Source organism: Plantactinospora siamensis, assembly GCF_042434095.1.
Taxonomy (GTDB): domain Bacteria; phylum Actinomycetota; class Actinomycetes; order Mycobacteriales; family Micromonosporaceae; genus KBS50.
The window spans coordinates 1-44,368 of sequence record NZ_JBHLUE010000011.1 but is presented as its reverse complement, the minus strand read 5'-3'; the positions used below and the strand labels follow the sequence as shown (position 1 = coordinate 44,368).

The window sequence follows — 44,368 nt, the reverse complement described above, 5'->3', positions numbered from 1 at the left end:
TCCGCCGCCGCGCTGTCCACCACCCCGCCGTCCGCCACCCCGCCGTCCGCCACCCCGCCGTCCACCACCCCGCCGTCCACCACCCCGCCGTCCACCACCCCGCCGTCCACCACCCCGCCGTCCGCCACCGCGGCGGCCTTCCGGCGCGCCGCGTCGCGCTGCAACAGGTCGCCGGCCATCGCGAGGGTCAGGGCCAGCGAGACCAGCCGGGCCTGCGCGCCGTCGTGCAGGTCCCGTTCCACCCGCTTCAGCTCGGCGGCCTGCCGGTCCACCGCCCCGCGACGGGACCGGGTGAGCGCGGCCACCCGCTCGCCGAGTTCCCGCTCCCGCGCCCCCGGTGGTCGGCTGACCACCCAGGCGTGCAGCCCGACGATCAGGGAGACGCCCAGGGTCGTCCACATCGGCCAGAAGTAGCCGCCGCCGCTGAGCGCCCAGACCGCCAGGTCGGCGGCCAGCAGCAGGCCGCCGGCCGCGGCGTCGAGGGCGAGCCAGCGGTGCCGGACGGACGCCACCCGCAGCGCCCGCTCCAGCAGGAACCCGCCGAGCAGCAGCACGCCGGCCGCGAAGTACACCCAGCGGGGCCAGAAGTCCCCGCCACCGGTGGCCAGCCAGACCACCGTGACCACGACGCAGAGCGCCGCGGCCAGGACGGTACGGGTGGCGGCCGTCATCGGCCCGTACGGTAGGTGATCCGCCGCAGCAGCGTCTCGGCGGGCCCGCGGTGGCCGATGGCGCTCAGCGCCTGCGCTCCGGCCAGCGACACGAGCCAGACCGCCACCCCGGACGCCAGTGCGGCCCAGGTGCCGCCCAGGTGCAGCGCCCACGGCGCGAACAGCAGCAGCCAGGCCACCGACTGCAGCAGGTAGCCGCTGAGCGATCGCTGGCCCAACGCGATCACCGGGGCCAGCAGCCTCCGACCCCGACCCCCGGGCGCCCCGGCGCCGCCGGGCGTGCCAGCACCGCCGATGGCCCCGGCGCCGCCGGTCTCCCCGGCACCGCCAGGAGTGCCGGCAGCGCTGAGCCGGAGCGCCAGCAGGCCGAACAACGCCACGTACCCGGGGCCCCCGTACTCACCGGTCACCGCGTGCACCCGGGCCATCGCCTCGACGCCGGCCGGATCCAGATGCAGCACGCCGGCGGCCACCAGCGCGTACGGCAGGGCGCCGAGGACGGAGATGCCCAGGCTGCCGGCGGCCACCCGACGCAGCAGGGTGCGGTGCGCGGCCGGGTTCTCCAGGATGCGCTGCCGGGCCGCCCAGATGCCCAGCCAGACGATCACGATGAACGGGATCACCGAGGCGGTGTGCACCGGCCACTCGGCGAGCCGGTCCAGCATGGACCGGCCGTACGACGCTGCGGCGAGCGACGGGTTCGGGCTGTTGCCGAGCACGGCGTCCCCGCCGTGCGCCCCGGTGAGCGCGGTGACGGTGAGGAACGCGGCGTACAGGGTCTGCAGGCCCCAGAGCCAGAGCACCAGCCGGTGGAACCGGTCGCCGCGGCGCAGCAGCAGCACGGTGGCGAGGATGCCCACGATCCCGTACGCGCCGAGGAAGTCGCCGAAGTACAGCAGCGTGGCGTGCACCAGCCCGAAGCCGATCAGGGCCGCGTTGCGGCGCAGCAGGATCCGCCGGGCGGCGGGGCCCTGCCGCCGGGCGATCTGCACGAGGCCGTAGCCGAACATCACGGCGAAGACCGGGTACGCGCGGCTGTCCACGAGGGTGGCCAGCAGGAAGTTCACCACCCGCTGCGCACCGTGCGGCGTACCGTCCATGCCGGGTTGGCCGGCGAAGGCGCAGTTGGCGGCGTTGGCCAGCGCGATGAACAGCAGCATGGCGCCGCGGGCGAGGTCGGGGGCGAGGGCGCGCTCGGCGCGGGCCACGGGCCCCGGCACGGCAGGCGCGGGAGGCGCGGCAGGCGCGGGATGCGCCGTCATCGTTGCGGTCATGGATCGAGCCTCGCCGAGCGCGGGGCCCGGTTCGAGGAGGCTGGAGCGCCTCCCGGGGTGGTACCAGTACCCCTGTCTCAGGTGTCCAGGAAGGCGAGGACCGCCAGCACCCGCCGGTTGTCGTCCTGGGACGCCCGCAGGCCGAGCTTCGCGAAGATGTTGTTGGTGTGCTTCGCGACCGCCTTCTCGGTGATGAACAGGGTGGCGCCGATCGCGGCGTTGGACCGGCCCTGTGCCATGTGCGAGAGCACCTCCCGCTCCCGGGCGGTCAGCCGGTCCAGCGGCAGCACCCGGCCGCGGTTGTCGAGCAGCTTCGCCACCACGGTGGGGTCGAGCGCGGTGCCGCCGGCGGCCACCCGGCGGACGGCGTCGATGAACTCGCCGATGTCGGAGACCCGGTCCTTGAGCAGGTAGCCGATCCCGCCCCGGCCGTCGGCCAGCAGCTCGCGCGCGTACAGCCGCTCGACGTACTGGGACAGCACCAGCACCGGCAGGCCCGGCGCCTCGGCGCGGGCCGCGAGCGCGGCTCGCAGGCCCTCGTCGGTGTGGGTGGGCGGCAGCCGCACGTCGACCACCGCCACGTCCGGACGGTGGTCGAGCAGCGCCCGCAGCAGCTCGGGCCCGCTGTCGACCGCCGCGACCACCTCGAAGCCGTGCGCCGCCAGCAGCCGGATCAGGCCGTCGCGCAGCAGGATCAGATCTTCCGCCACCACCACCCGCACCGGCGCCACGTTAGCCGATCGAGGCGCGTGGTTGACGTATTCCGTTATAGGTATACGATGACCCCATGGCACGAGCGGCAACCACGACCGACGCGTTCAACGCCGTGGCGGAGCCCCGACGCCGGCAGATCCTGGATCTCCTGGCCACCGGGGAACGCCCGGTCAACGACCTCGTCGACCTGCTCGGGCTGGCCCAGCCGCAGGTGTCCAAGCACCTGCGGGTGCTGCGCGAGGTGGACCTCGTGCGGGTCCGCGGGGACGGCCGGCAGCGGATGTACCGGCTCAACGCCGCGCCGCTGCGGGCCCTCCACGACTGGCTGAGCGCGTACGAGCAGCACTGGAACGAGCGGTTCGACCGCCTGGACGAAGTCCTCGAAGAGCTCACGGAACAGGAGAACGACAATGCCGACCACGACTAGCGGCACGGCCAAGGTGACGCTGCCGGCCGACAACCAGATCCGGATCACCCGCGAGTTCAACGCGCCCAGGCGCCTGGTCTGGCGCGCGTACACCACGCCCGAGCTGGTCAAGCGCTGGTGGGCCGGCGACAAGGGCACGGTGACCAGCGCCGAGATCGACCTGCGGGTCGGCGGCCGGTGGCGGTACGTCATGGCGGCCGAGGGCGGTCACGAGGTGGCGTTCCGCGGCGACTACCGGGAGATCGAGGCGCCGGAGCGGCTCGTCAACACCGAGATCTTCGAGGGCATTCCGGACCCCGACCAGCACGCCAGCCTGGTCACCGTCACGCTGACCGAACGGGACGGCCGGACGTACCTGGACATGCTCTGCGAATACCGCGACCGGGCCGACCGCGACGCGGTGGTGGAGTCCGGCATGGAGTCCGGCATGCAGGACTCGATGGACCACCTGGAGAAGGTGGCCGTCGAGCTGAGCTGACCACCGGAGGCCCGGTCAGTCGTCGCCCAGCCCGAGGAGTCGGGCCAGCACCGCCACCTGGTCGGCGAAGTGCTCGACGACCTCCGGGGACCGCGGATCGGCATGGCAGACGCTCTCGATGACGTGCGGCAACGTGGTGGTGGCCATGGCTGCGGCCATCATGATGACCAGCAGGCAGGCCGGATCCACCTCGGCCGGCAGCCGCCCGGCCGCCTGCAACGCCCGGAGCTCGTCGACGCCGTGGGCCAGGTTCCGCGCCCGGGAGTCCCGGTCCGGGTCGTCGTCCGGGCCGGTGTACTGCAGTCCACTCCAGGCGAACACCCGGACGCCCGCCGGGCTACGCAACGCCTCCAGCGCGTAGCGGCGCAGCTGCTCCGGCAGCGGGGTGCCCGGCGGGGCCAGCTCCCGCTGCCGCTCCTGCCACTGCTGAGCCATCGCCCGGTAGAGCCCCTCCTTGCCGTCGAAGTAGTACGAGACCAACTGCTGGTTGACCCCCGCCCGCGCGGCGATGGACCGGATTCGGGCGCCGGCGTACCCGTGCGCGCCGAACTCGGCCGCCGCGGCGTCCAGGATCCGGCCGCGGGTGCGCTCCGGGTCCCGCTGCCGCTCCTGCGGCTCGGGTGACCTACGGGGTTTCGATGGCGCCACGACGGGAGTATACGCAAGCCTGACAGAGTTAGTCATACGTCTGGTTGACAAACTCATTCACATGCCTGAACCTCGGTGGGAGCGGCGCCCGACCGGCGGTCGCCGCCCCCACCGGGAAGGGACACCGGCATGTCGGATCGGGCACGGATACTCATCGCGGGTGGCGGCATCGGCGGGCTGGCGCTCGCCCAGGCACTGCGGCAGGGCGGCCTCGACGTCGCCGTCTACGAGCGTGACCCCACGCCACAGACCCGCAACCAGGGCTACCGCATCCACATTGACCAGGACGGCAACGCGGCGCTGCGGGCCTGCCTGCCGGCGTCGGTGCTCGACCGGGTGCGCCGGACCAGCGGGATCAACGGCGACCTGGTGGCCGCCTACACCCAGCGGCTGGAGCAGGTGATGGCCCAGACCTTCCCGGGCGGCACCGACGACGAGATCACCAACGTGGACCGGGAAACATTCCGGCGCGGCCTGCTCACCGGCCTGACCGGCGCCGTCCACTTCGGGCACGCGGTGACCGGATACCGGGTCACGGCCGCGGGCCGGGTCCGGGTCGCCTTCGCCGGGGGCGACAGCGCCGAGGGCGACCTGCTGGTCGGGGCGGACGGGGCCAATTCGGCCGTACGCCGGCAGCTGCTCCCGGACGCCGTCACCCGGGACGTCGGCCTGCGCTGCGTCTATGGCCGGATGCCGATCGACGAGACCACCGACCCGCTCATCCCGGCGGACTTCAACCGCGGCTTCTGCTGGGTCGCCGGCGAGCAGGGCTTCGGCGCCGGCTTCGCGCCGGTGCGGTTCCGGTCCCGCCCGGACGGCGCGACCGACTACCTGATGACCACCCTGGTGGCCTCGCCGGAGCGCCTGGGCCTGCCCGACGAACGGCTGTTCCGGCTTGCGCCGCGGGAGCTGTGGAAGATCGCCGTGACGGCCACGGCCGGCTGGCACCCCGCGGTGCGGGAGCTGTTCGCGCACGCCGACGGGGACACGTTCTTCCCGATCGCCATCCGGGCCAGCGAGCCCGTCGAACCCTGGGAGTCCGGCCCGGTCACGCTGCTCGGCGACGCCGTACACACCATGCCGCCGACCGGCGGCGTCGGCGCCAACGCGGCGCTGCGGGACGCCGCCACGCTGGCCGGCGAGTTGCTGTCCGCCGTACGCGCCGGGACGCCGCTCCGCGACGCGGTCGGCGCGTACGAGCGGGTCATGCTGCCGCGCGGCTTCGACACCATCGAGGGCTCGCTCCGGATGGCCAGCCAGATGTTCGCCACCCTCGGCTGACCCGCCCCGGGTCAGCCGGCACCGGACGGTGGGCCCGGGCCACCGCCGGACGGGCGTCCAACCTCTTCACCGACGTTGATGCCGGGATGACGTCTTCGGCCCGGGATGTCCCGACGGGCGGCGCGACGGAGCCGGGCGGGCGACGGGCCGGGGACCGCGCGGCCGAGGTTCACGCGCCTGGATGGGTGCCCCCGGCAGGATTCGAACCTGCGACACACGGTTTAGGAAACCGTTGCTCTATCCCCTGAGCTACGAGGGCGCGAGGGCCCAGTCTAGCCACCAGGGCGTTCACCTGGGGTGGCCGGGAGTGACCCACGTTCACCCACGATCCCCGGACCGCCGTTCGCCCAGCTCAGGAGCACAGCCGGAGCACACGAATCCCGGTTGCGACCGGCGGTCGGCCGCAGTGACCCGCGTTGGCACCGGTTCACCGGGGTTGGCATCCGCTGGCGAGCACACACCGCGCACATCATCGAAGATCAACGACGCACCGTCCGCATACCTACCCGTAGGCGCCGCCACCGGAGAACCACGGAGCGCTCGCCCCGGGGTCGCTCGGACCCGCCGCGATTCCGACCATGACGGTCCCCCAAGCGCCGGCACATGCCGAGTTGAGTGCGCGCTCATGTCATGAGACGTCGCCTCCACCATCGACGCAAAACGTTGATCGATCGGCCACTTTCGACTGAACGCCTTTGTGGGATGATTGATCCATGGGAACGGACGCGTGGCGGAACTGGCGGGCCTTTCAGGCCGGACAAGCCGAACTGGAGAATTTTGATGACGAACTCCAGTCGGATGTCCCGTTCGTCGGAGGGCCCGCCAGCTTCGGTCCTTACACGCTATCAACCGTCATCCGAGACTCCGACACGGTCGGCCCAGCCATCGCTCTTCATGCCGGCATACACACCAACCTCATACCCGAGGTCGTCGTGGAGGGGAAGCTTGCGGAATCCGACTCAAGCGCCTACCACGGCGGCAGCATGACGGACGAAATTGCTGCACTTGTCTCTCTTGAGTTGGGCGTCCGCCTTCGCCTAGCCGGCACCACACGCTTGTCTGGGATCCATGATGAACGCGACTCAGCGAGGGCGCCCATATTGTTTGAGGTCCCTCGCCTTACCCGCCCCGGCCGACCGGGCCGCGAACAGATTCCCGCAGCTGTGGCGCGGAGAGCTGACGTTGCCGCATTACGACGACTGTCCATGTTTGCGGAGATCAATGAGATTGCGCAGGTGGAACTTGTGCGCGCCGCTCGTTCCTATGCGGCAGCACTTTGGTGGGCGAATGAGGACCCAAACCAAGCTTGGCTACAGTTCGTTACGGCGGTGGAAACAGCGGCCACATGTCGACAGCGCTTAACTGCCGAACCCATTGATTTGTTGCGTGAGCATTGGCCGGAACTGTGGAACGAACTCCAACACGGGAGCGAAAGGGCTAGAACGCGGATTGCTAGCGTTCTAGCAGAACAGACTAAGGCTACCCGAAAGTTCATCGACTTCTTGACAGAATGCGCACCCGAGCCGCCCGATGAACGAATGGAATACGGGCAACTAGACTGGAGTAAGATGCGTCGGCACATCTCTGTTATATATGGGCATCGGTCAAAGGCTCTCCACACGGGAAAGCCATTTCCCATGCCAATGCTGAGTGAGCCGAGGCGGGATAACTCTGGCACCTTTCAGGAAATTCCATGGGGGCTGAACTCCGGCGGTCTCGGTGGTGTTTGGAAGGCATCGGAAACCCCTATGCTGCTTTCCACCTTCGAGTACATCACGCGAGGCGCGCTTCTTCGATGGTGGGACGAGCTGACCTCGGCGGCCAGCGCGGTGGCTGGACCGGCCACCTTACTGGACTGATTCCTCGGAAGCCGACATGAGTTCTCCCGGGTTGCAGTGTCCGAAGGTGTCCGACGCCGTCCGCAGGCGAGGAGTTCCGACCGAGGTCGTCCGCCGTCATGGGCCTGTCCTCGATGTGCATGGCGGACTGGACGGCATGAAGCTCAGTTCATCGGTGATGTGGCAGGAGATCGGCAAGACCCTACGAGAGGCGATGCGCAGCTGGGGAGCGGCACTTCGTCTCTGTGTTTGTCTGCTCGTCGTGGCGGTCTGCGTGATCGGCTTGGCTCGGGCGGGGGTGCTTTCCTAAAGATGGCTGCGGAGACCATTGCCGAGTTCATCGAAGATCTACGGCGCCTGCGAACTGAGAGTGGCTGCCCGTCCCTACGTGATATCGCACGGCTCAGCCGCCAGCACACGAAGCGATTGCCTCACAGCACGGCTGGCGATCTCCTCAAGTCGACGAGCCGGCCGCCGGTCCGATCTGTGATTGCCTTCATCGTCGCTTGCCGGGAACACGCCAAGGAACTCGGACTGGATATCCCGTCGCCCCGCACAGACCTGACGGGCTGGCAGTTGCGATGGCAAGCCCTTCCCGACGGGCCGCTGGAGCCTCCGCTAGACGTTGATGCCATCGCCTCGCCCGACATCGGACGTCGCGAGAAGAGCCGCGCCGGCGAGGAGCATGTCTGGCTGCCCGCACCTGGAAGCGAATATCTCATCCTTAGCTGGAGTGACTTCGGCTCGCTGCCCGGGCTACCCGAGCTGGCCCGTCAGACGCACCAGTTGGCTGATGCCCTCGCTTCGGCCGCGCCATGGTGCACTGTTACGGTCGAGCACAACGTGACGATGGAGCAAGCCCGTGAGGCGGTCCGGCGGTCGGCCAGCCAGGCGCGGGACGTTACGTTCCTCCATCTCGCCACACATGCTGTTCTCGACGAACAAGATCGGCTCACGCTAGTTCTGGGCGACGACCAAAGGCGAAGCGTCGTTCCTGCGGAGGATCTGATCCGTCCGCTCCTGAGGAACAAGCCTGTCGTAGTGATCCTTGACTCGTGCTACGCCGGCGGGGTCACGGGCGATCTGATACGGGATCCCGCAGGCACTGGGCTCGCGTTGGTGCTTGCTGCCGCCGGCGCTACGCAGTTTGCGCTGGCGGGCGAGGGATCCTTGACTGGCATTCTCGCACGACTCTTTGCGCTCGGCGACCCCACCCTGCCGCCGCTGCTGACAGTCCGCAGCGTCTTCGATTGGCTTATGCGAGCGGTCAAGGCGGGTCACCTGCGAACCGATGTTCGCCTTGGCACACGGAACGGGCCAAGGCCCCAACCGGAGTGCATCCGCCTCAGGCCGTTCGCGGAGGACATCGTGATCGCCACGAATCGCGCATGGGTGCGTCCTGCCTCTGAGCTGCCGGGAACCGACATCTAGCGTGTTCTTGGTCAGCAGGCCAGCAGGGCTGGTGATGGAACTCCCAAGTTGCAATATCGGAACTTCCCAATAACCGAACGGCTCAAGACCCAAGATCGTAGACCTCGGCGGCAACCCTGCGCGGGCTTCGAGCGCTGGTTTAGGTCACGACGCGGACGCCGGGCCAGCGTTCGGTTGGGCGGTGGCGGGCGAGTCGTTGCCGGGAATCTCCAGGCTGGCCCTGGTCGAGTTGCCCGCCACACCCGTCGAGCAGGTCGTCGAGGCCAACCTTGCTGGTAATCACCTTCTCGGGCATGGCACCTTCCCCCACTCGTTCCCCCTGGTGCCTCTACCCGGCTTCTGGCAGGGGCGGATCGGGCAGACCGAAAATGGCTTTCTGGGCCGCTCGGGCGAGGGTGGCTTGGGTGGTGGCGGGTAGGCCGAGCCTGTTCCAGTGGAAGATCACGTGCAAGGCGATTACTGCCCGCAGGCCACGGGTGAGAGTGCCCCTTTCCCGTTGGCGGTGTAGGGCTGCGCCGGCGTTCTCGAATGCGGTGTACCAGTCGCCGGTGGTGCGAGGTGCGCCGAGCAGCAGGCTTCGAACCTCTCCCGTGAACCTCTCCCATCCGGCGACATCGGTTGGGGATGCCTGGAGGTATGCGTCTCGGTGCTCGACGACTTGTGCCCAGACGTCGCCCTGCTCGTTGAGATCGAGCCCTGCTGCGCGCATCAGGGCAGTGCACAAGATCAGGGAGTGTTCGCGCCGGGTGATGGGGTGCCGGTAAAGGTAGGTGAGGAGGTGGCGGCTGTCATGGTGGAACAGCATGTGGGCGGTGGTCATGGCGTCGTGGCCGCCGAAGGCATGGGTTTCTGGTTCGTAGATGTCGCGGGTCCAGGGGACTCCTTCGGTGAGTAGTCGGTGTGCCTGGTCTTGGCTGTCTGGGCTGTTTGTGGGGAGGTAGCGGATGCGCCAGGCGCCTTTGCGGATGAACCACCAGCAGGTGATGAGGCCGGCGGTCTTGGCGGCGGGAAGCACTCGGCTGAGGTGAGCGACGGCCTGTTGCTCGCGTTCCTGGGCGGTATGGCCGGGGTAGCTGATGTTGATCTGTTGCCAGGGGGCGTGGTCCACGGCGTGGCTCTTTCGTCAGGTGAGGAGGAGACAGGCGTCCCAAGCGGTGGTGGCGGTGACGAGGTCGACTCCTGCCTTCCCCTCGAGCAGTCCTTCGGGCTCGTTGGTCGTGGGGGTGGCCTGCCGGTGAAGGTCGTTGACGAGATCGAGGGGGATGGGGGTGAGGGCGTCGGAGGCGATGCGGCGGGCGGTGGCCAGCAGTCCGGCTGTGCCATGGCACAGGCTTCGGTCGGTGAGCCGTCGGAGTTGTCCGGGGTCAGTGACGCAGGTGGTGAATGCGGTCTCGGCGAGGTGCTGGCGGGTCGTGTCGTGCAGGGCTTGTGCGGTGAGTTGCTGGGCGCGGGCGATGCCGGGGGTGCCGTAGCACCACGACGGCCTCAGCGGGGTTTGCTGGGCCGGTGTCCCGCGACGCAGGTCAATGAGGGTGATGGTCTGCGGCCACCAGATGGTGCCGTTGGTGTGCTGCTGCCAGGTGTCCAGCCATCGGCTGAGGCGGCTGATCGCGGTGGTGTGTCCGGCGACGGTGATGCCGTCGCGGAGGGTGAGCGCGAGCAGTGCCAGTGGGCCGGTGATGCCGTGGGCCATGCCGAAGTTCGCGTGACCGCCGTAGGGCGGTGGCTGGCGGCGTTCGGGCCCGTTCCAGCACCACCAGCCGGGTAGCTCGCCTCGCGGTTCGGTGAGTCGGACGAGGTAGTCCAGGACCTGGCGGAGCAGGTCGCGATCGCCGAGCCGGCGTAGAACGACGCCAAGCCCGGCCAGTCCGCGGATGAGGTCGTACTCGGCGCTGTGCGGCTGCTCGTGTCGGTCGATGCGGCGGTGGGCGGCGTCGAGGCGTCGGCGGGTCACTGTGGCGGTGCCGTGGGCGGTGGCCGCTCGTGCCCGGGCGAGCCCCGGGTGGTCGGTGGTGGCGAGGACGAACGCGAGCGCGGGAGCGCCGTAGAAGAGGCTGGCCCCCTCGGCAATGCTCACGCCACCGGCAGTGGCGTCGCGCAGTGCCTCGTACGCTGCGGGCCGGTTGCCGGTTTCCAGGTGCCGCAGGGCGATGCCGGCCGCGCCGTCGGCGAGGGATTGTCCCCCAGTCACGGCTTACGCCGGGCGAGGGTGGTGCGGGCGATGGTTCGGGCCAGCCGCAGGCAGTGCTGTTCGGAGGCGGGGTCGACGCCGATCATGCGGGCGTGGTGCAGGTGCAGCAGGTCACCCAGCACCTCGTCGGGGTCGAGCCCGTCTTCGACGACCATCGGCCGGTAGGCGGCCAGCGCTGCCGCGAGTCGGTCGTCATGCACTGGGCGGCGGGCATGTCCGAGCTGGGCGGGGTCGAGGCGGGGACCGGTCCGGTGAGGGACGTGGGTGATGAGCCAGCGCATACCGTCGCCGGTGAAGCTGTCAGCGATGGCGATCATCCCGGCGGTGGTGGCGGCTTGTCGGTCGCCGGTGAGCCGGTGCAGGGCGGCGCGGGAGTCGGCGGCGAACACCCGCTCGGCGGCGGCGAGGGTTGCTGCGGCACCGTGGCGGGTCTCGGGGCGGTACGGGTGCAGGCTGTAGTCGTGTACGAGGGCGTCATCGTGCAGGTGCTGCACCCAGCCGGTGAGATGACGGGCGATGTCGGCGAACCAGTCGGAGTCCGGAAGCGGGATGCGCAGCCGCAGGTGCGGCTCGGGGTGGGGATACCGCAGGAACCACCAGCCGGCCGGTAAGTGGTCGGCGGGGCGGGCGGCGAGGTCGGTCAGGATGTCATCGAGCCGACCGTGGAGATGTGCCTCCAGCCACCGTGACCGCCCTGGCCAGTGCTGAACATTGGTAGCGGTTCGGGCTGATCGGGCTGGTCGCGCGGCTAGCGCGGGGTGGGTGAGGGTGAGCAGGAGTTCGGCGGGGCGCTCGCCGATCCAGCCCGCACTCCCTGGAGCCTCGCTGATCACGGTGCGGGGATGCCGGTCGAGGTGGTCGCGAAGGACCGCCAGGTGGGTGTGGTTGTCCAGGTCAAGGCGTAGGCGTATGTCGTCGTCGCCGACTAGGACCTGCTGCGGGATGTGCCGCTGGTGGCGGTGTCGCTGCCAGGCGTCGCGCCACTGCGGCCAGGCGGTGCCCGCTCCGGGAAGAGTGGTGTGGTCGATGGTCCAGCGGGCGGGGTGCACGATGGTGCGTCCGCGCCGTAGGCGGGGTAGGAACGGCTGGCTGCTGGCGTGTCCCCAGTCGAACCGGCTGCACGGTGCCGTCCAGGCGGTCCAGATCTCGGTCAGGAACCGCATCATCGGCTGCTGCAGCGTAGGAAGCAGCACGCTGTTGAACAGCAGCGGTTCGACAGGCTGACCGGCGGCCGCCGATACCAGCCACAGCCGGTGTCCGTCGCCGGTCACCGCCAGGTCCTCGATCGTGTATGGCGGTGCCGGGTGGAAGTCGCCGAGAGGGAGGACGGGCAGTAGCTCGGGCGTCCGGGTCACCGCGGTGAGCCGGGCGTCCAGCGGGGGTCCGGACAGCTGCAGTGGGGCCGCGCCGGGCAGGACCGTGGGCAGATGCTGGTAGATCTGTTGGAAGCCGCCGAGTTCCGCGGGGCTGAGCAGATGCAGGAACCGGGCGGCGGCGACCCCGGCGTGGCGGGACCCGCTGAGCACCGTCAGGGTGAACGCGCCGCGGTCCAGGTCGCGCGTCGTTTCGGCGGCGAGGGTGAACCGCAGTTCGGTGTGCGGGATCGGTGGCCGGTCGTCATTCCCGCGCAGCTGGCCGATCAGCGCGTCGTCGAGCACCAGTTCGGCGCAGCCGTCGAGGGCGGCCTGCTGCGAGACCTGTCCGAGCAGCCGGTCGCGGGCGGTGAACAGCGCTGGGGCGCGACGAGTGGATCCCCGGTAGCCGGCCGGAAAACCGAGCACGTTCAGGACATCGCGGATGGGAACGGCCGCTCCTGGGCCCCATCGCTCGATGAACGCGTTGTGGTACTCGGTCCATCCGGGCGTAGGTGGTGGCGCTACCGCCACGAGCGTGGACGCGGCCCGCTCCGCCTCGTGCAGTACCGGCGGGGGCAGGGTCACGGCGATGTCGGCGCGGAGATCGACGGCGGTCCGACGGCCCGGCTCCGGAATGACGTAGTGCCGGGCGACGTAGGCGGCCGGATCGGTAGCCGTCATGGGCGGGCGCAGGGCCGACAGCAGCACCCCTGTGTGGACCAGGTCAGCCAGCAGCCGCTCGGCGTCGGCGACCCTGGTGGGTGCGGCGACCGTCGCGGCGAGGTCGGCGAACCTGACCGGGGTCCACGCCGCCTGGATCGCCGCCCTGATCGGGCCGGTCAGGCGGACCTCGAGGTCCCACCGCCGATCGGCGCCAGCGTGGGCGCATGGCAGAACCCACCTGTCACCGCGCCTGTATCCCACCGAGTTCGTCACTACCGCGACGGTGCGCAGGGTGGCCAGGTCCTGTTCGGCCCGCGCGGTTTGCTCGGCGATGAACTGGCCGTCGGGGCGGGAGACCGCGCGATGAGCCTCGCCCAGGTGGACCGCCGCGCGATCGCCGAACCGGACCGGGGCGACGCCGGCGAACGTGCCGAACGGGGTCGCACGAGTGGTCCAGCGCAGCAGGTACCGGACCGCTGACTGCACCAGGCGCCGCAGCCGGTGCTGATCTACCGGTTCACCGCTGAGCGTGCGTTGGATCTGGTCGGCCAGCTGCGGCGCCGCGCCGGTAACGGCTGCCGCGAACCCGGGCAGCGTCCACGTCTCGTTCAGCCACTCGCGCCACTGGTCCGGATGGCCACGAGCCATGTCGGGCCAGGGAGGCAGAACGAGGCCCTTGGGGTAGGCGGCGATTCTGATCAGCGCCGCACCGGCTGCGGGAACGATGAGGCACCACCGAATCGACGGGCCCGGCGCACTCGACGCCGGGCCCGCTTGTGAGAGGAACGGATGGGTCAGTTGCCGTCGCACTTGGTGGTGCAGGCGTTGGAGCCGGTGTTGCCGGAGCCGCACCCGTCGTCGGTGGCGGTGGCGTAGCCGCCCGCGGTGGGTCCTGCGTCGACGAGGCTTACGTCCAGGGCGAACTCCGAGGTGTCGGTGTCGTTCACGTGCGTTCCCTTCTATGCGGGGGTGAAGGTGAGGACGAAGCGGCTGTGCCGCTTGTCCAGCACCGTCCCGGCCGGCAGGTCGCCGTCGGGAGTACCAGCAGGCAGGACGTGCAGCACCGGCGGAGGGCTGCCCGCGTCCAGCCACGTGCGCATCTGTCCGACCATTCGACCGGTCGCCGACGCGGCGTCGGGCCCATGTGCGCATGCGCCAAGGTCGAACCTGTCGTCGTCGTTCCAGCGCAGAGTCGAGCGGTAGCAGAACGTGCCGTTGTCCAGGGCGGCCGGTGTGCCGAAGCGCCACGCCGGGGCGACGACGCCTGCATCGACGGCCTCCTGCTGGGCAGTGAGAACAACGAACTGCTGTCCCGCATCGGTGATGCGGGTCGCCAGCCACAGGTCGAGATCTGCTAGGACGGTACGAGGGGGCAGGCTCACCCCGGCCCACGCCTGCGTCTTTGGCTGTGCCAACAGCTCGCCTATCGCTTGGCGGTTGACCTGCTGGTCCTCGTCCAGCCGCAGGTGGACGCCGTCAGCGATGTCGGCGTACCGGACTTCATGTGCCCCGGCGCCTTGCATCGACACGAACCCGCACAACCGCTGGCTGTGGCTGATCAGTCGATCGTCGGCCCGTCGCAACGCCCATGAGCGGGTCATGCCGAAAGTCCGCAGTGGTACGACCAGCGTCCCGCCCTCGGCGAGCTGCGCGGTCCAGGCCGGAGGAATGTCCCAAGCGCCGACCGTGACAATGATCAGGTCGTATCGGCGGCCCGGGTTGACCGGTTGCTCGGCGTCCGCGCACACCACGACCACGTCGTCGTACCCCGCCGCGGTCAGGCAGGCAGTGGCCCGGTCGGTCACTTCTCGATCGATGTCCACGGTCGAGACTGAGCCCGATGGGCCGACCAGCTCGCGCAGCAGCGCGGCGTTGTATCCGCCGGAACCGATCTCGAGGACGTGCCGGCCGGCCAAGCCGCCGTCGATGGCGTCTGCGGCCTGACCGAGCATCTCCGCGATGAGCGACGGCGCCGATACCGAACTGACGGCCTCGTCGCCGATCCGCTTGGTCACCACGGCTTGGTCGGCGCGGTACGCGTCCGTCAGGGCGGCATCCGGTGTGAAGAGGTGGCGTGGCACGGACCGCAGCGCCGCCTCGACCTCGGGCCGCATGGCCAGCCCTTTGTCCGCGTGGTCGGCGACGAGCTGATCGACCATTGCGGCGTGGAGGTCTTCACCGCTCGCCGTGTCGACACTCATTCGGGTGGTCTCCCTCTCCGTCAGGGCCCTCCGATCGGATGGCCCGGGGTTCTGCTCTTCTGGGCTCAACAGAGCGTCAAGCCGTTCGACTCGCCAAATGACGGGGAAGCCTCAAGTCGATGAGGCTCCGGTCCCGAAGGCAGCGTCTTGCTGGTGGGTCATCGGCGCGGGGGTGGACGTACGCATGCCCATGGGCGTGCGTACGTCGGTGCGGCCGTGGGTGCAGCCGGAGCGTTTCAGGATCCAGGCGGCCGAACGGCCTGCTGCAATGGAGCGCCCCCTCTCATGCAAGCTGGCAGCGGATCCGATGAGTCATCTGCCCTCTCCACACTGATCCGCCGAGTCGAGGAAGGGAACGCCACGCATGCGGACGACATGGTTGTCCGCATCCGCGCCGCCGATGACAATCGCTCACATCGACGCATCCCGGCGTTCGCGCTTGCGCTGGTACTGAACTCTGAGTGAATCTATGGGGCGAAATCCGTGCTGCTCATCGCCTTGGTGGCGTGAACAGGTTAAGGAGGCGGTGCTATGGGCCAGACCCCGCGGACGCTCCAGCCTTCCTTGTCGGAGCGCCACTTCTTCGGCGCCGAGCTGCGTCGGCTACGGGAACGGGCAAACCTCTCACAGGCGCGACTCGGCGAGATGATCCGCTTCAGCGCGGACCTGGTGCGGCGGGTCGAGACAGCGGACCGTTTCCCATCCCGGGAGTTCGCCGAGGCCTGCGACAGGGCGTTGGCGGCCGGAGGTGCCCTGACCCGTTTGCTGCCCCTTCTGGAGATACGTCGTGCCGCCGAGGGCAAGCCGGCAGCTTTTCCGAGCGGTCTGACCAACGCCGCACCGTTGCTGCCCACCCGACCGGCGGAGACACCCGGGTGGGCAGACATGGTCGTTCATGTTCCGTTCCAGCCAGGTGTTCTTGACCGCGCCGCGTTGGACTGGCTCAACGCGCCAACCGGACCCCGCCTGTCCCTGGCCGGACGGCCCGGCTCGCCCGGACGGGTTGACGAGGAGGATCTGCACTCGGCAGAGACCGCCTTGGCGATCTTCCGGCAGCTGGACCACACCCACGGCGCCGGGCGCGTGCACGCCCAGGTGCAGCGCTACATCGAAGGCGAACTGAACCGCCTGCTGGGGAATACTCCCACCTCCGCGGCTGTCGGCCGCCATCTCTACACGCTCGCAGCGGGCTTCTTCGAACTCTGCGGATATCAGGCGGTCGACACCGGCGCCCACGGACTCGCCCAACGCCGCTACCTTCGCGCCCTCCGACTGACAGAAGCCGCCAACGACCGCCTGTACGGCAGCTACCTGCTCGCCGTGAACATCGGGCACCTCGCGCTGCACTGCGGGCATCCCGAGCCAGCGCACAGGATGGCGCTCATGGCGGTGCAAGGAAGCGAGACCCGGGCGACAGCCGCTGTGGCGGCCGCACTGCACGCGGTGGTGGCGCGCACGCACGCCCGCCTTGGACGCGAAGACGACTGTCTGACCCACCTCGACATCGCGGAGAAGCAACTGGCCCGCAGCAGGCCCGGGGACGAGCCGGCGTGGATCCGCTACTTCGACGCGGCCTACCTCGCCGACGAGATCGCCCACTGCTTCCACGACCTGGGCCGACCGCAGCAAACCCAACGGCACCTGGGCGACGCTCTCACCACTCTGAGTCCCACTCACGTCCGACGACTCGCGATTGACACCGCGCTCCTGGCCTCGTCGCTGGCCGCCGCTGGGCGCATCGACGAAGCCTGCGCCACAGCCCGTGCGGCGGTCGACTACGCCGCACGAACCACCTCACACCGCTGCCTGCAGCGCGTCGTCGAGGTACAGGCCGACCTTGAGCCCTACCGGTGCGAGCCGCAGGTCCGCGAGTTCGGCGAGTATGTGCGTCATCAGCTACCGCTGGCCGCCGTGTAACCTCCGTTGATCGTTGGCAGCCTCCGCCATGACCGAGCGGTAGTGAGCCAGCTCAGCCTCCAGCGCTGCGCCCGCTCGACGGGACGACGCAACATAGTGGCCGACATCAGGAAGAAGCAACACCTTGGGCACCGTACCGAGAGACGTCAACTCCTCGGCGAGTTCCCGCACATCCTCGACCATGGCCACCTCGTCGGCGGTGCCGTGAACGAGCAGCACCGGCCGTTGGATTTGGGCGGCACGGACCGGACCGGCGCCCCCGCGCAGCCGCATCGCATGCGCGCGCTGGAACCGGGGCACCGTCTCCGCCCACCGGTCGGGATCCACGATCGCTGACACGGCGGTGGCAGCGGCGAACGGGCCGTCCTGCGCCACGGCGTGCAACGCGGTGTAGCCCCCCGCGCTGGCGCCACGGATGAACACCTGCCCCGGCAACGCCCGTCCCGTCGACAGCAGGTGAACCGCTACCGCAGCGCAGTCCTCGACATCGTCCAGACCCCACCGACCGTAAAGCGATTCCCGGAACACGCGGCCGTACCCCGTACTACCCAGGTAGTCGACATCAACGACGGCGAACCCGCGGCTGGTGAAGAACTGCGCCTGCCAGTCCAAGCGCAGCAGGCAGGAAGCGGTAGGCCCGGGATGCACCCGAACGATCACCGGCGCCCGCCAGTCCGCCGCCGCTCCCGTCGGCGGATACACCAGGGCGAGCACCTCCCGGCCGCTGGCCACTGGAACGCGCAGCTCCGTCGGCGGCGATACTCGCGCGCGGTCGAGCCCGGCGTCCTCGGGCCTGGCAAGCACCTCCACCCGTGGGCCAGCGTCAGCCAGGTCTACGAGCGCAACCTGCGGGGCTGCGGTCGGCGACGAACCGATCAACGCCACCGTCGTCCCTCGGAGAGCGAGGTACGGCTTGATCGACGTGTACGGCAGGTCGACCGGGCGGACGGTGCCGTCGGATTCGATGACGACAAGGCGGTGTCGAGGCCCCTCCTGCACCACCGCGACGATCCGGCCGCCGTCGAGGAAGCCATACGAGCTGTAGCCCAACTCCCACGGCTCCGCAGCACACTCACCCGGGATCGGTGCCACCGCCTCCACCTTGCGGCCGTCCCATCGGTAGAGGTTCCACCAGCCGCTGCGGTCCGACACGAAGTACAACGCCCCGTCGGGTCCCCATTGCGGCTCCACCGCGGATTCCTCCGGACCGCCGGCTAGTTTCACGGGATTCTCGGTTACACCACCCGCGTAGGTGGCCGCCCACACCTCGCACGCATCCCAGGGCATGTCGCGGTCGCTCCAGGCCGTCCAGGCCAACCAACCCGGGCCCGGCCGCGGCGCGCCGAGGAACCCCCGAGATGAGACGAGAGTTCGCATCTGCGAGGCCCTGGTGAACGATACCGTGACGATCGCGTCACCCTGCTCCGACTCCCGCACAGCCAGCAGCTCGCCATCACCAACCGTCAGGTCGCCGAAGGATCCATGAGTGATCAATTCGAGTTGATCGTCGCCCCGACGGCACCGGAAGAGGCCGTCTCCGCCGACGCACCACAGCGTCCCCTCCGCGACAGCGAACGACCCGCCCCCGTACGCATGAACGCCACTTGCGACATCGAAGCCCTTCGGACTGACATCACGCTTGCCGTCGCCCAGCCGCCACCGCCTCACCGTCGTGCCCCCGCCAGCGTCGGGGCGACTCTCCAGCCAGTACAGGCTGCCACCACCGGTACGCAGCTGGTCGTAGCTCACCGAGGCGCGGACAGCGTCGTCCACTGACACTTCAGCGATCCTGCCGCCCAGCCTCACGCATCCTCCTCGAACAACTCCCAGCGGGCCGACGACGGCGGGCTCGCCAACCGGGCGCCGGGACGGCGCGGCCACTGGCAGGCTGGGCTCCCGGGGCCGGCGTGAACACCTATACGTGGCCGACTCTACGTCCGACCGCCTTCTCCCTACCCACGGACCTGAAGTGACCCATGGAGGCGCGCGGCGCGGCCAGGTTCTTGACCGGTGTGGTTGCAGAGTGACGATGGGGCGATGAGTGAGGTGCGTCCCCGGTGGGCCAGGTTGGCGCAGGCAGAGCGGGAGCGTCGTCAGGCGCACGCTCACCGGCCCGTCGCTTCCTTGACCCACAGGACCACGGATCGCTCGAGGCCATCACACGCCATCGCCAGCTCGGCGTTCACCCGCCGTAGCCGGGCCAGCTAGGCCCGCTCGTCCTCGGCCAACTGCCCGGCAGCGGCCTCACCGCGAGTCTCGCGGTCCTTCTTCACCCAGTTGGCCAGGGTCCCGTCGTTGATCCCCGGGTCGCTCACCTGGGCGATCGACTTCCCAGTCTCGCGCACGATGCGCACCGCGCCCGCCCGGAACTCCGGATCGAACTGGCGTCTTGTCTCAGCCATGAACCTCTAACCCTCAAGCTCTGGCCTCCACGCTATGAGGGGATGGCATCGAACACCCTCAACAAGGGATTCCGACATGGCCCTTGGACAGTTTCGGCCACGCCGACGCGGCGATCCAACTATGCCGACAAGTGGTCGAGGTCGACGATGCACCGCGTACTGAGCCCGGATGGATTACGTCCAGGGCAGGTCGTCGGGTTCGACCGACTTCCCTAGGGGGCACCAGGCACTTTCGACACGGGAGTCGGTCGTGAGCGAGGGCGGGGAACGTCGCTTCGCATCTGGATCATCGTCACCATGCCCTTGTCCGATCAGATCTGACCCGGACCCCTTGCCGAGATCACCTCACTGCGCCATCGTCCCGGCTCAGCATGCTATGTCATCGCTGGTCAACACCGCGCCGCAGTATGGGGCCCCTGCCGGCTTGCCTAGAAGGTGCGTGTTGGATAATCCGAACAGTCGTGGTTGTCTTCGCCGGTGCACGGAGTCCGAATGATCATGTTCAGCGACGAGGAGTGGGCGGAATGTTCCCGCGGCCTAGAGGATCTTGGGCTGCGCGTGGAGCAGATCATCTCGACGTTATCAAGCGAGGTTGACGTGACTCCTCATTCGATAACGCACAGGGTCAAAGACAGGCGCAGTGCAGCCAGAAAGATTGCCAAGAAACGCGAAACGAATCCCGCGTACGGATTGTCGAGCTTAACTGACCTTCTCGGAGTCCGTGTTATCACATATTTTAGCGATGAGGTCGACCACATCGCGATGGCCTTAAGTCGGGAATTCGTCGTTGACCAATCGAACTCAATTGACAAACGGAAGTCGCTTGCGGCGGACCGCTTCGGATACATGTCATTGCACTATGTTCTCGGTCTTAGTCCTACGCGCGCGACGATGCCCGAGTACCGTCAGCACGCTGACGTCTCATTCGAAGTGCAGATTAGGTCGGTGTTGCAGCATGCCTGGGCTGAAGTGGAACACGACCTAGGCTATAAGTCTGTCGGGGACGTGCCCACTGTACACAGACGCCAGTTTTCAAGGCTAGCAGGCACCTTGGAACTGGTGGACGAGCAGTTTTGTGCGTTGCGAAACGAGCTGGGGGTTGCTCGACCACCCAGTGCACCAGCAGACGAGGTAGCGCTTATGGATGAGCCAATCTCTTCGGTATCACTAGCAGCCTATATCGAACGCTCGACATTGCTTCGATTTAATGAGCGCTTTGCGCGCATTCACGCAGTTGAACTCGGCCCGTTCGAACCGGCAGCCCTGAGCCGCCTTGTGGTGAACCTAAATCTATTGGGCGTCCGTTCGGTGGCCGATCTAGAACATCTTCTCGTGAGTCACTTTGAAGCTCTCTACAGACTTATGGAAGAGCGTTACTTGCTATCACGCCATCGAGGAGAAAGCCCTGCCGTGACCGTCACGACGCCGCTTTTGTACCTCCTGCTCTTCAGGATTGCGGACATGGGCGTTGCTGGCAGGTCCGCGTTCGAGAAAATATGGAAGGCAGCCTCCTACGAGGAGTACATGAGGTCAGTATCCTCGGCAATGAACGGAGTGGGTCGTGCCTAGTCAGAATGGCGTCATGCCTGAATTTCCTCTGGGGCAATCTCGACACAATCGGCACTCTGACAGGGAGTCGATCGTGTCACTTCCGGCCGATGCGGCGATGGCGAGCACATTGCTGCCCCCGGACGCACAATTAATCCGCGAGGCAATCTCCGCGCTAATGCGGAGCCCGGATCCGCAACGGCCTGGGCAGGCTATCGGCCAATCGAAGGCTGGCATCTACGCATTCTTTGATTACGATAAGGAACCGGTTTATGTTGGCCAGACGGCCGAGGGGTTCGCGATTCGCCTAGGGCGACACCTCATGTCCGGCCGATCAGATGCCGTGGCGAGGTATATTCTGGATCCATTCGAGATCCGCGAAGTAGCACTTTGGTCGCTACCTCACATTGGCGATATGCCATTTAGGGAGCGAAGAGCGGCATTGGATCCATATGAGTACACCGTCTTTGAGCGACTCGTAAATAGAAGCGCGTTCCACGCCCTTCTGAATGAGCGAACCGTTCCGCCGTCAATGATTGTCGATCTTCCTGATCCTCTTGTCGGGGTGATCGTTCCGGACGAAGTCTTTCCGGATCGCAATCATCCGGACGTCCGCATCGCGCGGCGTGTGCAGACTATGTCACAGCTTGCCAAGTTCATCAGTGAGCGCAAAGTCTCACTCGGGCTGCGCAGGACGCTGGCGACGCAGGCACTAAGACTTGAGGAGATAACCCGGCGACGTGTCAATGCGCTGACACAGGTGGAACGCCATGATGGACCTGAGCGCGGCGACTTCGACGTTTTCGAGGAAGAGCCAGACGGTTCTCTCTTCTGATCTCCCTGAGACGGAGGTAGTGAGCGGATCTCGGCGTGAGCCGCGTGCCGGATCTGATCTATAAACTGAGATCCGGTAACGTCCAACACCGCAGTACTCACGTCCAGCATGGCCGCGACCACGCGGGACTTCCCTCACGCAGTCTTCGGGCGGCGCCGGTTGATGGTGTTGGCCACGGCGTCGGCGGCGCTGCGATGGTGATCTTTGGTGACGCTCTGGTAGGTGTCTCGGGTGAGGGTGGTGGTGGAGTGACCGAGTTGTTCGGCGAGGACTTTGATGTCGACGCCGGCGTCAAGGGCTACGGTGGCGGCGCTGTGGCGTAGGTCGTGCAGCCGGATCGGGGGCAGCCCGGCTTGGCGGATGAGTCTGCGGAAGCGTTGAGTGACGGCGTTCGGGTGCCAGGGCTGCCCGTCGGGGCGGACGAAGAACAGCCCCGTGTCGGGCCAGCTGCTACCGGCCGCGAGCTGCCAGCGGGCGCGGCGGGCCTTGTAGGCGGTGAGGACCTTGACGGTTTCGGCGTCGAGTACCAGGTCGCGGTTGCCGGCTCTGCTCTTGGGTGGCTTCTGCACCGCGGTGTAGCCGTGGGTGGCAATCTGGTTGTTGATCGTCGTCTCGCGGCGGTGGAGGCGGACCTCGCTGTCGCGTAGCCCACACGCCTCGCCGCGGCGGGGTCCGCGGTAGGCCATGTAGTGCCACATCGGATACAGGTCGGGGGCGTGTTCGGCCGCGTAGTCGAGGAACTGCACGATCTGGGTGTCGGTCCACACCATGACGGGGCCGGGGACCGTGCCGGTGGCCTTCCACCGCTGTACCCGTTCGTCCTCCCACACGATGGGCAGCGGCCGGTCGGCGGGAGTCTTGACCAGGGCCGCGGGGTTGGAGCCGACGATGAGTTCGTCGGCGAGGGCGTCGTTGATGGCCTTGCGGAGGCAGGCGCGGATGCGTTGGCGGGTTGAGGGTCCGGTCGGGCGGACGCCAGCGACGGTGGCGCGGACGAGGGGATTGGCGCTGGCCTTCGCGGCCCGGATCTCCTGGTTGCGGCGCTCGATCGCGGTGAACATGGCGCGGACGTGACCGGTGCGCAACTTGTCCACCGGGATCTGGCCGAGGTGCGGGATGAGGTGTACCCGCACGATCGACTCGTACCCGCGGATGGTGTTGGCGTCGATGGTGAGGTCGTTGAGCCACTGGGTGAGGTACTCGGCCACGGTCGGTATCTGTCCGAGTGGGCCGTCGCCGCGCAGCCGCTGACGCACGCCGTCGACGTCAGGAAGGACGCCACCTGCACGGACCGTGGATTGGAGCAGGTCGGCGATCTCGCCACGGCGGCGCCGGTCGTGCCGGGCCAGCGCGAGGAGCGCGCGGGCGTGGTCGAGTTCGGCGGCGGCGTCGCGTCGGCTGTTCATTCCGGTGCGGCGCAGTTGACGGCGGCGGCCGTCGCCGGTGGCGGGGAGTTCGAGTTGGTAGGCCCAGTGGCCGTGTTCGAAACTCCACGCCCGGTTGGGGCGGCGCAGTTTCGGGCAGGCGTTGCCGAGCGGCTTACCGGTGTCGGGGTGGCGACAGCCGCAGCGTTTGAAGATGCTTCCGTCTGGCATGGCTGGTGGTGCTCCCGTTCGTGAAGGGGTGCATCGGTTTTGTCGATCGACATGCACGCGTGATCGGGGGGCTCGGTCAAGTCGCGGCGGTCCAGGCCGGGGAGGCAGATCCGCACGCGTCGGGATCCTGTGACGGTGAAATTGGGGGGCGCGCCGCTGACGGTGCTGCGATCCTGGCCTGTTCGCTTGAGACCGGGGTGTGAAGGATGAGCGATGGTGGCGGATGAGCTGGTGGGATGCCGGGTGCAGCGCCCACAACTGCGGGCGGCGGTGGCACAGTTGATGGCGGCTGTACTCGGCGACCTCGCCGCTGGCGATGGGGCCCCGGTGTTCGCGACCGTTCCTGACTTCGGCGAGTGGCACCGCCATGGGCAGGAATCGTTCGTGGCGATCCGCTGCGGCGTCTGGCAGATGCCGGGCCGGGTCGCGGACTACCGGTTCCTGGACGCCTTCGCCGAGATGGCGGCGGTGCGCGCCGTCGTGGCCGCCGATGAGGTGCTGCGCGAGCGGGTGGATTGCCTTGTCGGGGTAGAGTTCGCCCTCACGCTCCGGCGATTGGGGTGGACGCTGGTGCAGCACGTCCTGGGACCCATGGTTGCCGCCGTCCGGAGTTACCGGTTCGACCAGGACGCCTTTGACCCCGCGTACAGCAGGTTGGATGAAGGTCTGCTGGCCACGCGGGCGCGGCTGGTTGAGGTGATCCCGCTCAACGCCTTCACCCCCACCGCGGGCATCGAGGCGGTCACGTTGCCGGACGGCCTAGTGCTGCAAGCGATGAGTGACCGGCAGGTGAGCGCCGCGATCGGTTACCTCGCGGTGCCGATCGCCTTCGCGGGCGGTCCGAACTCGGTGACCGTGTCGCGGTTCCATCAGTGGGCCCTGACCCGCTGCACCTCGTACCCGGTGTACTCGGACATGGAGGTACCCGCCCAACCGACGGCGCCGGAGTCTGGCGCGCTGGTCGAGCCAGCCAGCCGTCTGGTGACGGCGCTGCGGCTGGTGTGCGGTGGGTCCGTCACCGCGACTCGGGCGATCCGCTGCCCACCGGATGACGACTTTCCCCAGGGTCTGGGGCCGACGGCGTCCTTGTCGGCGCTGCCCACCTTCGACGAGGACCGGCCGACGATCCTTGGGCGAGAGCAGGTGGAGGCGGTGCGCGAGGTGTACGGCCTCCTCGCGCGTCCTGCGGTCCGGGAGGACCGGGGTCTGCAGACCGCGCTGCGCCGGCTGGTCCTGGCGGGGGCCGACCGGGTGCCGACCGACCGGCTCATCGACCTGATGGTCTGCGCCGAAGTGCTGTTCATCAAACTGCGGGGCCTGCCGGCGGATCGCCGCAAGCAGGACAAGGTCGTTGACGGAGCGACTGCGCTCTTGGCGGACGACCCTGTCTTGCAGGCGCCGCCCGAGCGGCTCGAGGCTCTCCTGCGTCTGGGGTACCGGCTCCGGAACGACGAGATGCACGGCGACGACCCAGGCAGGCGGGAACTGCATACGTTGACCGGTCAGCCGACAGATGACCTGTCAGCCGTCGTAGATGACATCGAGCGGGTGTTGCGCCGCGCGCTGGTCCGGCTCCTCTCCGGCGTCATCGAGCAGTAGTCGGCGCGGCTGCACCGGCACGGCGTACAGCGCCGTGCTGGTGCCCCAGCTGCACTGTCCGGACGGGTCACGGCGGAGGGCTGCAGCCTCTGGTGTCCCTGTCCGCGCCCGAAGGCACGGCGTCCTCGGCACCCGCCCTGTCGGGGCCATCAGCCGTCGATACCGGTGGGGGCCCGAGGTGCAGCTTCCGCAGAATCGGGGCGGTCGGCACGCGGTAGTACGCGCCGGCCCGGAACAGTGGCACCGGGAAGTTGTCACGGGCGGCCAGCTTGTAGGCCGCCGAGCGGGAGATACCGAGGATCGCGGCGGCGGTGGCCAGGTCCGTGGTCGGCCCAAGCGCCAGGATCCGCTGCCTGGTCCAGACAGAGGGTGCGTCGTCGCTGCCCGGGTTGGTGGAGGGTGCGGGCTTGCGGGTTCGTCGTGCTGATCGCATAGGGCTTGGCTCCTGCTCTCCGGCTCCAATTGCAAGGTCAGTGGGGTGCCGCATTCCATGACATTCCGCAGGCGGCGCCGCCCGTCCCGTCGGGCTGACGGCGCCGCCCACGGGAGAGGCGCGGCACGCGGGCCGCCTCGGACCGGCTGGCGGGAACTCACTCGGCATCCTGGCCTTAGCTGGCCTGCCATTGCTGAGTACGTCGACCGGCCAGAGGACCTGGGTTTCCGCTACGTGTACGGGCACAGCAGCAGCCGCAGGGCGGCGGCGGCCTGCTGGGGCACGACGCCGTTGCCGAGTATCCGTAGTGCGGCGGTGCGTGGCAGCCCGAGAGTGGGGTCGGTGACCCAGTGTTCGTCGAGGCCCATGAGCCATTCCACGAACGGTGGCGCCAGGACGGGTTTGCCGTGCTGGCCCGGCTGGGTGGGTTGCGGCGCGGGTCGGCCGAGCAGCAACTCCCATCGGGCCACAGCGGTGGCGTAGACGCCCCACCGAGCCGCGTCGGGCCGGCCGAGCCCGGCGATGGTGGTGCGCAGATCCACACCGCCGTCGCCGTGCCGACCGGGACCGCGCGCGTCGGACGCGCGCGGGGTGGGCAGGATCGGCACCCGCACGGCCGCCGACGGCAGCGTCAGGTCGCCGCGTGTGCCGCGCTGGCCGGGGCAGCCCTTTGTACCGTCGGTGGCACGCGGGGTGGGCAGCAGCACCTGCGACAGCGGGGGCCGGAACCCTGCCCCGGCCCGCCGCCCCGGGGTACCGGTGTCGCTGGCCCTGGGTGTAGGTAGCAGCCGGCTCGCGCCGATCTGCCCCTGACCGGCGGCGGGCATCTCCGAGGCGGTGCTGGTACGGCCGCCCGGCCCGATCGGAGCGATCAAATCTCGCGCGGCGATACCGGACAGGCTGGGCCGGCGGGTCGCCCCGGCTGAGGGTGACCTGTTCGACCCGTACGCCGTGGCGGTCGGGGTGGGTAGGAGGCCGTGGCGGGTGCCCGTGGGCTCGACGAGGTCGGGCAGCCCGTACTGGTGGCCGGGACCCTTGCCGTCACGGGCGCATGGTGTCGGCAACGTCCGCGCCCCCTCCCATCTGGTCGGCGGGTGTGGCCAGCAGAAACAGCCGGTCGCGTCGGTGGGGTGCGCCGATGTCGGATGCGCGTAGGCATGTCCAGCTCGTGTCGTACCCGATCTGGGCCAGGTCGGCGTGGACGACGTCGAACCCGCGGCGGAGGAGCGCGGCCACGTTTTCCACGACGAGCAGCCGCGGTCGAAGGACGCGAACAGCTGCGGCGACGTGGTTCCAGAGGCTGGAGTGCGCGCCGGTGATGCCGGCGCGTTTGCCGGCGTTGGAGATGTCCTGGCAGGGGAACCCGGCGGTGAGGATGTCGACGGGTGCGACGCTGCTCCAGTCGACGGTGCGGATGTCGCCGATGTTCGGGATGTCGGGCCAGTGGTGGGCCAGGACGGTGGCGGCGTGCCGGTCGGTTTCGGCGTACCAGGCGAGCTGGCCGCCGAGCACCAGCTCGACGGCCATGTCGAGGCCGCCGTAGCCAGTACAGACCGATCCGACCCGCGGGGCGGGAGGGTGGGCAATGGTCACGCCACCTCCCCCTGGTCGGCTGTCGATGAGGACTGGGTGGGTGCGGTCACCTCACCACTTCGACTTGCGCTCTTGACGAACACGAGGACGTCCTCGTGTGCGATCAGGTGCATGGGGGTGCCGGTGGCCCGGGCCTTACGGACTGCCTGGAGTTGGAAGAACGACGGCCGCGCGACGAGCCCGCCGTCGCGGACGGCGGCGAGCAGCGCCACGCACCGGTCGACGGGGGTGAGACCGGCGCGGACGCCGGCGCCGATGACCGCGCTGGGCAGGTCGACCAGTTCGCCGTGTTTACGCCATGGTCGGGCGGTCACCACGACGACCCCACCGGGGCGCAGGAGCGTGTGGCAGCCGGCGAGGATCTGGGCGAACCCGTCGGCGAGGCCGGTGAGGTCCCGGTAGGCGAGGTTCCCGCGGTCGGTGCCGTCATTGTAGGCGTTGTCGAACTTGGCGACCCCGTCGGCGCCGGGCCGCACGAGGCCATGAACGGTCGGCCCGTACGGCGGCGACGTCACCACCAATGCGACCTGCCCGGCCAAGGCGGCCGGTACGAGCGACAGAATGCTGGTGGCATCGCCGCGGATCACCCCGGCCCGGCCGGTCACGCCCTGGGAGTGGGCGTGCTTGATGTTGGCGTCGGCGATGTCGGACCAGCGCGATTCGTACTCCACCCCGATCGCGTCGCGGCCGGCGTGGATCGCCTCGACCAGGGTCGTGCCGATCCCACACATCGGGTCCAGCACCAGGTCCCCGGGCTTGGTGTAGGCGTGGACGGCGTGCGCGGCGATCGCGGGCAGCATCCGCGCCGGGTGCTGCACCGACTCGCGCACATACCGGCCGCGGCGCTGGACCGGACCGGTTGACTGCGCGGTCGCCCACACCGACAGGCCCTCCGGGCCGGGAGCAGCCCGATGACGCCCTCCCGAGCCGGTGCTCGTGGCGGCCATCGTCGTGGTCTGATCGCGGGGCGGTTCGGGGGTGTGTGCGCGGTGCTTAGCCACGGCGACCACCGCCCTCACGTCCGTTCCGGCGCTGGGTCTGGCTGAACACCATCAGGTCCGCGTGGACCCGTCGGTGCGCCACCCGCCACCGATCGCCCATGGCGGTGGTGAGGGTGAGCAGTTCCTCGTCAGTGACGTGGTAGACGAACGCGTCCCCGTCGGTGTCGGCGGTGACCGCGACGAGGTGCTGCAGGTAGCCCAGTCCCACACCGGCCGCGGCCTGCACCACGCTGGAGAAGTCCTCCGGGCCGGCGGTGGCGCCGGACGGGACGGTGACGACGAGGATCAGGCAGCCGCCCGGCTGCAGCAGCTGGGCGCAGGCGGTCAACAGCCACGCCAGCCGCACCCGGTTGGTAGCGGCATGGGGGTCGAGGGGCCAGCAGGCGGCCACGAGACTGGTCGCCTGCTGCAGGGAGCCGCCGGGTGGCAGGTCGGCGACCGGGTCGGCCGGGGAGTGGAGGTCAGGGTCGGTGAGGTCGTCACCGAACCAGGCCCCCATGTCCGGCAGGTCCTCGTCCTCGTTCGCGTCGCCGGTGGTGCCGGCGGGGGGGACGGGAGTGGCGGGGCCGATGATCAGGCTGGACGCGTCGGTGAACCACGCCGGGTGGTGCCGGCGGGCCCCGGCCGCGCAAGCGGGGGTGAGGGCGTGGTCGGGGGTGAGGTCGACGACGACCTCACCGGGGCGGCTGTAGGCGGCGATGAGCCGGCCGGCGAGGCGGGTGCCGATGCTGCGGCCGGCGTCGCCCGGGGTGCGGGCGGTGCGCCAGACGGTGAGCGGTACCGGCGGGTCGCCGACAACCAGGTCGGTCGGGGTGGGGTCGACCCCGACCAGGGGGCCGGTGTCGACGGTGGGATCGTGCTGCGGGGTGTGGTACTGCGGCGTGTGCTCGCTCATGTGGTGTCGGCTCCGCGCCGCGCAGTGGTGCGCTGACACCCTCAAACCGGTGTTTGTCAGCTCTGGCGAACACCTGCCGCTCTCACGGTGATCTCACAAATGTCTGACAGCGGGTGCGTGTCCGCGTGGCTCGTCGTAGCCATCCGGGATGCCCTCGCAGACTGTCTTTCGCGATTGGCCTGCATGTTCTCCGTTTGGGCTCGAGCCGCTGGGTTCGTCAATCAGCCGGCCCACTACGGGTCAACTTCTCGATCCCCCGGTGGCAAATAAGCCGTTGCTTTAAAGACCGGCATATGGTTCTATGGTCTTTGTACCAAGCAAGCGTCGGCCCCTAGGAGGTCTAAGTTGTTACGAATCAAGCTGAGTCAGCGCACCTATGTGGGGGACGAGCAGGGCTCGCACCCGTTCCTGCCCCGTCAGCACGCTGGATGGGATCCGACCATGTCGGAGAAGGAGGTCTACGACGCCGCCCGCGGTTGGTGGCGGCTCAATCAGCGCGCCGAACAGGAGCGCTACGCCGTCGTCGTAGCCGGCGGGCAGAGCGTGATGGCCATCCGGATCGCAGAGTGGCGGCAGGAGGGTGACCGGCGCGCGTTCGCTGGCGACATCCTTCAGTCCGGCGACCCCGTGCATGACAAGTTCGTGGGCAAGCCGGACCCGGCGGAGTCCACCAGCCGGTTCCCGGTGCTGTATCTGGCCGACCCGGTTGACATGGCCACCTGCCGCTGCGGTTGTGGCTCGACCGTCGCCCGCGGCGAGTGGGTGCAGGGCCACGACCAGCGGGCGATCCATGACCGCATCCGCGCCGACTTCGGCGGGTCGGTTAGTAAGTTCATTGACTGGTATGACGCCAACGGCCCTTTCGCCGCTGACGAGTGACCATTCGGGGCCCGGTCGCAGCGTGCCGGGCCCGTCCCTTCGTTCCGGAAGTCGGAGTAACTCCTGTGTCCCGTCTCAGCGACGGTGTCCCACGATAGTGACGCTGAGCTGGGCCCGAGCAACTTGGATGAGGCGGGAAGGTCGCGGCCGTCGCATCCAAGTTGCCGTTGTCGGGGCAGCTCGGCGCCTGAGACCTTTCGCTTGATGTCAGCCGTTCGGTTGTCAACTCGGTGTCCCGAGCACTGCTCATCTCAAGCAGGCTCGAGCGCGATGAGGGCGATGGCCTGCCGTTCTGGTGGCGGCGTAGGCGGAATCGTCCGCCGTGGTGGTGTCTAACGTGGCGAGCGTGGAGTAGAACCTTGGTCATGACCAATGCCGCTCCGATGGCAGTCCCTCCGCCAAGTGCACCGGTACTCGGCCTTGAGGCCTTCGGGATTCCTCGGGTCTTCAAACCCCGTTGCGACGTCGCTCCGGTCGGCACCCGCACCTGGCGGGCAGAGCCGTGATGAGCAGGAAGGCCGCAAGCAGGAGGATTGAGCAGCTGCTCCGCGATCACCGCGGTACCCCCAAGGAGATCCTGACCGACCCTGACTATCCGCCCCACGACCCCCATAACATCCCTGGGGTCTATTTCATCGTTGAGTATCGCGACAGGCTCAACGGCGGGAACTCCGACCGGGTCAAGATCGGTCAAGGCAATGACCCTCGTCTCAGACTCGCTAACCTCCAGACTGGCAACTCGGCCAGACTGCACTTGGCCCACGTCATTTACGAGCCCGACCGGAATCGGCGCCATGCCGCTGAAACCGACCTGCAGCACCGCTTCCGTCACCTTCGCGTCGGCATAGGCCGCGAGTGGTTCCTGTGGGCTGACGAGCTGAGCGACTTCGTCAGCACCTCGTGTAGAGAGCAATGCTGGAAGTGAAGTTGTGGCAGGCCGGCTCCTGGCAGGCTCAGGTGCCCGCGATCAACTGAGTTCTGTCAGACACCCAGGGTCACGACTACCTCGACCTGACTGCGGCATGCACCTATGACAGGGGATGCTGACCGACATTGTCAGACCGCTGTCTGGCTTTTCGGACGGCAGCGGTGTCACCGAGGACACGGGCTCCGGGTTTGTCAATCGGACAGCGGCTTGTCAGATCGTCTCGGCCTGCCGGGCGGACGCTGTCAGCCGACGCGGCGGCGCCTGGTTGACACCGACAGTCGGCGGGGGCGTCCAGCCGGTCGAGGTCTGAACACCGTTGCGTCGTGAGGCGCTGTCAGGCGCTGTGAGACCGGCCGGGACACGCGTTGTCAGGCCCTCGCGGCGGTGCCGCATCCTCACCGGCCGGCCGCCGCGGATCGTGTCCGCCGTCTCTGGTCGTGTCAGCGCGCAGGTCAACGTGGCTTTGTCAGAACGATGACGCACGTCGACGTCGATCGTCAACGAGCGGTGGCCGGGGCTGCTGACGGCGTCGACCTGATGTCCACGCCTGCCAGCCTGCGCTGTCAGTGGCCGGTGAGACCCCGGTGGCGCAATGGCGGTCAGGCGCGCCGGCCGTACGCCTCCGGCCCGTCATCGATATTCGCCTCTGACATGGGAGTTCGTGACATGACCGCGTCAGCCACCGACTGGCCCGACTCGCCTTTGGACGCCGTGGACACCGCGTTCGCTGGCCTGACCTGCGACCCCAATCCGTTGTCACTGGACCTTGACCCGCTGGCCGACCAACTCGGCGATGACAGCGGTCTGCCCGGTGGCGTCATCGCGCTGCCGGCGTTGCGGCAGTGGCTGCTGGAGCATCCCCGCGCCTACACAACCCGTGACGTCGTGTGGCGGGAACTGGTCCGCCGCGCCCGCCTCGACGGACCCGCCTGGGTCATCGCCGCGGTCGCCCTGGCGATGCCGGCGCTGCGCCGCTACGCCGGCCGGCTGCACACCGGCTGGGCCGGCGACGCCCACGACCTGGACGCCGAGATCCTCACCGGTTTCCTGGGCGCCCTGCGTGACAGGGTTGACCTGGCCAAGCCGGCGCCGTACGCGGCGCTGTGCATGGCCGCGTGGCGGGCCGGCCACGAGCTGCGGCAGCGTGACGGCGCCGAGGCTGTGCCGGTGGACGATCTCGAACACGTCACCGGCCCTCGCACCCCGAAGCGTCCCTACGGTCATCCGGACCTCCTCGTCCGCCGCGCGGTCGAGTTGGGCATCGTCGACGAGTGCGACGAGCAGCCCTACATCGACGTGCGGCTGGGCCGGCGGGCCATCGAACCCATCGCCGCCCGCCTCGGCTTGGAGGTCGACACGCTGCGGCGGCGCGTTGAGCGCATCGACGTCCGCATCGCTGACGCGCTCGCCGCCGGGATGCTGACCGAGGCGATCTCACCCCGGGCGCGGGAAGACCTCGCCGCCGCGGCCGAGCGACGGCAGCACATCCGCGCCGCCCGCGGCGCCGCCCGACGGGCTGCGGCGCAGGTGACGCTGGCAGCCGCCGCCTGACCGCCGACCACCCCGCAGGCTCTCCGGGCGCGGGCCCGACCATCTGGTCGGGCCCGCGCCCGCGTCCGGCGAACCCCCGCCACGTTCCAACGCTGTGACCGGCCCCGCCCCGGTAGGGGAGAACCGCCGTGGCCGCTGCCAAGCGGGCCTAACGGATCTCTCACGGATCTGACAGTGGTGCTGACGGGGTGTTGATCCGGCGGCTGTGAGATTCCGGCGCCGGCGCCGACGGCGAAGTCCGCCACCAGCGGCGTGATCGTCGAGAAGGCGATGACCAGGGCTGTCAGAGGTTTGTGAGGTCGTGTCGGAGGGCTGTGGGATCGGCAGGTGTTCGCCACGGCTCACAAACGCCGGTTTGAGGGTGCGGAACTCCTCCGGCGCCACCACGGCGTCACGCGGGGGTTGATTCCGCTCGCCGCCGGGCCGCCGAGGCCTGGTCGGTACGGGACCGGGTGCCTCGGGTGCCGCGCCACGTTGATGCGCTGACACCTCATCGATCATCGCCAACCCGAACGGGAGGACGAGCTCCTCCCGAGGTTCACCACGGTCCCGTCCGACGGGTGTCTCCCCGAGCCCGGCGGCGGTTCTCCGCCCACCGTTTCGACTAATCGCCCCGGCGCGAGCCGGGGCGGGAGGTGCAGCCATCATGATCCGCCCGCTGAGGGCACGTTCCCGCGTCCTGACCACCGCCCTGTCCCACGCACCGATGACGACCCGCACGCTTCGCCGCGTCGCCCACATCGCCGCGCCCGCCGCGGCATCCGTGGTGATGCTGGCCGTACCGGCCGCCGCCTACGCCGACCCCGGCGGCCCGGTCGTCCTGGCCGCCAACGACCTGCCCACCGTCATCGCGAACCTGCAGAACTGGGTGATGGGCATCCTGGCCGCGGTCGCCACCCTGTTCCTGGTCCTGGCCGGGGTGTACTGGGCCACCGCCGGCGGTGACCCGGCACAGGTCGACAAGGCCAAGGGCGCGTTGAAGAACGCCCTGATCGGCTACGGGCTGGCCGTGCTGGCGCCGGTCCTGCTGCAGGTCGTCCGGGGAATCGTCGGAGGCTGACGATGACCTGGGCGCTTGATCAGATCCTCGACTGGTTCGCCGGCCTGCTGCTGGACTGCCTGAACGGGCTCATCACGGCGATCACCCACGCGTTGCTGATCACCCCGAATGTCACCGCCCTGCCGCAGGTGCAGGCCCTGACGGGGCGGTCGATCTGGGTCGTCGACACCGTTTTCGTCCTGGCGTTCGTCGCCGTCGGTGTCCTCAGCATGGTCGCCGGCGGCGACGAACGCGCCCGCTACACCGCCAAGGACCTCCTGCCGCGGTGCGTGGTCGGGTTCGTCACCGCCCACTTCTCCCAACTTATCGCCGGCACGCTCATCGAGTTCGCCAACGCGTTCACCGCCGCCCTGACCGCGCAGGACTTCAACGGTGACGGCACGTTGAACGCCGCCAAGACCCACCTGATCGCCGCCCGGGGCCAAACCGCCGGTCTGCTGTTCATCGTCTGCCTGGCGATCATCGTGTTCCTGCTCGCCGCCGCCTTCTGCAGTGTGATCGTCCGGTTCGCGGCAGCGCTGATCCTCACCGCGGTCGCGCCGATCGCCCTGGCCTGCCACGCCCTGCCGCAGACCGACGGCGTGGCCCGCATGTGGTGGCGCTCCTACATCGCCATGCTGGCCATCCCCGTGGCACAGGCGTTCGTCCTGTTCGCCGGACAGTGGATGCTGCTGGACACCAGCACCATGCTGCCGGTCCTCGGCCTGCCCATCGACCCGGGCGGCACGATCAACCTGTTCGTGGTGATGGTCCTGCTGTGGACCACCGTCAAGGTACCCGGCATGATGCGCCGCTTCGCCACCAGCGGCGGCGGACGGGGCGGCAACCCGCTCGGCGCGATCGTGCGGGTCGTCGTGGTGCAACAACTCACCCGCGGCCTGCGCATCCCCGGCCTTCGGGCGGTGCGCCGATGAGCCGCGATTACCGCGACGAACAACCGGTCACCGCCCGGATGCCCGCCGACGTGGACGCCCCGGACAAGGTGCTCTACGGGCTGACGTTCCGGCAACTGGCGATCCTCGCCGTCGCCGCCGCCGTCTTCTACGGCGCCTGGAAGTCCCTGCACGCGATCGTTCCCGCGCCGGTGCTGCTCGGCGCCGCCGTCGTTCTCGGCGGCCTGGTGTTCGGTCTCGCGGTCGGTCGCCGCGACGGACTGCCCATGGACATGTGGCTGGCCTCCGCGGTCCGCCACTCCCGGGCGCCACGCGCGCTGTCCACCACCGACACCACCGCGAACACACCCGACTGGGTGCAGGCGCCGGCGTCTAAGGTGATGCTGCCGGCGCCGTTGAAGTTGCCCGCCGACGCCATCGACGAGCACGGGGAGATCAGCCTCGGCGGTGTGAAGGCGGCGATGGTCGCGGCGACCAGCGTCAACCTTGCTCTGCGCACCGCCGATGAGCAGGCCGCCCTGGTCGATACCTTCGGCCGCTGGTTGAACTCGCTGTCGACGCCGACGCAGATCGTGGTGTCGGCGCAGCCGGTCGATCTGCATTCCGCCGCCCGCACCCTCGCCCAGGCGGCGGACGTGATGCCGCACCCGGCCCTCGCGGACGCGGCGGCCGACCACGCCCGGTTCCTCAACGACCTCGCGCAGCGGCGGGACCCGCTACGCCGGCAGGTCCTCATCGTCACCCGCACCACCGCAGGTGAACGCGGGGAGCACGCCGCCCGGCGCCGCGCCGACCAGACCGTCCGGTCGCTGTCCGGGCTGGGCGTCACCACCCGCGCCCTGGACGGCCACGCCACGACCGCGGCCCTGGCCGCCGCGGCCGACCCCTACCGGCCGCCCCGCCCCGGCGGCCTCGCCGCACCCGACACCACCATCACCGGACCTCCGGTCAGGAGGCCGACACCCCGAAGGACATCATCATGACGATCCGCCTGCGTCGCCCGACAACCCGCACGCGCCCGGACGCCGCGGCGCTGCCCCCCGCCGGAGGCGTCGCGGCGACGGTGGCACCGGCCTCGGTGGAGGTGACGCCCCGGTGGCTGCGGGTCGGCGACGGCTACGCCGCCACCCTGGTGGTCACCGGCTACCCGGCCGAGGTCGGGCCGGCGTGGCTGGAGCCGCTGCTGTCCTGGCCTGGCCGCCTCGACCTCGCCCTGCACATCGACCCGATCCCGGCGCCGGTGGCGGCGTCGCGTCTGCGCAACCAGCGGGCCCGGTTCGAATCCAGCCGGCGGGCCGACGAGCAGAAGGGCAAGCTGTCCGACCCGTACGTGGAGGCCGCCGCCGACGATGCCGCCAACCTCGCCGAACGCCTCGCCCGCGGGGCGGCGAAACTGTTCCGCGTCGGCCTGTACCTGACCGTGCACGCCCGCACCGAGGCTGAACTCCTCGACGCGTGCGCGCAGGTGAAGGCCGCCGCCGCGTCCACCCTGATCGAGGTGCAGCCCGCGACATGGCGGCAGCTGCCCGGCTGGACCACCACCCTCCCCCTCGCGACCGACAGCCTGCAGATGCGCCGCACCATGGACACCCAGGCCCTGGCCGCCGCGTTCCCGCTCGCCAGCGCGGACCTGCCGGCGCCGCTGCCCGGTGACCCGGCCACCAGCGGCGGGTTGCTGTACGGGGTCAACCCGGACTCGCAGGGCATCGTCTGGTGGGACCGGTGGGCGCAGGAGAACCACAACAGCGTGGTCCTGGCTCGCTCCGGCGCCGGAAAGTCCTACTTCGTCAAACTCGACGTGCTCCGCAACCTGTACCAGGGAGTCCAGGTCGCCGTCGTCGACCCCGAGGACGAATACCTCCGCCTCGCGGACGCGGTCGGCGGCACCATCGTGCGACTCGGCGCCCCCGGAGTGAAGATCAACCCCCTCGACCTGCCGGCCGCAGACACCCGCCCGGACGTGCTCACCCGTCGCGGCCTGTTCCTGCACACCCTCATCTCGGTTCTGCTGGGACAGCTGCCGCCGCCGGCCGAACGCGCCGCGCTGGACCGGGCGATCCTGGCCGTGTACCGGGAGGCGGGGATCACCGCCGATCCGGCCACTCATCACCGGCCGGCGCCGCTGCTGAAGGATCTGGCCGCGACGCTTCGGGCGGACGACAACCCGGCCGCCCACGAGTTGGCCGCCCGGCTGGCGCCGTGGGTGGCCGGCTCGTTCTCCGACCTGTTCGACTCCCCCACCACGACCCGCCCGGACGGGCACCTCGTCGTCTGGAGCCTGCGGCACCTGCCGGACGAACTGCGGACCGTCGGCACCCTGCTCGCCCTGGACGAGATCTGGCGGCAGATCGACCTCCCACCCCAATACCGGCGGCCGTCCCGCGAAGGATCCCGCCCGGAGGGCCGGCGGCTGGTGGTGGTGGATGAGGCGTGGCTGCTGATGCGCGACGGTGAGGGCGCCCGGTTCCTGTTCAAGATGTCGAAGGCTGGCCGGAAACGCAACGCCGGCCTCTCGGTCATCACCCAGGACGTCGCCGACGTGCTCGGCACCGACCTCGGCCACGCTGTCGTATCGAACGCGGCCACGCAGGTGTTGCTCAAGCAGGCCCCGCAGGCCATCGACCAGGTGGCCGACGCGTTCGGCCTCACCGCCGGAGAACGGCGGATGCTGCTGTCCGCCCGGGTCGGGCACGGCCTGCTGATAGCCGGCACCAACCGGACCGCGTTCGAGTCGATCTCCTCCCAGGCCGAACACCTTCTCGCGACCACGAAGCCGTCCGACCTCGCCGACCTCGACCCTGACAATGGGGAGGAGGAGCTGTGACACCCCTGCATGCCCTCTCGCCGACGCCGGCGCCCAGCCCGTCCGGGCCGGGCGCCGGTCTCATCTCCCCGCCGGGCACGCCCACGCGCTGGGTCCTGCACGCCGCGCACTGGGCGGCCGACCGGCCGTGGCTCCTGGCAGTCGCCGCCGCCCTGCTGGTGGCCTACGTCGCCGGGCGGAACCTGATCGACGGGTGGCGGCACCGCCGCCACACCGACAGCGCCCGCCTCGTCACGGTCGCCCCACCGCCGGAGGTCGACCCGCACAGCGCCACCGCGCTGTGGGCGAACCTGCACGGCACCCTCACCCCGTCCCGGCGACGCCGGCTGCTGTACGGCAGCCCGCACGTGGCGTGGCAGTACACCTGGACCGGCCGACAGCTACTGATCTCGCTCTGGGTGCCCGGCACGGTGCCGGCTGGGGCGGTCGAGGCCGCCGTGCGGGCCGCGTGGCCCGGCGCCGCCTGCACCACCGACGACCAGGCCCCACCGCCGATCCCGCTGGACGTGCCCGCCGCCGTCGGCGGGCACCTGCTGCCAACGGCCGCGGAGTGGCTGCCGTTCGAAACCGACCACGACAACGACCCGCTGCGAGCACTCATGGCGGCCGGGTCGCAACTCAAGCCGGACGAGTACGCCTGTGTGCAGGTCCTCGCCCGACCGGCCACCCCCCGCCGGGCGGCAAAGGCCCGCCGCGCCGCCGGCCGGCTGCGCGACGGTAAGACCGCGGTACCGGCCATCAACCCCGCCGCGCCACTGCTGTGGGTCCTTGACGGGTTCCTGCCCAGCCGCACCACAACCACCCGTACCGGTGGCCAGCCGGCCGGCCGCCGGGACCCCGGCGTGGAGCGCGACGTGCGGGCGATCCTCGACAAGACCGCCCATCCCCTGTGGACCATCGGCCTCCGCTACTCGGTCGCCAAGAACACACGCCGCGCCGGCAGCGACCCCTACCCGAGGTTGCGAGGTGTCGCGGACGCGGTGGCCTCGTCATTCGCCGTGTACGCCGGCCGCAACCGGCTCGCCCACCGGGCGCGGATGGCGCAGCCGGTGGCCGTGCTGGCGACACGGCGGCTCGGAGCGGGGTTCCTGGCCTCCACCCCCGAGCTGGCCGTGCTCGCCGGTCTGCCGCGGGATCTGGCCGTACCGGGGCTGGATCGAGCGCGGGCGAAGTCCATGCCCGCCCCGGTGGCGGTGCCGACCGGCGGCCGAGGGATGAAGGTCCTCGGTGACGCCGAAGTGGGTGGGCACGCGGTGGCCCTGTCCGTGCCGGACGCGAGGTATCACCTGCATGTGGTCGGATCGACGGGCTCCGGGAAGACGACCCTGCTGGTCAACATGGCCGTCGAGGACATCACCGCCGGGCGGGGCACCGTGGTCATCGACCCGCACGGCGACATGGTCCTGGACATCCTCGACCGGCTCCCCGCCCGCGTCGCCGGGCGGGTGGTGCTGTTCGACCCTGACCAGCCCAACCCGCCCACCCTCAACCCGCTGTCCGGCGACGACCCGGACCTGGTCGTCGACAACCTCGTCAGCATCTTCGGGAACATCTTCGCCAAGGCGTGGGGGCCGCGGATGGACGACGTCATGCGGGTGGCCTGCCTGACCCTGCTGCGGCACGCCAACGTCACCCTCCAACACATTCCACCCTTGCTCAACTCGGCGCAGTTCCGGTCGGCGATGACCGTCGGCCTCGACGACCCGGCCGGCCTGTCCGGGTTCTGGCAGTGGTACGACGATCTCAACCCGGCCCTGCGCTCTCAGGTCATCGGCCCCGTCCTCGCACGGCTGCGGGCGTTCCTACTGCGCGACTTCGTCAAGCGCACCATGCGCTACCCGAAGTCGAGTTTCGACATGGGCAAGGTCCTCGACGGCGGCGCCCTCCTCGTCAGAATTCCGAAGGGCCAGCTGGGCGAGGACACCAGCAAACTGCTCGGCTCCCTGGTCCTGGCACAGGTGTGGCAGGCCGCGACCGCCCGCGCCGCCGTGCCGGCCGACAGACGCCTCGACGCCACGTTGATCATCGACGAGGCGCAGAACTTCCTGACCCTCGCCAACAGCCTCGACTCGATGTTGGCGGAGGCGCGGAAGTACCGGCTGTCGATGGTTCTCGCCCACCAGGACCTGGCCCAGTTCCCGAAGGACCTCCTGGCGGCGGCGTCGGCGAATGCCCGCAACAAGCTGTACTTCTCCGTCGCCCCGGAGGACGCGCGCGTCCTCGCTCGGCACACCCTGCCCGAGCTCGACGAGCACGACCTGGCCCATCTGGACGCCTACACCGCCGCCGGCCGCCTCGTCGTCGACGGGCGGCAGACACCGGCGTTCACCCTCAAGACCCGGCCACCGAAGCCGGTCGTGGGCGAGGCGACGGTGATCCGGCAGGCCGCCGCGGAGGCGGTGCCGGCGCAGGACACCAGCGCGATCGACGACCTCGTCGACCGGTTCTCGGCCCGCCCCGACGACAACCGCCGCCCCCGGGGCAAGAGCGGCCCGAAGGCGAACGCCTGAACGCCGCAGGGCGGTTGAAGCGGGATTGACAGACTGGGTCGGCCTGGTGGGCCGCGTCCCGGGCGCCCCTTCCGTGAGGGCTTCACCAGCCCTTCACCACCGATCACCACACCGCACGGACAGATCCGGGCTTCCCGGGTCTGTCAGTGCCGCTCACCGGCGGTCACCAGCCTCCGGTGGCGACCCCACCGAACTCAGACACCCTCCCCTCGGAGGGGCCTCCTCCGCCTGGAGCATCCACCGTGCCCACCGACAACTCCGTCTCCCGCTCGTCCACCACCTCCTCCTCCGGCTCGCCGTCAGGCTCCCGCTCGTCGTCTCGTCTTGATCGCCTGGACCGGCTTCGTCGGCTCACCACCCGTGATCATCAACTGCTGCGGTGGCTCGCCGAGCACTACGTGCTGTCCACCGACCAGGTCACGGCGGCGCTGTTCCCGTCGCGTCGCTCTGCCCGGCTCCGCCTCGCCCAGTTGCACCGGTTGGAGGCGGTCAGCCGGTTCGTGGACGTCACCACCGGCAGCGGCCAGCACCTCTACACCCTCGGCCCGCTCGGTGCCGTGGTCCACCCCACGCAGTTCAACGACCCGAACAACGCTGACGCCCGAGCGCCGCGGACCAGCATCGAACGGACTGAACGCATCATTGGTAGCCGCCGCTTGGCTCACCTGCTCGGCACCAACCAGCTGTTCATCGACCTCATCGGCTACGCCCGCACCGACGGGAACGCCCGGCTGGCGCGGTGGTGGTCCGAACAGCACACCACTGCCGCGTTCGCCGCCGCCTCCTATGCCGCCGGCAGCGGAACCGGTGTCCAGCCTGACGGGCACGGCATCTGGCACGCCGGCGGCCGCACCGTCGGGTTCTTCCTCGAACACGACAACGGCACCGAACCCCTCGCCACCGTGCTGCGGAAGCTGCGCGCGTACGAGCATCTCGCCCGCTACGGGCCGCGGTACCCGGTGCTGCTGCGCGTGCCGGGCCGCCGCCGAGAGCTGCACCTTCTCGACGCCCTCGCCGGAGTGCCCACCGCCATGCCGGTCGCCACCGGCATCCACGGCGAGCACCCCGCCGGACCCGCCTGGTCCCTCACCACCGACCCGGGCCTGCGCCGCTGGCTGCATGAACTGCCCTCCGACCACGGCCCGGACAACCCGGCCACCAACCCCCAACGCTTCCCCGACACGGACCCCAGCGGCCCCGCCGACCCGGAGCCCTGACATCCGCGGCCGGAACACGGGAGGCGTGCTGTCCACCGGTTATGGGCGGCTGTGAGACCAACGGCCCTCACAGCCTCGCCGTCCTACGCCCGCGGAATCGAGCGGTCGTCTGACAGCGCAGGTCAACCGCACTGCTGACGATCTGGACGGCGGCCGGAGCTGACAGATCCGGCCGCTACCTTCATCGGCACCACCTTCACCCAGATATCGCTCCACCCGGTCCGGTCCCACCTCGGGAACCACCGCCGCACCCCACGGTGCGCCCCGCCCACCCGCCTTCACGGCCGGTCGGCGCCCGCGCCGCGCGGCGACCCCCAGGTCGCACCGCACCACCAGCACCAGCCCGCTCCACCAGCAGCCTCTGCTGCAGCCATCCCTGTTCGTCGCGTGCGTCGACCCATGTACCCGGTGGGCCGACCGCTTCCGCGCGCCCAACAGCGCGCCCCAACCCCGAAGGAGGAACCCCTCATGACCGCAACCAACGGTGCCGCGACTCCGCTGAGCCGCTACGGCACCCGCGTGCCGACGGTGACGCCCCGCCCGGGCCGCAAGCCCGCCCCCGCGGCCACCACCGTCAGCACCACGGCGCCCACCAGCCTGGTGGTCACGCCGACCGCGACGATCAACACCATGATCGTCTGCCTGCCCGACGGCCTGCCGTCGCAAGCCCTGACCGCCACTCAGCTCGACCGGCACTTCGGCGTGTCCGGCACCCTGCAGCCCCGTTTCTGGGCCATCCCGAACATGTGGCTGTGGCAGCGGCGCGATCTGCTCGCACCGCGCAAGGGACGTCCGGTGTACTGCGCCGGCGGACCGGTCAAGCTGCTCGACCTGGACGCCATGCGTCACGCCGCCGGCGTCGGCGCCGGCATCCGGTACGAGGTGTGGCAGCGGGTCGTGCACGGCACCCGGCCGGCCACCCCGTGGCCGACCCTGCTGGCCCGCCACCTGGCGGACCCCGCCCGCTACCCGCGCGAGCGGGCGGAGGCGGACTTCCACAACCAGGCCCGCGTCAACGCGATGCGGATGCACAACGCGGCCAGCTACGGCGCCGCCCACCTCAGCCCTGGTGAGCTGGAGATGTTTCAGGCAGGCGGACTCGCCTACCAGCACTACAGCGCCACCACCGCCGTGTGCGGAGACGCCCTGCTCACCCCGGACGGGCACAAACTCGCACCCGCGAGCGACGCCCTCACCCACCGGGTGACCTACCTCGAGCAGGCCATGCGGTACCTCGACACCATCGAGGCCGATCAGCGGCTGCTCGCCGTCTCCCTGTAAAGCACCACCGGATCCGGAACCGGTCGGGCACCGCCACCCATCCCCTTCTTCCCTGGGGATCGACGGCGGCCCGACCGGCTCCACCCCATTCCACCCGCGCCGCGCCGGCCACCACCAGCAGACGCGAGTTCCGCAGCGGCGTCCCTGAGCGTCCCGGCGGCCCTGCGACGCGCACACCCGCCGCGACGAGTGCGGCCACGGCCCCCACACCACGTTGGCCCCAACCTGAACCACGCCCGCCTGGGACTACCGCCGACCCGCTCCTGCGGGCCATCCCGCCGTACCCACGGGCCGAAGCAGCGTGGCGTGGACCCACTACCGGCCCCTCGCGGCACCGCCCGGCGCCCCGGGCTGGGGCGCCCCGCGAGCCCGGCCGGCGAACGGCCGACTTTTCCCTCTTCCCCTACCAGGAGGTTTCTTCGCCATGTCCGACCGACTGTGGTTCCGCGTCGAGGACGCCCTGCCCCTCGCCGAACACGCCGCCGCCACCCGCGTGCATTTGAAGACCGGGCAGCAGTACCGGGCCAGCGCCCCGGACCATGCCGCGCTCATCTGGTCCCACGACGCCGACGGTGACTGGTTGTCCTCCAACGGGATCCCCCGCTGGTACGACGCCGACGGCGCCGACCACCGCGTCCCCGCCGAAACCTGGACCCACACCGCCACCGGCGCCATCGGCAACCCGGTCCCCGCCGACGACGGGCACGGATTCCTGCCCCTGTACACGGAACACCTCGACGGCCGGCGGGACCTGCTCGACCTGCTCCGCTACGCCCGCCACCACGGGATGAACTGGTTCGGTCTGCATCCGGACCGGGCGAGCGAGGCCACCAACGGCCGCTACCGCATCTCTCGCTACCGCGGCGACATCAGCCCGCCGCTTGCCACCTGGACCCCGGCGAGCGTGACCTGCGACGTGGTCGGCGGCGGCGCCTACCGCGCCATGGTCGCCACCGGCTACACCACTCTCTCCCGCGCCGGGGTGTTGTGCCGTTTTCCCTTGTTCTCGGTTCAGCGCATGGCCGCTCACCTCGACGCCCTCTATCCCGGTGATATGCCGGGCGAGCATCCCCGGCTGCGGTTCGACGGTGACGAGGCCGTCGTGGAGTGGGAGGAGGACGACGGCCTGGACAGTCGCTGGTTCGAGGACGACCGGGTCGTCCCGGACGCCAACCGCTGCTACGTCATCGGCGCCTACCAGTGGCCCTGGACCCTCGTCACGGCGACCGCTCCCACCACCAGCGGTGAGGACGGTTCACGGTGATCGTCGACGAGGTGTTCCACCAAGGCGACCACGGCAGCTACGAGCTGACCCGGGTGCACCACACCGACGGGTACGTCCTGCGGGTGCGGGTCTACCGGGACAGCTACGCCAAGCAGAGCACGGCGGTCGCTGAGGTTCTCACCCCGCTGTTCACCTGGACGATCCTCGCCAGCAGCCCCGGTCACGGCTGGCACCGCACCACCCCGAGCACCGCGCCGGACGCGACGCCGTTGATCCCGGTGGCCGACGAGGTGCTGCAGCGGGCGCGGCGGATCCTTCCCGTGCCGCCGCCGTTCACCCCGCTCGGCCGGTAACCCCGCCAAGGCCGCACCTTCCGCGTTGCCCCGCCGCCCGGTCGCCCTCGCGTACCAGCCGGCGCAGCCCGGCGCCGTGTCCTCGCAAACGTCCATCCGCCCGCCGCGCCACGGCGGCTGAACTGCGCGTCCCCGGCCGCCGCCGTTGACGCGCTTTCTCACTGGCACGACCTGGCCGATGCCCGGCCACCCGCGCACTCGCGCAGACCCGGGCACGGCCGTGCCCGGGTTCCCACCCCTTCAGAAGGGAACCCTCATGACATCCACCAGCAGGCCCCGCATCGCCGTCGTCGGCGGCAGTATCACCGGCCCGCTCACCGCGCTGCTGTTGCTGCACGCCGGATTTGACGACGTCACCGTCTTTGAGGCGGCGCCGGCGTCCGCGCCTCTGGGCGGTGGCCTCATTGGCCTGGAACACCCGGCCCTCGACGTGCTCGACCGCCTCGACATCGGCCAGCACGAGTTCGTCGCCCACGACTCCGAGGCCATCGTCCAGATGACCATCCGCGACTGCCACCCCGAAGAGACCATCCGTTGCTCCTATGTCAAGCCGCTGCCGGAAGCAAGTCCGGCAGGGCTGGTTGTTGATCTTTAAGTAGGTTGAAGACGATGCGGGCGAGTCGGCGTTTGAGCGCTCTGAGGGCTTCCATGGTGGTG

38 protein-coding genes, 1 tRNA gene and 2 pseudogenes are annotated in these 44,368 nt (G+C 69.7%); 23 read left to right on the top strand and 18 right to left on the bottom strand.

Going from position 1 to position 44,368, the window contains the following annotated elements:
- From ACFFHU_RS13330 to ACFFHU_RS13320, 3 genes and pseudogenes are all read right to left on the bottom strand, one after another.
- Positions 1-671, bottom strand: a pseudogene (locus tag ACFFHU_RS13330) (histidine kinase); the annotation flags it as partial.
- The gene (locus ACFFHU_RS13325; protein WP_377338655.1) at positions 668-1,945 is read right to left on the bottom strand and encodes a DUF418 domain-containing protein; all 1,278 of its coding nucleotides are present in this window, start codon (positions 1,943-1,945) and stop codon (positions 668-670) included. The gene ACFFHU_RS13325 and the pseudogene ACFFHU_RS13330, both read right to left, overlap by 4 nt.
- Before the next feature lie 77 nt (positions 1,946-2,022).
- Positions 2,023-2,667, bottom strand: a complete 645-nt coding sequence (locus tag ACFFHU_RS13320) for a response regulator transcription factor (RefSeq protein WP_377338653.1) — start codon at positions 2,665-2,667, stop codon at positions 2,023-2,025.
- Positions 2,668-2,732: 65 nt separating this feature from the next.
- Between ACFFHU_RS13320 and ACFFHU_RS13315 the strand changes: the two genes are divergently transcribed.
- Positions 2,733-3,086 (top strand): ArsR/SmtB family transcription factor, encoded by a 354-nt coding sequence (locus tag ACFFHU_RS13315; protein ID WP_377338651.1) that lies wholly within the window; start codon positions 2,733-2,735, stop codon positions 3,084-3,086.
- Positions 3,070-3,564 (top strand): SRPBCC family protein, encoded by a 495-nt coding sequence (locus ACFFHU_RS13310; protein WP_377338650.1) that lies wholly within the window; start codon positions 3,070-3,072, stop codon positions 3,562-3,564. The genes ACFFHU_RS13315 and ACFFHU_RS13310 overlap by 17 nt, the downstream gene beginning before the upstream one ends.
- A gap of 15 nt (positions 3,565-3,579) precedes the next feature.
- On the opposite strand, the gene ACFFHU_RS13305 is transcribed toward ACFFHU_RS13310, so the two are convergent.
- Positions 3,580-4,212 (bottom strand): TetR/AcrR family transcriptional regulator, encoded by a 633-nt coding sequence (locus tag ACFFHU_RS13305; protein ID WP_377338648.1) that lies wholly within the window; start codon positions 4,210-4,212, stop codon positions 3,580-3,582.
- Positions 4,213-4,341: 129 nt separating this feature from the next.
- Between ACFFHU_RS13305 and ACFFHU_RS13300 the strand changes: the two genes are divergently transcribed.
- Positions 4,342-5,493: an FAD-dependent oxidoreductase gene (locus ACFFHU_RS13300; protein ID WP_377338646.1), complete on the top strand. Its 1,152-nt coding sequence runs from the start codon at positions 4,342-4,344 to the stop codon at positions 5,491-5,493.
- Positions 5,494-5,679: 186 nt separating this feature from the next.
- Here ACFFHU_RS13300 and ACFFHU_RS13295 read toward each other — a convergent pair.
- Positions 5,680-5,752: transfer RNA gene (locus ACFFHU_RS13295), tRNA-Arg, on the bottom strand.
- A gap of 454 nt (positions 5,753-6,206) precedes the next feature.
- Between ACFFHU_RS13295 and ACFFHU_RS13290 the strand changes: the two genes are divergently transcribed.
- The 3 genes from ACFFHU_RS13290 to ACFFHU_RS13280 are packed head-to-tail and all read left to right on the top strand — an operon-like array spanning position 6,207 to position 8,762.
- The gene (locus ACFFHU_RS13290; RefSeq protein WP_377338645.1) at positions 6,207-7,352 is read left to right on the top strand and encodes a hypothetical protein; all 1,146 of its coding nucleotides are present in this window, start codon (positions 6,207-6,209) and stop codon (positions 7,350-7,352) included.
- 46 nt (positions 7,353-7,398) lie between these two features.
- A complete protein-coding gene (locus tag ACFFHU_RS13285; RefSeq protein ID WP_377338643.1) occupies positions 7,399-7,641 on the top strand; it encodes a hypothetical protein in 243 nt (80 codons plus the stop codon).
- Positions 7,642-7,643: 2 nt separating this feature from the next.
- The gene (locus tag ACFFHU_RS13280) at positions 7,644-8,762 is read left to right on the top strand and encodes a CHAT domain-containing protein (protein ID WP_377338641.1); all 1,119 of its coding nucleotides are present in this window, start codon (positions 7,644-7,646) and stop codon (positions 8,760-8,762) included.
- 139 nt (positions 8,763-8,901) lie between these two features.
- Here ACFFHU_RS13280 and ACFFHU_RS13275 read toward each other — a convergent pair whose 3' ends face one another.
- The 6 genes from ACFFHU_RS13275 to fxlM form a co-directional block, all read right to left on the bottom strand.
- The gene (locus tag ACFFHU_RS13275; protein ID WP_377338640.1) at positions 8,902-9,057 is read right to left on the bottom strand and encodes a hypothetical protein; all 156 of its coding nucleotides are present in this window, start codon (positions 9,055-9,057) and stop codon (positions 8,902-8,904) included.
- 33 nt (positions 9,058-9,090) lie between these two features.
- On the bottom strand, positions 9,091-9,870 hold the full coding sequence (locus tag ACFFHU_RS13270) for a thiopeptide-type bacteriocin biosynthesis protein (protein ID WP_377338638.1): 780 nt from the start codon (positions 9,868-9,870) through the stop codon (positions 9,091-9,093).
- A 15-nt stretch (positions 9,871-9,885) separates the two neighbouring features.
- Positions 9,886-10,953 carry a lanthionine synthetase C family protein gene (locus ACFFHU_RS13265; protein WP_377338636.1) on the bottom strand — a complete coding sequence of 356 codons (1,068 nt, stop codon included), beginning with the start codon at positions 10,951-10,953 and terminating at the stop codon, positions 9,886-9,888.
- Complete coding sequence (locus tag ACFFHU_RS13260) at positions 10,950-13,697, bottom strand: lantibiotic dehydratase (RefSeq protein ID WP_377339744.1); 2,748 nt, start codon at positions 13,695-13,697, stop codon at positions 10,950-10,952. Before ACFFHU_RS13260 ends, ACFFHU_RS13265 begins: the two co-directional genes overlap by 4 nt.
- A gap of 68 nt (positions 13,698-13,765) precedes the next feature.
- Positions 13,766-13,918 (bottom strand): FxLD family lanthipeptide, encoded by a 153-nt coding sequence (gene fxlA, locus ACFFHU_RS13255; RefSeq protein ID WP_377338634.1) that lies wholly within the window; start codon positions 13,916-13,918, stop codon positions 13,766-13,768.
- Between the two features lie 12 nt (positions 13,919-13,930).
- Positions 13,931-15,172 carry a methyltransferase, FxLD system gene (gene fxlM, locus ACFFHU_RS13250; protein WP_377338632.1) on the bottom strand — a complete coding sequence of 414 codons (1,242 nt, stop codon included), beginning with the start codon at positions 15,170-15,172 and terminating at the stop codon, positions 13,931-13,933.
- Positions 15,173-15,703: 531 nt separating this feature from the next.
- Here fxlM and ACFFHU_RS13245 point away from each other — a divergent pair.
- Positions 15,704-17,089 carry a helix-turn-helix domain-containing protein gene (locus ACFFHU_RS13245; RefSeq protein WP_377338631.1) on the top strand — a complete coding sequence of 462 codons (1,386 nt, stop codon included), beginning with the start codon at positions 15,704-15,706 and terminating at the stop codon, positions 17,087-17,089.
- Here ACFFHU_RS13245 and ACFFHU_RS13240 read toward each other — a convergent pair.
- Complete coding sequence (locus tag ACFFHU_RS13240; protein ID WP_377338630.1) at positions 17,069-18,868, bottom strand: S9 family peptidase; 1,800 nt, start codon at positions 18,866-18,868, stop codon at positions 17,069-17,071. The two genes, ACFFHU_RS13245 and ACFFHU_RS13240, sit on opposite strands and share 21 nt — an antisense overlap.
- Before the next feature lie 425 nt (positions 18,869-19,293).
- The gene (locus ACFFHU_RS13235; protein ID WP_377338628.1) at positions 19,294-19,491 is read right to left on the bottom strand and encodes a transposase; all 198 of its coding nucleotides are present in this window, start codon (positions 19,489-19,491) and stop codon (positions 19,294-19,296) included.
- A gap of 492 nt (positions 19,492-19,983) precedes the next feature.
- Between ACFFHU_RS13235 and ACFFHU_RS13230 the strand changes: the two genes are divergently transcribed.
- Both ACFFHU_RS13230 and ACFFHU_RS13225 read left to right on the top strand, forming a co-directional pair.
- Positions 19,984-21,060 (top strand): GTP pyrophosphokinase, encoded by a 1,077-nt coding sequence (locus tag ACFFHU_RS13230; RefSeq protein ID WP_377338626.1) that lies wholly within the window; start codon positions 19,984-19,986, stop codon positions 21,058-21,060.
- A gap of 73 nt (positions 21,061-21,133) precedes the next feature.
- Complete coding sequence (locus ACFFHU_RS13225; RefSeq protein WP_377338624.1) at positions 21,134-21,874, top strand: GIY-YIG nuclease family protein; 741 nt, start codon at positions 21,134-21,136, stop codon at positions 21,872-21,874.
- A gap of 134 nt (positions 21,875-22,008) precedes the next feature.
- On the opposite strand, the gene ACFFHU_RS13220 is transcribed toward ACFFHU_RS13225, so the two are convergent.
- Positions 22,009-23,469, bottom strand: a complete 1,461-nt coding sequence (locus ACFFHU_RS13220; protein WP_377339742.1) for a tyrosine-type recombinase/integrase — start codon at positions 23,467-23,469, stop codon at positions 22,009-22,011.
- A gap of 213 nt (positions 23,470-23,682) precedes the next feature.
- Between ACFFHU_RS13220 and ACFFHU_RS13215 the strand changes: the two genes are divergently transcribed.
- A complete protein-coding gene (locus ACFFHU_RS13215) occupies positions 23,683-25,068 on the top strand; it encodes a hypothetical protein (protein ID WP_377338623.1) in 1,386 nt (461 codons plus the stop codon).
- Between the two features lie 663 nt (positions 25,069-25,731).
- Here ACFFHU_RS13215 and ACFFHU_RS13210 read toward each other — a convergent pair.
- The 4 genes from ACFFHU_RS13210 to ACFFHU_RS13195 form a co-directional block, all read right to left on the bottom strand.
- Positions 25,732-26,328 (bottom strand): hypothetical protein, encoded by a 597-nt coding sequence (locus ACFFHU_RS13210; protein ID WP_377338622.1) that lies wholly within the window; start codon positions 26,326-26,328, stop codon positions 25,732-25,734.
- 214 nt (positions 26,329-26,542) lie between these two features.
- Complete coding sequence (locus ACFFHU_RS13205; RefSeq protein ID WP_377338621.1) at positions 26,543-27,094, bottom strand: DNA cytosine methyltransferase; 552 nt, start codon at positions 27,092-27,094, stop codon at positions 26,543-26,545.
- Positions 27,091-28,104: a TRM11 family SAM-dependent methyltransferase gene (locus tag ACFFHU_RS13200; RefSeq protein ID WP_377338619.1), complete on the bottom strand. Its 1,014-nt coding sequence runs from the start codon at positions 28,102-28,104 to the stop codon at positions 27,091-27,093. Before ACFFHU_RS13200 ends, ACFFHU_RS13205 begins: the two co-directional genes overlap by 4 nt.
- Positions 28,088-28,990 carry a hypothetical protein gene (locus tag ACFFHU_RS13195; protein WP_377338618.1) on the bottom strand — a complete coding sequence of 301 codons (903 nt, stop codon included), beginning with the start codon at positions 28,988-28,990 and terminating at the stop codon, positions 28,088-28,090. The genes ACFFHU_RS13200 and ACFFHU_RS13195 overlap by 17 nt, the downstream gene beginning before the upstream one ends.
- 441 nt (positions 28,991-29,431) lie before the next feature.
- Here ACFFHU_RS13195 and ACFFHU_RS13190 point away from each other — a divergent pair, with 441 nt between their 5' ends.
- The 13 genes and pseudogenes from ACFFHU_RS13190 to ACFFHU_RS13130 all read left to right on the top strand — a co-directional run.
- On the top strand, positions 29,432-29,869 hold the full coding sequence (locus ACFFHU_RS13190; RefSeq protein ID WP_350931561.1) for a hypothetical protein: 438 nt from the start codon (positions 29,432-29,434) through the stop codon (positions 29,867-29,869).
- Positions 29,870-30,374: 505 nt separating this feature from the next.
- A complete protein-coding gene (locus ACFFHU_RS13185) occupies positions 30,375-30,794 on the top strand; it encodes a GIY-YIG nuclease family protein (RefSeq protein ID WP_377338617.1) in 420 nt (139 codons plus the stop codon).
- Between the two features lie 669 nt (positions 30,795-31,463).
- Positions 31,464-32,348, top strand: a complete 885-nt coding sequence (locus tag ACFFHU_RS13180; RefSeq protein ID WP_377339740.1) for a hypothetical protein — start codon at positions 31,464-31,466, stop codon at positions 32,346-32,348.
- 706 nt (positions 32,349-33,054) lie between these two features.
- A complete protein-coding gene (locus tag ACFFHU_RS13175) occupies positions 33,055-33,408 on the top strand; it encodes a pilin (protein ID WP_377338616.1) in 354 nt (117 codons plus the stop codon).
- Between the two features lie 2 nt (positions 33,409-33,410).
- Entirely contained in the window at positions 33,411-34,322 is a 912-nt protein-coding gene (locus ACFFHU_RS13170) for a TrbL/VirB6 family protein (RefSeq protein WP_377338614.1), read from the top strand.
- Positions 34,319-35,284 carry a PrgI family protein gene (locus ACFFHU_RS13165; protein WP_377338613.1) on the top strand — a complete coding sequence of 322 codons (966 nt, stop codon included), beginning with the start codon at positions 34,319-34,321 and terminating at the stop codon, positions 35,282-35,284. Before ACFFHU_RS13170 ends, ACFFHU_RS13165 begins: the two co-directional genes overlap by 4 nt.
- Positions 35,281-37,125 carry a VirB4 family type IV secretion system protein gene (locus tag ACFFHU_RS13160; RefSeq protein ID WP_377338611.1) on the top strand — a complete coding sequence of 615 codons (1,845 nt, stop codon included), beginning with the start codon at positions 35,281-35,283 and terminating at the stop codon, positions 37,123-37,125. Before ACFFHU_RS13165 ends, ACFFHU_RS13160 begins: the two co-directional genes overlap by 4 nt.
- Positions 37,122-39,635: a type IV secretory system conjugative DNA transfer family protein gene (locus ACFFHU_RS13155; RefSeq protein ID WP_377338609.1), complete on the top strand. Its 2,514-nt coding sequence runs from the start codon at positions 37,122-37,124 to the stop codon at positions 39,633-39,635. The genes ACFFHU_RS13160 and ACFFHU_RS13155 overlap by 4 nt, the downstream gene beginning before the upstream one ends.
- A gap of 332 nt (positions 39,636-39,967) precedes the next feature.
- Positions 39,968-40,852, top strand: coding sequence for a replication-relaxation family protein (locus tag ACFFHU_RS13150; protein ID WP_377339739.1), 885 nt, complete (start codon positions 39,968-39,970; stop codon positions 40,850-40,852).
- Between the two features lie 468 nt (positions 40,853-41,320).
- A complete protein-coding gene (locus ACFFHU_RS13145) occupies positions 41,321-42,133 on the top strand; it encodes a hypothetical protein (protein WP_377338607.1) in 813 nt (270 codons plus the stop codon).
- Positions 42,134-42,557: 424 nt separating this feature from the next.
- On the top strand, positions 42,558-43,397 hold the full coding sequence (locus tag ACFFHU_RS13140; protein ID WP_377338606.1) for a hypothetical protein: 840 nt from the start codon (positions 42,558-42,560) through the stop codon (positions 43,395-43,397).
- Positions 43,394-43,711 carry a hypothetical protein gene (locus ACFFHU_RS13135; RefSeq protein WP_377338604.1) on the top strand — a complete coding sequence of 106 codons (318 nt, stop codon included), beginning with the start codon at positions 43,394-43,396 and terminating at the stop codon, positions 43,709-43,711. Before ACFFHU_RS13140 ends, ACFFHU_RS13135 begins: the two co-directional genes overlap by 4 nt.
- 256 nt (positions 43,712-43,967) lie before the next feature.
- Positions 43,968-44,255: pseudogene (locus ACFFHU_RS13130) on the top strand (FAD-dependent oxidoreductase); the annotation flags it as partial.
- Between the last annotated feature and the right edge of the window lie 113 nt (positions 44,256-44,368).

Excerpts from the sequence above, each read along its gene's own strand:
- ACFFHU_RS13220 (WP_377339742.1), bottom strand. The coding sequence starts at position 23,469 with ATGCCAGACGGAAGCATCTTCAAACGCTGCGGCTGTCGCCACCCCGAC.
- ACFFHU_RS13185 (WP_377338617.1), top strand. The coding sequence starts at position 30,375 with ATGAGCAGGAAGGCCGCAAGCAGGAGGATTGAGCAGCTGCTCCGCGAT.
- ACFFHU_RS13160 (WP_377338611.1), top strand. The coding sequence starts at position 35,281 with ATGACGATCCGCCTGCGTCGCCCGACAACCCGCACGCGCCCGGACGCC.
- ACFFHU_RS13280 (WP_377338641.1), top strand. The coding sequence starts at position 7,644 with ATGGCTGCGGAGACCATTGCCGAGTTCATCGAAGATCTACGGCGCCTG.
- ACFFHU_RS13325 (WP_377338655.1), bottom strand. The coding sequence starts at position 1,945 with ATGACCGCAACGATGACGGCGCATCCCGCGCCTGCCGCGCCTCCCGCG.
- ACFFHU_RS13290 (WP_377338645.1), top strand. The coding sequence starts at position 6,207 with ATGGGAACGGACGCGTGGCGGAACTGGCGGGCCTTTCAGGCCGGACAA.
- ACFFHU_RS13310 (WP_377338650.1), top strand. The coding sequence starts at position 3,070 with ATGCCGACCACGACTAGCGGCACGGCCAAGGTGACGCTGCCGGCCGAC.
- ACFFHU_RS13300 (WP_377338646.1), top strand. The coding sequence starts at position 4,342 with ATGTCGGATCGGGCACGGATACTCATCGCGGGTGGCGGCATCGGCGGG.
- ACFFHU_RS13140 (WP_377338606.1), top strand. The coding sequence starts at position 42,558 with ATGTCCGACCGACTGTGGTTCCGCGTCGAGGACGCCCTGCCCCTCGCC.
- fxlM (WP_377338632.1), bottom strand. The coding sequence starts at position 15,172 with ATGAGTGTCGACACGGCGAGCGGTGAAGACCTCCACGCCGCAATGGTC.
- ACFFHU_RS13315 (WP_377338651.1), top strand. The coding sequence starts at position 2,733 with ATGGCACGAGCGGCAACCACGACCGACGCGTTCAACGCCGTGGCGGAG.
- ACFFHU_RS13195 (WP_377338618.1), bottom strand. The coding sequence starts at position 28,990 with ATGAGCGAGCACACGCCGCAGTACCACACCCCGCAGCACGATCCCACC.
- ACFFHU_RS13180 (WP_377339740.1), top strand. The coding sequence starts at position 31,464 with ATGACCGCGTCAGCCACCGACTGGCCCGACTCGCCTTTGGACGCCGTG.
- ACFFHU_RS13165 (WP_377338613.1), top strand. The coding sequence starts at position 34,319 with ATGAGCCGCGATTACCGCGACGAACAACCGGTCACCGCCCGGATGCCC.
- ACFFHU_RS13215 (WP_377338623.1), top strand. The coding sequence starts at position 23,683 with ATGGTGGCGGATGAGCTGGTGGGATGCCGGGTGCAGCGCCCACAACTG.
- ACFFHU_RS13235 (WP_377338628.1), bottom strand. The coding sequence starts at position 19,491 with ATGGCTGAGACAAGACGCCAGTTCGATCCGGAGTTCCGGGCGGGCGCG.
- ACFFHU_RS13190 (WP_350931561.1), top strand. The coding sequence starts at position 29,432 with ATGTCGGAGAAGGAGGTCTACGACGCCGCCCGCGGTTGGTGGCGGCTC.
- ACFFHU_RS13170 (WP_377338614.1), top strand. The coding sequence starts at position 33,411 with ATGACCTGGGCGCTTGATCAGATCCTCGACTGGTTCGCCGGCCTGCTG.
- ACFFHU_RS13230 (WP_377338626.1), top strand. The coding sequence starts at position 19,984 with ATGATCATGTTCAGCGACGAGGAGTGGGCGGAATGTTCCCGCGGCCTA.
- ACFFHU_RS13275 (WP_377338640.1), bottom strand. The coding sequence starts at position 9,057 with ATGCCCGAGAAGGTGATTACCAGCAAGGTTGGCCTCGACGACCTGCTC.
- ACFFHU_RS13210 (WP_377338622.1), bottom strand. The coding sequence starts at position 26,328 with ATGCCCGCCGCCGGTCAGGGGCAGATCGGCGCGAGCCGGCTGCTACCT.
- ACFFHU_RS13245 (WP_377338631.1), top strand. The coding sequence starts at position 15,704 with ATGGGCCAGACCCCGCGGACGCTCCAGCCTTCCTTGTCGGAGCGCCAC.
- ACFFHU_RS13175 (WP_377338616.1), top strand. The coding sequence starts at position 33,055 with ATGACGACCCGCACGCTTCGCCGCGTCGCCCACATCGCCGCGCCCGCC.
- ACFFHU_RS13145 (WP_377338607.1), top strand. The coding sequence starts at position 41,321 with ATGACCGCAACCAACGGTGCCGCGACTCCGCTGAGCCGCTACGGCACC.